59 protein-coding genes are annotated in these 55,144 nt (G+C 71.7%); 21 read left to right on the forward strand and 38 right to left on the reverse strand.

Going from position 1 to position 55,144, the window contains the following annotated elements; all coding sequences use genetic code 11:
• Positions 1 to 93 precede the first annotated feature (93 nt).
• From H7A73_RS12150 to H7A73_RS12160, 3 genes are all read left to right on the forward strand, one after another.
• Entirely contained in the window at positions 94 to 339 is a 246-nt protein-coding gene (locus H7A73_RS12150) for an FAD-dependent oxidoreductase (RefSeq protein WP_259362868.1), read from the forward strand.
• A gap of 58 nt (positions 340 to 397) precedes the next feature.
• A complete protein-coding gene (locus H7A73_RS12155) occupies positions 398 to 1,444 on the forward strand; it encodes a glycerate kinase (protein WP_182066194.1) in 1,047 nt (348 codons plus the stop codon).
• Positions 1,445 to 1,628: 184 nt separating this feature from the next.
• A complete protein-coding gene (locus H7A73_RS12160; protein ID WP_182066195.1) occupies positions 1,629 to 2,675 on the forward strand; it encodes an NAD(P)-dependent alcohol dehydrogenase in 1,047 nt (348 codons plus the stop codon).
• A gap of 134 nt (positions 2,676 to 2,809) precedes the next feature.
• Here the strand turns inward: H7A73_RS12160 and H7A73_RS12165 are convergent, their stop codons facing one another.
• The 4 genes from H7A73_RS12165 to H7A73_RS12180 form a co-directional block, all read right to left on the reverse strand.
• A complete protein-coding gene (locus tag H7A73_RS12165) occupies positions 2,810 to 4,261 on the reverse strand; it encodes a hypothetical protein (RefSeq protein WP_182066196.1) in 1,452 nt (483 codons plus the stop codon).
• On the reverse strand, positions 4,251 to 5,120 hold the full coding sequence (locus H7A73_RS12170) for a TIGR03943 family putative permease subunit (RefSeq protein WP_182066197.1): 870 nt from the start codon (positions 5,118 to 5,120) through the stop codon (positions 4,251 to 4,253). Before H7A73_RS12170 ends, H7A73_RS12165 begins: the two co-directional genes overlap by 11 nt.
• Positions 5,107 to 6,120, reverse strand: a complete 1,014-nt coding sequence (locus H7A73_RS12175) for a permease (protein ID WP_182066198.1) — start codon at positions 6,118 to 6,120, stop codon at positions 5,107 to 5,109. The genes H7A73_RS12170 and H7A73_RS12175 overlap by 14 nt, the downstream gene beginning before the upstream one ends.
• Positions 6,121 to 6,306: 186 nt before the next feature.
• Complete coding sequence (locus H7A73_RS12180; RefSeq protein WP_259362869.1) at positions 6,307 to 6,885, reverse strand: TetR/AcrR family transcriptional regulator; 579 nt, start codon at positions 6,883 to 6,885, stop codon at positions 6,307 to 6,309.
• A 105-nt stretch (positions 6,886 to 6,990) separates the two neighbouring features.
• Between H7A73_RS12180 and H7A73_RS12185 the strand changes: the two genes are divergently transcribed.
• Both H7A73_RS12185 and H7A73_RS12190 read left to right on the forward strand, forming a co-directional pair.
• Positions 6,991 to 7,305: a DMT family transporter gene (locus H7A73_RS12185; protein ID WP_182066199.1), complete on the forward strand. Its 315-nt coding sequence runs from the start codon at positions 6,991 to 6,993 to the stop codon at positions 7,303 to 7,305.
• A 1-nt stretch (position 7,306) separates the two neighbouring features.
• On the forward strand, positions 7,307 to 7,681 hold the full coding sequence (locus tag H7A73_RS12190) for a DMT family transporter (RefSeq protein WP_182066200.1): 375 nt from the start codon (positions 7,307 to 7,309) through the stop codon (positions 7,679 to 7,681).
• Between the two features lie 224 nt (positions 7,682 to 7,905).
• Here the strand turns inward: H7A73_RS12190 and H7A73_RS12195 are convergent, their stop codons facing one another.
• Both H7A73_RS12195 and H7A73_RS12200 read right to left on the reverse strand, forming a co-directional pair.
• Entirely contained in the window at positions 7,906 to 9,045 is a 1,140-nt protein-coding gene (locus tag H7A73_RS12195; protein WP_027464948.1) for a CE1758 family FMN-dependent luciferase-like monooxygenase, read from the reverse strand.
• Between the two features lie 152 nt (positions 9,046 to 9,197).
• Positions 9,198 to 10,097 (reverse strand): phosphatase PAP2 family protein, encoded by a 900-nt coding sequence (locus H7A73_RS12200; RefSeq protein ID WP_182066201.1) that lies wholly within the window; start codon positions 10,095 to 10,097, stop codon positions 9,198 to 9,200.
• Between the two features lie 241 nt (positions 10,098 to 10,338).
• Here H7A73_RS12200 and H7A73_RS12205 point away from each other — a divergent pair, with 241 nt between their 5' ends.
• Positions 10,339 to 10,785 (forward strand): DUF4383 domain-containing protein, encoded by a 447-nt coding sequence (locus H7A73_RS12205; protein ID WP_182066202.1) that lies wholly within the window; start codon positions 10,339 to 10,341, stop codon positions 10,783 to 10,785.
• Positions 10,786 to 11,113: 328 nt separating this feature from the next.
• On the opposite strand, the gene H7A73_RS12210 is transcribed toward H7A73_RS12205, so the two are convergent.
• The 12 genes from H7A73_RS12210 to H7A73_RS12265 all read right to left on the reverse strand — a co-directional run bounded on the left by H7A73_RS12210 (position 11,114) and on the right by H7A73_RS12265 (position 21,682).
• Complete coding sequence (locus H7A73_RS12210) at positions 11,114 to 12,436, reverse strand: ATP-dependent RecD-like DNA helicase (protein WP_182066203.1); 1,323 nt, start codon at positions 12,434 to 12,436, stop codon at positions 11,114 to 11,116.
• Entirely contained in the window at positions 12,433 to 14,472 is a 2,040-nt protein-coding gene (locus H7A73_RS12215; RefSeq protein WP_182066204.1) for a cytochrome c oxidase assembly protein, read from the reverse strand. Before H7A73_RS12215 ends, H7A73_RS12210 begins: the two co-directional genes overlap by 4 nt.
• 220 nt (positions 14,473 to 14,692) lie before the next feature.
• Positions 14,693 to 14,980 carry an HU family DNA-binding protein gene (locus tag H7A73_RS12220; protein WP_017886454.1) on the reverse strand — a complete coding sequence of 96 codons (288 nt, stop codon included), beginning with the start codon at positions 14,978 to 14,980 and terminating at the stop codon, positions 14,693 to 14,695.
• A 290-nt stretch (positions 14,981 to 15,270) separates the two neighbouring features.
• Positions 15,271 to 15,576, reverse strand: coding sequence for a 30S ribosomal protein S14 (gene rpsN, locus H7A73_RS12225; RefSeq protein WP_017886455.1), 306 nt, complete (start codon positions 15,574 to 15,576; stop codon positions 15,271 to 15,273).
• 2 nt (positions 15,577 to 15,578) lie between these two features.
• Positions 15,579 to 15,749: a 50S ribosomal protein L33 gene (gene rpmG / locus H7A73_RS12230; protein WP_017886456.1), complete on the reverse strand. Its 171-nt coding sequence runs from the start codon at positions 15,747 to 15,749 to the stop codon at positions 15,579 to 15,581.
• Complete coding sequence (gene rpmB, locus H7A73_RS12235; protein ID WP_027464952.1) at positions 15,749 to 15,985, reverse strand: 50S ribosomal protein L28; 237 nt, start codon at positions 15,983 to 15,985, stop codon at positions 15,749 to 15,751. The genes rpmG and rpmB overlap by 1 nt, the downstream gene beginning before the upstream one ends.
• A 430-nt stretch (positions 15,986 to 16,415) precedes the next feature.
• On the reverse strand, positions 16,416 to 17,111 hold the full coding sequence (locus H7A73_RS12240; RefSeq protein WP_182066205.1) for an alpha/beta fold hydrolase: 696 nt from the start codon (positions 17,109 to 17,111) through the stop codon (positions 16,416 to 16,418).
• Between the two features lie 10 nt (positions 17,112 to 17,121).
• Complete coding sequence (locus H7A73_RS12245; RefSeq protein ID WP_182066206.1) at positions 17,122 to 17,547, reverse strand: Fur family transcriptional regulator; 426 nt, start codon at positions 17,545 to 17,547, stop codon at positions 17,122 to 17,124.
• Positions 17,544 to 18,482: a metal ABC transporter permease gene (locus H7A73_RS12250; protein ID WP_182066207.1), complete on the reverse strand. Its 939-nt coding sequence runs from the start codon at positions 18,480 to 18,482 to the stop codon at positions 17,544 to 17,546. The genes H7A73_RS12245 and H7A73_RS12250 overlap by 4 nt, the downstream gene beginning before the upstream one ends.
• Entirely contained in the window at positions 18,482 to 19,327 is an 846-nt protein-coding gene (locus H7A73_RS12255) for a metal ABC transporter ATP-binding protein (RefSeq protein ID WP_182066244.1), read from the reverse strand. Before H7A73_RS12255 ends, H7A73_RS12250 begins: the two co-directional genes overlap by 1 nt.
• 47 nt (positions 19,328 to 19,374) lie before the next feature.
• Entirely contained in the window at positions 19,375 to 20,286 is a 912-nt protein-coding gene (locus H7A73_RS12260; protein WP_182066208.1) for a metal ABC transporter solute-binding protein, Zn/Mn family, read from the reverse strand.
• Positions 20,287 to 20,413: 127 nt separating this feature from the next.
• Positions 20,414 to 21,682 (reverse strand): PTS transporter subunit EIIC, encoded by a 1,269-nt coding sequence (locus H7A73_RS12265; protein WP_182066209.1) that lies wholly within the window; start codon positions 21,680 to 21,682, stop codon positions 20,414 to 20,416.
• 178 nt (positions 21,683 to 21,860) lie between these two features.
• Here H7A73_RS12265 and H7A73_RS12270 point away from each other — a divergent pair, with 178 nt between their 5' ends.
• A complete protein-coding gene (locus H7A73_RS12270; protein ID WP_027464959.1) occupies positions 21,861 to 22,097 on the forward strand; it encodes a PTS transporter subunit EIIB in 237 nt (78 codons plus the stop codon).
• Complete coding sequence (locus tag H7A73_RS12275) at positions 22,094 to 22,546, forward strand: PTS glucose transporter subunit IIA (protein ID WP_182066210.1); 453 nt, start codon at positions 22,094 to 22,096, stop codon at positions 22,544 to 22,546. The genes H7A73_RS12270 and H7A73_RS12275 overlap by 4 nt, the downstream gene beginning before the upstream one ends.
• A gap of 77 nt (positions 22,547 to 22,623) precedes the next feature.
• Here H7A73_RS12275 and H7A73_RS12280 read toward each other — a convergent pair whose 3' ends face one another.
• The 6 genes from H7A73_RS12280 to H7A73_RS12305 all read right to left on the reverse strand — a co-directional run bounded on the left by H7A73_RS12280 (position 22,624) and on the right by H7A73_RS12305 (position 29,157).
• On the reverse strand, positions 22,624 to 23,358 hold the full coding sequence (locus tag H7A73_RS12280) for a GntR family transcriptional regulator (RefSeq protein WP_182066211.1): 735 nt from the start codon (positions 23,356 to 23,358) through the stop codon (positions 22,624 to 22,626).
• Positions 23,359 to 23,483: 125 nt separating this feature from the next.
• The gene (locus H7A73_RS12285; protein ID WP_182066212.1) at positions 23,484 to 24,065 is read right to left on the reverse strand and encodes a GNAT family N-acetyltransferase; all 582 of its coding nucleotides are present in this window, start codon (positions 24,063 to 24,065) and stop codon (positions 23,484 to 23,486) included.
• Between the two features lie 159 nt (positions 24,066 to 24,224).
• Positions 24,225 to 25,814, reverse strand: a complete 1,590-nt coding sequence (locus H7A73_RS12290; RefSeq protein WP_182066213.1) for a dihydrolipoamide acetyltransferase family protein — start codon at positions 25,812 to 25,814, stop codon at positions 24,225 to 24,227.
• 57 nt (positions 25,815 to 25,871) lie between these two features.
• Entirely contained in the window at positions 25,872 to 26,831 is a 960-nt protein-coding gene (locus H7A73_RS12295; RefSeq protein WP_247737432.1) for an alpha-ketoacid dehydrogenase subunit beta, read from the reverse strand.
• A gap of 86 nt (positions 26,832 to 26,917) precedes the next feature.
• The gene (locus tag H7A73_RS12300; protein WP_182066214.1) at positions 26,918 to 28,054 is read right to left on the reverse strand and encodes a thiamine pyrophosphate-dependent enzyme; all 1,137 of its coding nucleotides are present in this window, start codon (positions 28,052 to 28,054) and stop codon (positions 26,918 to 26,920) included.
• Between the two features lie 23 nt (positions 28,055 to 28,077).
• The gene (locus tag H7A73_RS12305) at positions 28,078 to 29,157 is read right to left on the reverse strand and encodes a histidinol-phosphate transaminase (RefSeq protein ID WP_182066215.1); all 1,080 of its coding nucleotides are present in this window, start codon (positions 29,155 to 29,157) and stop codon (positions 28,078 to 28,080) included.
• 61 nt (positions 29,158 to 29,218) lie between these two features.
• Between H7A73_RS12305 and H7A73_RS12310 the strand changes: the two genes are divergently transcribed.
• The 5 genes from H7A73_RS12310 to H7A73_RS12330 all read left to right on the forward strand — a co-directional run bounded on the left by H7A73_RS12310 (position 29,219) and on the right by H7A73_RS12330 (position 33,752).
• Complete coding sequence (locus H7A73_RS12310; RefSeq protein WP_182066216.1) at positions 29,219 to 29,617, forward strand: phage holin family protein; 399 nt, start codon at positions 29,219 to 29,221, stop codon at positions 29,615 to 29,617.
• A 48-nt stretch (positions 29,618 to 29,665) separates the two neighbouring features.
• The gene (locus H7A73_RS12315) at positions 29,666 to 30,178 is read left to right on the forward strand and encodes a low molecular weight protein-tyrosine-phosphatase (RefSeq protein ID WP_017886476.1); all 513 of its coding nucleotides are present in this window, start codon (positions 29,666 to 29,668) and stop codon (positions 30,176 to 30,178) included.
• Positions 30,175 to 31,560 carry an adenylosuccinate lyase gene (purB, locus tag H7A73_RS12320; RefSeq protein WP_182066217.1) on the forward strand — a complete coding sequence of 462 codons (1,386 nt, stop codon included), beginning with the start codon at positions 30,175 to 30,177 and terminating at the stop codon, positions 31,558 to 31,560. Before H7A73_RS12315 ends, purB begins: the two co-directional genes overlap by 4 nt.
• 177 nt (positions 31,561 to 31,737) lie before the next feature.
• Positions 31,738 to 32,943 carry a hypothetical protein gene (locus tag H7A73_RS12325; RefSeq protein WP_182066218.1) on the forward strand — a complete coding sequence of 402 codons (1,206 nt, stop codon included), beginning with the start codon at positions 31,738 to 31,740 and terminating at the stop codon, positions 32,941 to 32,943.
• Between the two features lie 41 nt (positions 32,944 to 32,984).
• Complete coding sequence (locus H7A73_RS12330; RefSeq protein WP_182066219.1) at positions 32,985 to 33,752, forward strand: L,D-transpeptidase family protein; 768 nt, start codon at positions 32,985 to 32,987, stop codon at positions 33,750 to 33,752.
• Between the two features lie 116 nt (positions 33,753 to 33,868).
• On the opposite strand, the gene H7A73_RS12335 is transcribed toward H7A73_RS12330, so the two are convergent.
• On the reverse strand, positions 33,869 to 34,783 hold the full coding sequence (locus H7A73_RS12335; RefSeq protein ID WP_182066220.1) for a LysR family transcriptional regulator: 915 nt from the start codon (positions 34,781 to 34,783) through the stop codon (positions 33,869 to 33,871).
• A gap of 72 nt (positions 34,784 to 34,855) precedes the next feature.
• Between H7A73_RS12335 and H7A73_RS12340 the strand changes: the two genes are divergently transcribed.
• Positions 34,856 to 35,866, forward strand: coding sequence for an EamA family transporter (locus H7A73_RS12340; RefSeq protein WP_182066221.1), 1,011 nt, complete (start codon positions 34,856 to 34,858; stop codon positions 35,864 to 35,866).
• On the opposite strand, the gene H7A73_RS12345 is transcribed toward H7A73_RS12340, so the two are convergent.
• Positions 35,835 to 36,812 carry an epimerase gene (locus H7A73_RS12345; protein WP_182066222.1) on the reverse strand — a complete coding sequence of 326 codons (978 nt, stop codon included), beginning with the start codon at positions 36,810 to 36,812 and terminating at the stop codon, positions 35,835 to 35,837. The two genes, H7A73_RS12340 and H7A73_RS12345, sit on opposite strands and share 32 nt — an antisense overlap.
• Position 36,813: 1 nt before the next feature.
• The gene (locus tag H7A73_RS12350; protein WP_182066223.1) at positions 36,814 to 37,482 is read right to left on the reverse strand and encodes a DUF4166 domain-containing protein; all 669 of its coding nucleotides are present in this window, start codon (positions 37,480 to 37,482) and stop codon (positions 36,814 to 36,816) included.
• Between the two features lie 47 nt (positions 37,483 to 37,529).
• Here H7A73_RS12350 and H7A73_RS12355 point away from each other — a divergent pair, with 47 nt between their 5' ends.
• Positions 37,530 to 38,444: a cation diffusion facilitator family transporter gene (locus H7A73_RS12355; protein WP_182066224.1), complete on the forward strand. Its 915-nt coding sequence runs from the start codon at positions 37,530 to 37,532 to the stop codon at positions 38,442 to 38,444.
• Between the two features lie 97 nt (positions 38,445 to 38,541).
• Here the strand turns inward: H7A73_RS12355 and H7A73_RS12360 are convergent, their stop codons facing one another.
• Together H7A73_RS12360 and H7A73_RS12365 are read right to left on the reverse strand one after the other, a co-directional pair.
• On the reverse strand, positions 38,542 to 39,147 hold the full coding sequence (locus H7A73_RS12360) for a hypothetical protein (RefSeq protein ID WP_182066225.1): 606 nt from the start codon (positions 39,145 to 39,147) through the stop codon (positions 38,542 to 38,544).
• A gap of 130 nt (positions 39,148 to 39,277) precedes the next feature.
• Positions 39,278 to 40,567 (reverse strand): MFS transporter, encoded by a 1,290-nt coding sequence (locus H7A73_RS12365; RefSeq protein ID WP_182066226.1) that lies wholly within the window; start codon positions 40,565 to 40,567, stop codon positions 39,278 to 39,280.
• A gap of 48 nt (positions 40,568 to 40,615) precedes the next feature.
• Here H7A73_RS12365 and H7A73_RS12370 point away from each other — a divergent pair, with 48 nt between their 5' ends.
• On the forward strand, positions 40,616 to 41,527 hold the full coding sequence (locus H7A73_RS12370; protein ID WP_182066227.1) for a LysR family transcriptional regulator: 912 nt from the start codon (positions 40,616 to 40,618) through the stop codon (positions 41,525 to 41,527).
• Between the two features lie 159 nt (positions 41,528 to 41,686).
• Here H7A73_RS12370 and H7A73_RS12375 read toward each other — a convergent pair whose 3' ends face one another.
• From H7A73_RS12375 to H7A73_RS12400, 6 genes are all read right to left on the reverse strand, one after another.
• The gene (locus tag H7A73_RS12375) at positions 41,687 to 42,478 is read right to left on the reverse strand and encodes a hypothetical protein (protein ID WP_182066228.1); all 792 of its coding nucleotides are present in this window, start codon (positions 42,476 to 42,478) and stop codon (positions 41,687 to 41,689) included.
• Positions 42,468 to 43,007, reverse strand: coding sequence for an RNA polymerase sigma factor (locus tag H7A73_RS12380; protein ID WP_182066229.1), 540 nt, complete (start codon positions 43,005 to 43,007; stop codon positions 42,468 to 42,470). The genes H7A73_RS12375 and H7A73_RS12380 overlap by 11 nt, the downstream gene beginning before the upstream one ends.
• Positions 43,008 to 43,150: 143 nt before the next feature.
• Positions 43,151 to 43,414 (reverse strand): hypothetical protein, encoded by a 264-nt coding sequence (locus H7A73_RS12385; RefSeq protein WP_027464979.1) that lies wholly within the window; start codon positions 43,412 to 43,414, stop codon positions 43,151 to 43,153.
• Entirely contained in the window at positions 43,411 to 44,070 is a 660-nt protein-coding gene (locus H7A73_RS12390) for a DUF308 domain-containing protein (RefSeq protein WP_259362870.1), read from the reverse strand. Before H7A73_RS12390 ends, H7A73_RS12385 begins: the two co-directional genes overlap by 4 nt.
• A gap of 143 nt (positions 44,071 to 44,213) precedes the next feature.
• On the reverse strand, positions 44,214 to 46,232 hold the full coding sequence (locus H7A73_RS12395; RefSeq protein WP_182066231.1) for a lectin-like domain-containing protein: 2,019 nt from the start codon (positions 46,230 to 46,232) through the stop codon (positions 44,214 to 44,216).
• 108 nt (positions 46,233 to 46,340) lie between these two features.
• Positions 46,341 to 47,987 carry a glycoside hydrolase family 13 protein gene (locus H7A73_RS12400; RefSeq protein WP_182066232.1) on the reverse strand — a complete coding sequence of 549 codons (1,647 nt, stop codon included), beginning with the start codon at positions 47,985 to 47,987 and terminating at the stop codon, positions 46,341 to 46,343.
• A gap of 106 nt (positions 47,988 to 48,093) precedes the next feature.
• Here H7A73_RS12400 and H7A73_RS12405 point away from each other — a divergent pair, with 106 nt between their 5' ends.
• From H7A73_RS12405 to H7A73_RS12425, 5 genes are all read left to right on the forward strand, one after another.
• Positions 48,094 to 48,660, forward strand: coding sequence for an NADPH-dependent FMN reductase (locus H7A73_RS12405; protein WP_182066233.1), 567 nt, complete (start codon positions 48,094 to 48,096; stop codon positions 48,658 to 48,660).
• Positions 48,661 to 48,816: 156 nt separating this feature from the next.
• Positions 48,817 to 49,329, forward strand: coding sequence for a MarR family winged helix-turn-helix transcriptional regulator (locus tag H7A73_RS12410; RefSeq protein WP_182066234.1), 513 nt, complete (start codon positions 48,817 to 48,819; stop codon positions 49,327 to 49,329).
• A gap of 113 nt (positions 49,330 to 49,442) precedes the next feature.
• Positions 49,443 to 49,949, forward strand: a complete 507-nt coding sequence (locus H7A73_RS12415; RefSeq protein WP_071404882.1) for a Dps family protein — start codon at positions 49,443 to 49,445, stop codon at positions 49,947 to 49,949.
• Between the two features lie 8 nt (positions 49,950 to 49,957).
• A complete protein-coding gene (locus H7A73_RS12420; RefSeq protein ID WP_182066235.1) occupies positions 49,958 to 50,758 on the forward strand; it encodes an SDR family NAD(P)-dependent oxidoreductase in 801 nt (266 codons plus the stop codon).
• Positions 50,759 to 50,789: 31 nt separating this feature from the next.
• The gene (locus tag H7A73_RS12425; protein ID WP_182066236.1) at positions 50,790 to 51,983 is read left to right on the forward strand and encodes an NAD(P)/FAD-dependent oxidoreductase; all 1,194 of its coding nucleotides are present in this window, start codon (positions 50,790 to 50,792) and stop codon (positions 51,981 to 51,983) included.
• Between the two features lie 85 nt (positions 51,984 to 52,068).
• Here H7A73_RS12425 and H7A73_RS12430 read toward each other — a convergent pair whose 3' ends face one another.
• The 3 genes from H7A73_RS12430 to H7A73_RS12440 all read right to left on the reverse strand — a co-directional run bounded on the left by H7A73_RS12430 (position 52,069) and on the right by H7A73_RS12440 (position 55,084).
• Positions 52,069 to 53,139 carry an alpha/beta fold hydrolase gene (locus H7A73_RS12430; protein ID WP_182066237.1) on the reverse strand — a complete coding sequence of 357 codons (1,071 nt, stop codon included), beginning with the start codon at positions 53,137 to 53,139 and terminating at the stop codon, positions 52,069 to 52,071.
• Between the two features lie 70 nt (positions 53,140 to 53,209).
• Positions 53,210 to 54,085, reverse strand: coding sequence for an SMP-30/gluconolactonase/LRE family protein (locus tag H7A73_RS12435; RefSeq protein ID WP_182066238.1), 876 nt, complete (start codon positions 54,083 to 54,085; stop codon positions 53,210 to 53,212).
• A 165-nt stretch (positions 54,086 to 54,250) separates the two neighbouring features.
• Positions 54,251 to 55,084, reverse strand: a complete 834-nt coding sequence (locus H7A73_RS12440; RefSeq protein ID WP_182066239.1) for a DUF1206 domain-containing protein — start codon at positions 55,082 to 55,084, stop codon at positions 54,251 to 54,253.
• Between the last annotated feature and the right edge of the window lie 60 nt (positions 55,085 to 55,144).

Genomic DNA, 55,144 nt, shown 5'->3' on the forward strand with positions numbered 1-55,144 from the left:
GTACTGTTGATCGTACTCACATACGTCATTGTGTTCCGTCAGTGTAGTGACTTACTGATTGTGTGGTTATTATGATGTTGCGACAACCGACGAATGCACCGGCGAAGTCTCTCTTTCCCTACACGACGCGCTTCCGAGCTGTTCATCAGCTGCCTGTACGACAACTCCCCCGACGAGGACTTCGTCATCGACCGGGTCGGGCCGCTGAACGTGGCGACGGGGTTCTCCGGGCACGGCTTCAAGTTCGCGCCGCTGCTCGGCGAGCTGCTCGCGGACCTCGCGACGGGCGGGGTGCCGCACCCGCGCTTCGCCCTGCCGGAGCCGGTGCCCGCGACCTGACGCACCGACGGGTCCACCGCACGCCGGCGTCTCGCGACGGGCCGCTACGGTGGGAGCCGTGCGCATCATCGTGGCTCCGGACTCGTTCAAGGGCACCGCGACGGCGGCGTCGATCGCTGCGGCGGTCCGTGACGGCTGGCTGACCGAGCGGCCCGACGACGACGTGGTGCTCGTCCCGATGGCCGACGGCGGCGAGGGCACGCTCGACGCCTTCGCGACCGCCGTCCCCGGAGCCGTCCGGGTCCCCGTCACCGTCACCGGACCGGGCGGCACGCCGGTCGACACCCACTGGCTGCGGCTGCCCGACGGCCGCGCGGTCGTGGAGCTCGCGGCGACGAGCGGCCTCCCCCTGCTCGACGCACCGATGCCGGACACGGCGACGAGCCGCGGGTTCGGCGAAGCGATCGCCGCCGCGCTCGACGCCGGTGCGACGGGGCTCGTGCTCGGCATCGGGGGCAGCGCGTCCACCGACGGCGGGCGTCCGGTGCTCGAGGCGCTCGGACTCGACAGCGAGGGAGCCGGCACCGGCGGCCTCCGCGCGCTCCCCCCGCTCGGTGTCACCGTGCTCACCGACGTGACCTCTCCACTGCTCGGTCCGACCGGTGCCGCCGCTGTCTTCGGCCCGCAGAAGGGCATCACGCCCGACCGGGTGGCGTCCGTCGACGACCGGCTCGCCACCTGGGCCGCGCGTTTCCCCGACGTCGACCCGGACACCCCGGGCGCCGGAGCCGCCGGCGGTGTCGGGTTCGGTCTGCTGGTGTGGGGCGCCACGCTCGCCGGCGGGGCCGCGGCCGTCGCCGAGGTCCTCGGGCTCCCGGCACTGCTCGACGGAGCCGATGTGGTGATCAGCGGCGAAGGGTGCTTCGACGGGCAGAGCGCCGTCGGCAAGGTGCCCTCGGTGGTCCGCGACCTGACCGCGGCGCACGCTCCCGGTGCCCGTTCGATGCTCGTCGCCGGCGCGATCGAGGCCCCGCTCGACGACTACGCAGCCGCCGCATCGCTCACCGTGCTCGCGACGCAGACCACCGGCGAGCCCGACGACGCCCTCGCCGACCCGCTGCGCTTCGCGACGATCGCGGGACAGCGGTTGGCCCGGCTCGTCTGAGCGAACAGGACGACGCGAGCAACGCGGCGGCGCAGTGCCGCGCCGACGCGCCGGGCAGCCGCCGCGACGCGCCCGTCCGCGGGCACAGGGGTGTCCTGGTTGTACCTCCCACCCGGCCTCGCCTGCGCGCAGACTGGTTCCGGGCCGGAACCGGCCCGCGACGAACCACCCCACGAGGAGATCATTGCGCACCGTCAACGCGTACGCGGCACCGTCAGCGACCGAGCCGCTCGTCAAGACCACCATCACCCGTCGTGACGTCGGCCCGAACGACGTCGAGATCGACATCGCCTACGCCGGCATCTGCCACTCGGACATCCACACCGTCCGCGGCGAGTGGGGCCCCATCCAGTACCCGCAGGTCGTCGGCCACGAGATCGTCGGACACGTCTCCGCCGTCGGTGAGAACGTCACCAAGCACCAGGTCGGCGACCGCGTCGGCGTCGGCTGCATGGTGAACTCCTGCGGCGAGTGCGAGAACTGCGTCGCCGGCCAGGAGCAGTACTGCCTCAAGGGCAACATCCAGACCTACGCGGGCGTCGACCCGGCCGACGGCTCGATCACCCAGGGCGGCTACTCGCAGGCCGTCGTGGTGAACGAGGACTTCGTCCTCCGGGTCCCCGAGTCGCTCGACATCGAGAAGGTCGCGCCGCTGCTCTGCGCCGGCATCACCACCTACTCGCCGCTGCACCACTGGAACGCCGGCCCCGGCACCAAGGTCGCCGTCGTCGGCATGGGCGGGCTCGGCCACATGGCCGTCAAGATCGCCGTCGCACTCGGCGCCGAGGTCACCGTCCTGTCGCAGACCACCTCGAAGCAGGAGGACTCGCTCCGCTACGGCGCGAAGGCCCACTACGCGACGAAGGACCCGGAGACGTTCGAGAAGCTCGCGAACTCCTTCGAGCTCATCATCAACACCGTCTCGGCGAAGATCCCGATGGGCGCCTACCTCGGCCTGCTCAAGGTCGACGGCACGCTCGTCAACGTGGGCGCTCCGTCCGAGCCGCTCGAGGTCCCGGCCTTCGCGCTCATCCCGCGTCGGCTCAGCTGGGCTGGCTCCGCCATCGGCGGCATCCAGGAGACCCAGGAGATGCTCGACTTCTGCGCCGAGCACGGGATCCTGCCGGAGACCGAGCTCATCAGCGCCGACCAGATCAACGAGGCCTACGAGCGCGTGCTGTCCTCGGACGTGCGCTACCGCTTCGTGATCGACGCGGCCACGCTGGCGTAGTCGTCACCACCTGATCGACGGGAGGCCCGTTGCCGGCTGGCAACGGGCCTCCCTCGCAGGCTCGGTCGGCGCGCCCCGCGCAACGCTTCGCGTTGCCACGGAGCGGGGCGCGCCCGTCTGTCGTGACCGGGCCGTCAGCCGACCTCGTCACCGGACGGCAGCGCGCCGCACCAGTCGACGGAGCCCGCGTCGATGCTCGCCTCGAGCGCGCCGGAGGCCGCGTCGACGATGCTCACGAGCTCGCCGGCCGCCGACTTCGTCGCGACCGCGACGAACTGGCTGTTCGGGGACGGGCAGACCGCGGTGACGCTCGCGTCGTCCGGGATCGTCACCGGCAGCCGGGAGGCCCGTCCCCCGTCCACGCGCACGATCCGTGCAGCGATGGTGCCGTCCGACCGCACGTCCCCCAGCACCCGCAGGTACGTGTCGTCGGACAGCTGGGCGATGCGGCCGAGGACGGCCGCATCGGTGCTCGCGGCGGGCGCCTGCAGCGCCGACTTCGACCCGTCGGTCAGGTCCAGCCGCTCGATGCCGGTGCCCGTCTCGACGACGGCCGTGGTGCCGGTACCGACGAAGCCGTGCAGGTAGGTGGCGCTGCCGAGCCGGACCGGGTCGGCCCGCCCGCTCATTTCGACGAGCACCAGGTCGTCGCTGCCCGTCCGGACCAGCGCGCTCTCGGTGCGCGGTACGTACGCCCACTGCCCGACCGTCATCGGCACGGCCCCCGTCTTCGGCTTGCCGTTCGCCGCGATCGCCGTGGGCAGGTGGGTACCGGTCATGTCGACCACGTACAGACCGGTGTTCCGGGACTGCCCGGTCGAGGTGTCGGCGTACTCGAACCCGAACGAGGCGCCGTCGTCGGCGACGTGGAGCGCCGTGACGCGGCCCTCGGCGGTCGGCAGGGTGAGGTGTTCGACGGGGGCATCGGCGTCCTGCACGCCACCGCTCAGCGCCACGATGTCCACGGACGAGCTCGCGTCCGTGCCGCTCACGACCACGAGGGAGCGGCCGAGCCGGGCGTACTCGGAGATCGCGGTGCCCTCGTAGACCGTCGTGGCACCGCCGGCGTCGAGGGATCGCCGGACGATGCGGTCCTTCGCCCCGGCCTGCCCGGGCACGAGCGCGAGCACGTCGGTGCTGCCGGTGCGGATCGCCGCCGTCAGGTCGGACGTGGCGCGCTGCCCGGGTGCCCGCACGCCCGCGACCGTCACGGTGTACTCGCGGTCGTAGGCCAGGGGCCCGGCGAACTCGACCGCGATCGTGTTGCCGCTCGAGGTCACGGTGTGCGCCGCGGCCGGGCTGACCCGGACGTCGGCGGCGTCGACCTTCTGCAGCGCCTGGTTCGCCGTCAGGATGACCCGCTGCGCCGGCCTGGTGACGAGCCCGGTCGCGTCGTAGGACACGTCGCGGAGCCGCGGACCCTGCTGCGAGCCGACGACCGCGGCGAGCGCGGCGACCACGGCGAGGACGACCACGACGGCGACGTACCGGCGGTGGAAGCGGAGTGCGACGGGGCGGCGCTCGCGGAGCTGACCTCCGCGGAGCTGGTCACCGGGGCGCTGGTCACCGTGACGCTCAGAACTCATACGGGTCCTCGGGCTGCGCGATGTCGGTGATCTCCGCGGCCTTGACGACGATGCGGGCGTCGGCGGACTGGTCCGGGTTGGCGGCCAGGGCTCCGCGGACGGTGACCCACTGCCCCTCGTCGGGGACGGTCCCGTCGCCGTCGCCGGTGACGACACCGAGGCCGACCGGTTGCGCGTCCACGGCGCAGCAGCTGATCACGAAGCGGGTGAGGGTGAAGGACCCGTCGTCGCCCGGCACCACGAAGCCGGTCAGTTCGACCTGCTTGCCGACCAGGGCCGTGGTGTCGGTGGTCTGCCGGATCAGTGCGGCCCAGTCCTTGACGCCGTACTCCGACGTGTCGACGCCCTCGCTGCCGAGCAGCTGCACCGCCGACTCCGAGCCGGTCGCGTTGGACAGGGTCGCGGAGTCCACGCTCCGCTGTTGCGCGGTCCGGGCGGACAGGGTCGTCGGGGGCAGGACGAGCATCGCGACGGTGACACCGATCGTGACGACGCCGGCGGCTCCGCCGAGGGCGAGGCGGACGACGCGACCGCGCCCGGGGCGCGGCCGGTGGGCGTCGGCGTGGGCTTCGGCGTCGTGCCGGTGGGCATCGCCGTCGGCGTCGTGCTCGTCGGCGTGGTGTTCGTCCGCTTCGTCGCCGTGCGTGTGGCCGTACCCGCGGGCCGTGGCCACCAGCCCGGCGATCGACGCGGGCACACCGACGGCGGCGAGCACGACCGTGAACACCGAGTAGCGCGGGTTGATGTACAGGTCGAGGTGCCCGACCAGCGCGAGCCACAGGGTGCAGAGGGCCGCGGCCAGCACCGACCCGAGACCCAGGTAGGCGGCCGCGTTGCTGCCTGCATCAGACGAGGACATTCATCACCAACCCGACGGCTCCGGCGAACAGGACGCACACGACGGACAGCAGCACCAGGAAGCGGACCCGGAACGTCGTGCGCAGCAGGGCGATCATCTTGACGTCGATGATCGGCCCGATGATCAGGAAGGCCGTGATCGACCCCGGCAGGAACGTCGACGCGAACGACAGCGCGAAGAAGGCGTCGACGTTCGAGCAGAGCGACACCGTCATCGCCAGCAGCATCATCGCCGCGACGGACAGCACGGGGTTCGAGCCGACGGCCACCAGGGTCGAACGGGGCACGGCGACCTGGATCGCCGCGGCGAGGCCGGCGCCGACGAACAGCGCCGGCATCATCGTCGCCGTCTCGCCGCCGAACTGCGCGGCGCTCTGCCGCCAGCGGTGCAGGCCGCGGGGCGCTCCGACGGCCGCACGGCAGCGGGCCTCGAAGGCGGGGAGCAGCAGGTCGGCCGGACGGCGGTGCGCGGCGACGATCCAGCCGACGAGGTTCGCGATGACGAACCCGCCGACGATGCGTACCGGCAGGATCCACCCGGACCAGCCGAACGCCTGCGCGGTGCTGATGATGACGAGCGGGTTGAGGATCGGGGCGGCGACCAGGAACGTGACGGCTTCGGCCGGCGTGAACCCGCGCATCATCAGGCCGCGGGCGAGCGGGACGTTGCCGCACTCGCACACCGGGAACAGCATGCCGATCAGGGAGATCACGGCGCGCCGGCCGAAGGCGTTCTGCGGCAGGACCTTCTCGAGCGCGCCGACCGGCACCCAGACCTCGACGACGATCGACAGCACGATGCCGAGCACCACGAACGGCAGGGACTCGACGACGACGCTGATCGCCAGCGTGAGGAAGTCCTGCACGACGTCCGGCAGCCTGGTCGACCCGATGCTCGGCGAGAACAGCCGGATGCCCAGCAGGACGACGACGGCGAGCAGCACCAGGCCGGGGCCGGTGAGGCTCCGGGTGCGCTGCGGCGGCCGCGTGGTCGTCGTCACCGGGACAGGATAGGTGACGCGTCCTACCCGGGGCTGCGCGCGTCCCCTCGCACGGTGCGAGGGGACGGCCGATGGATCGTTCGGTGCGAGGTTCTGTACTCGGTGCAGGGTCGCGAGCCTCACACCGAGTACGGAACCTCGCACGACCCGTACCCCCCCCTCGCACGGTGCGAGGGAGCAGTGCGCTCAGCCGGCGGTGACGCCGTCCAGGTGTCGGTCGAGCACGTCGATCGCCCAGTCGCCGGACTCCCCCGGGGCCAGTCGGACGACCTGCATCGCGAGCCCGTCCAGGAGCGCGTGCAGACGGCAGGCCTCGTACTCCCGGTCGTCCGCCGGCACACCGAGCAACCCGAGGACCTCCTCGCACCACGTCCGCATCGCCGCGACGGTCCGGTCGAGCGTCGGCCGGAGCGCGACGTCGGTGAGCGCGGCGTTGCCGAGTGCCAGGTAGACCTCGAGCTCGATGACCCGTTCCTCGTCGAGGGGCAGCAGCTCGAGCACGATCCGGCGTGCCCGTCGGGTCGGTGTCAGGTCAGCCGGGATGGCGTCGATGCGCTCCCGCGTCCGGTCGAACACGAGGGCGATGGTGTGCTCGCGGACGCTCGCCTGCGTCGGGAACGTGTAGCGGACCGTGCTCGGCGGCAGCCCCGCCTCGGCGGCGACGTTCCGCACGCTCAGCGCTCCGAGCCCGTCGCGGGTGAGCACCCGGCACGCCGCCTCGGACACGGTTCGGCGGCGTTCGTCGACGTCCATGCTCCTGGCCACGACGCCATACTCGCACAGTCGTACGAACTCGTGCTACCGTCGAGGTCGTTGTCGCACAGTCGTACGACAAAGACCTCGAACAACTCCGCAGGAAAGGACATCGTCATGGCGTGGGCAATCCTCGTGCTCAGCGGCGTGCTCGAGGCCGTGTGGGCCACCGCCCTCAGCGCCTCGAACGGCTTCAAGAAGGTCGTCCCCTCGATCGTGTTCGTCGCCGGGATGGCCTTGAGCATGGTGGGGCTGGCGTTCGCGATGAAGAGCATCCCGGTCGGCACCGCCTACGCGGTCTGGGTCGGCATCGGGGCGTCCCTGACCGTGGTCGTCGCGATCCTGCGCCGGCAGGAGGCCGCGTCCTTCGCACGCCTCGCCCTGGTCTTCGGCCTGGTGGCGTGCGTCATCGGCCTCAAGGTGGTGAGCTGACGTGGCGTGGATCGTCCTGTTCGTCAGCGCCGCGCTCGAGACCGTCTGGGCCACCGCCCTCGGCGAGAGCGACGGTTTCACCCAGCCCCGACCGACCATCGTGTTCGCCGTCACGATCGTGATCAGCCTGGTCGCGTTCGGCTACGTCCTCAAGCACATCCCGATCAGCACGGCGTACGCGGTGTGGACCGGAACCGGCGCCGCCCTCACGGTGCTGTGGGGCATGGCCACCGGCGCGGAGCCCGTCACCGTCCTGCGCCTGCTGTTCATCGCCGGCATCGTCGGGTGCGTCGTCGGCCTCAAGCTCGTGCCGGCCCGCCCCGTCGCGGAACCCGCCGCCGCCCATGTCGTGGGAGCGACAGCATCCCGCGGATGATCGGCGAACACCTGTCGCTTCCGCGGGGCTGACGGGAGCGCCGTCCGCAGGACTGTCGCTGTCGCGACGCGGGCCCGAGGACGCGCGCCGAGACGGACGGGAGGCCCGGTGCCAGCTGGCACCGGGCCTCCCGTCCGTCCGTCGGTCACGCCCACCGCACATGGTGAGCAGCAGGGGTCGGGTCGCCTCACGGGACCCGACCGTTCCTGCTCACGAAGCGTGCGTCAGACGGACGCGCCCGTCCACTCGTCCTCGGCGGCGACGTGGTCGCTGCCGACCGTGCCGGCCGCCATCGCGGCAGCGGCACGTGCCGCGTGCGACGGCGGGTCCGACGGCACGTCGGCGGGGCGACCCTCGTCGTTCAGCTTGCGCAGCTCCGGCACGATGTCCGTCGCCAGGATGTCGATCTGCTCGAGCACCGTCTTGAGCGGCAGACCGGCGTGGTCGATGAGGAACAGCTGGCGCTGGTAGTGGCCGACGTGGTCCTTCATCGCCGCGTACCGGTCGATGACCTGCTGCGGCGAGCCGACGGTGAGCGGGGTCTGGGCGGTGAAGTCCTCCATCGAGGGGCCGTGACCGTAGACCGGGGCGTTGTCGAAGTAGGGCCGGAACTCGTTGATCGCGTCCTGCGAGTTCTTCCGGGCGAAGAACTGCCCGCCGAGCCCGACGATCGCCTGGTCGGCGCGGCCGTGCCCGTAGTGCTCGAAGCGCTGACGGTACAGGCCGACCATCTGCTCGGTGTGCTGGATCGGCCAGAAGATGTTGTTGTGGAAGAAGCCGTCACCGTAGTAGGCGGCCTGCTCGGCGATCTCCGGCGTGCGGATCGAGCCGTGCCAGACGAACGGCGGGACCCCGTCGAGCGGACGCGGGGTCGAGGTGAAGCCCTGCAGCGGCGTGCGGAACTTGCCCTGCCAGTTGACGACGTCGTTCTCCCACAGCTGGCGGACGAGCGCGTAGTTCTCGATCGCCAGGTTGACGCCCTGGCGGATGTCCTGACCGAACCACGGGTAGACCGGGCCGGTGTTGCCGCGACCCATCATCAGGTCCATGCGGCCGTCGGAGACCACCTGGAGCATCGCGTACTCCTCGGCGATGCGCACCGGGTCGTTCGTGGTGATCAGGGTCGTCGACGTGGACAGGGTGATGTCCTTCGTCTTCGCCGCCAGGTAGGCGAGCAACGTCGTCGGCGACGAGGCCACGAACGGCGGGTTGTGGTGCTCACCGGTCGCGAAGACGTCGAGTCCGGCCTGGTCGGCGTGCTCGGCGATCGTCAGGATGTCGCGGACGCGCTGGGTGTCGTCCGGCGTGGTGCCGGTCGTGGGGTCGGTCGTGACGTCACTGACCGTGAAGATGCCGAACTGCATGATGCGCCGCCTTTCGCGATTTCGATGCGTTTGCATCGACTTGCTCGGTACAACGTAGCGCACGGCGGGGCATTCCCGCCAGGCTCGCGCCGGTCGTGCGACCGGGCGGTCAGCCCTGTGGGCGGCCGGGAGGCCCGGCTCGGCTGCCCGGGTCAGCCCACGGCGGGCAGCGTGGCCGGGTCGGTGCGTGCGGCATGGTGCATCCCGTCGAGGAACCACACCGTCGTCACGACCGCGAGGACGCTCGCGCTGGACGCCAACCGCCCCGCCACCAGGATCGCGGCGTGGTCGTACGCGCCGTCGCCGGTCAGGCCGACCACGAGTGCCGCGACACCGATCGCCAGCGTGACCCCGGTCGCGACGAGGAGCACGACGCTCACCACCCGCCGCGGCCCCCGCCGGCCGTCACGGTCGCCCCGGAGCCCCCGGTCGACCCGTGGTCCGACCGCGCGGACGATCCCGAGCCAGAACATCGCGATCGCGCAGGCCCCGATGATGTCGCTGACCCGGTGCCAGCCGTAGACCACGGTCTGGTTCGCCACGAAGACCGCGTACCCGGCACCGACGATGGTCACCAGCGGGCGGAACCGACGAGGCGTGACCATCAGGACGGCGAACAGCGCCGCCAGCGCGATCGTCGCGTGCCCCGAGGGGAAGGAGTTCGGCGTCGTCGACTGAGCGATCTCCGGGCGCACGGCGATACGCTTGACGAGCGTCGAGGTGGCCGCCGACGCGAGCACCACGACCCCCGCGCCGAGCCCCACCGAGAGCCGCCGTCTGGCGAACGCCACGGCGACGATCACGACGACGAGCAACAGGATCACCGGCACCGAGATGACGTTGAGCGCAGTGTCCGAGCTGAACAGGTCGGACTCCCGGACCCCGCCGAGCGCGGCGTCCTCCGCTTTCTGACCGACCGGGGTCAGCACCGCGACCCCGTAGACGAGAGGCACGATCACGAACCCCAGAGCCGCCAGCGCAGCCCACCGCCCCCGCCGCGAGACCCACGGTCCGCGCGACTCGGATGCACTGCGCTCGGGTGTCAAGGTCACCGGGCTGGTCCTCCTCGGGGTGGTCGTCGTCGGGCTCGTCGCACGACTGGCGGCGGCGCTGCGATTGGGTCGGTCGGGGCCCGACACGATACCGTTGGAGCACCGGCCGGAGGCTGGGAGCCGCACCCCCGTCGGCCGTGCACCACGCGCTGAGACGAGGGGATCGGTGATCCCCGCCGGGCCGTCGCACCACGCGGGACCGACGCACGTCGCGTCGGCAGTGTACGAGGAGGAAACCGAAGTGGCCATCAAGGAACCGGGCATCATCGCCTCGCCGAACCGGGGTCTCGCACTCACGGCCGGCAGCGTCCTCGCACTCTGGGGCGTCCTCGGCTTCTTCTTCGCCGCCGACGGCGACCCGGGCTTCTTCAACCGCCAGGGCGGCATGCTGTGGAACGCGTTCGGCGTGAACCCGGCGCTCTGCCTGGTGTGGGTGCTGCTCGCCGTGGTGCTGCTCATCACCGGACTCGGCAACACCATCGGATCGCGGAACGGCAACCTGCTCGTCGGCGCCCTGCTCGTCGTCTTCGCGGTGTACGGCTTCGTCTTCGTCGACACCTCGGCCAACGTCTTCGCCCTGAACACCACGGACAACGTGTTCCACGCGATCGTCGGCGTGCTCCTGCTCCTCACCGCGATCGGTGCCGACAAGGAGAACCTCCGCGCGCTGCGTGCGGCGCGCGCCTGACGCACCCGCTCGTTCGCACTCCCGATGCCCGTCTGCCGCTCCGGCAGGCGGGCGTCGTCGTTGTGTGCGGGCGTGGGGCGGCGGCGGGGGCCCGGCGGGCGCCGGCCGGTCACGACTCCCCGCTCAGGTCCGGCGGGTGCCGGCCGGTCACGACTCCCCGCTCAGGTCCGCCGGCCGGTCACGAACCGTCGGCCGAGGCGCCTCGGAGCGACAGGTCGCGACCGCTCGAGGCAGGGGCGACGGGGTGTCGTGACCGCTCGAACCGCGCCACGCGGAACGGGTGGAACCCGCTCGGACGACGGCGTCGGCCAACCGCAGGTCGGACGCGTCAGTCGGCGGCGGAGTCGGCGCCGGACTGCTTCTTCGGGGCCTCGAGCTCGGTGGCGACGATGCGGGGCGCCTCGGACATGAAGCGCCGGACGTCCAGGTCGACGATGATGTCCTGCGGCCGGAGCGGCCGGGTGAGGAAGAGCCCCTCGAGCGAGGTCAGCCGCGACAGCGCCACGTACGTCTGGCCGGCGCTGAACACCCGGTTGCCGAGGTCGACCACGGCTCGGTCGTAGGTGCTGCCCTGCGACTTGTGGATGGTCACTGCCCAGGCGAGCCGGAGCGGGAACTGCTGGAACTCCCCGACGGTGTCCTTCTTGAGTTCCTTCTTGTCCGCGTCGTACGAGTACTTGAACTTCTCCCACACCGACGGCTGGACCTCGAACGACTCACCGTCGACGTCGACCCACACCGTGTCGCGGATGGCCGTCACGATGCCCAGGGTGCCGTTCACCCAGCGCTGGTCGGCGTCGTTGCGCAGGAACATCACGTGCGCACCGGGCTTCAGCTCGAGGGCTTCGTCGGCCGGGAAGTTCCGTCCGCCGAAGTCGCCGTTCACGTCGGCCTTGGCGGTCTTCACCTTGCCGGGCAGCCGCTCGAGGGCCGCCTTGTTGATCCGGGCGACCGTGTCGTTGCGGGTCGCGAGGGTGATGGCGTCGTCCGGAGCCGGACGGGCCCCGGCGGTGTTCAGCTGCTCGGCGATGTCCGCGGTGACCCGACCGTGCCGAACCGCGGTGAGCATCGCGGCGAAGGCGTCGTCCCGCTGCCGGTGCACCGTGGCGAGCTCGATGATGTTGAGCTCGGCCTCGAGCCACACCTTGGCGTCGAAGAACCACATCGACCGGTAGTGGTCGGTGAAGTAGGCGCGCTCGTCGGCGTCGCCCGGCACCGGGGGCAGCTGGTACGGGTCGCCGAACATCACGACCTGGACGCCGCCGAACGGCTCGAACTGTCGACCGCGGGCCTTGCGGAGCGACCGGTCCATGCCGTCGAGCAGGTCGGCGTTGACCATCGAGACCTCGTCGATGACCAGGGTGTCGATCGTGTTGAGGAGTTTGCGGGTGTCCGGGCCCTGTCGCAGCTCGGCGTCGGCGATGAGCCCGATCGGCAGCCGGAACAGGGAGTGGATCGTCTGGCCGCCGACGTTGAGCGCAGCGACCCCCGTCGGGGCGCAGATGACGACCTGCTTCTCGGTGTTCCACGACAGGTGGTTGAGCAGCGTGGACTTGCCCGTGCCGGCCCGGCCGGTGATGAACACATGGTCACGGGTGTGCTCGATGTACTCGAAGACGGCGCGCTGTTCGTCGCTCAGCTCGATGCTCATCGGACGTCCGCCCCGGGCAAGGGTTCGAGGTCGTCGCTGCCGTCGTCGAAGTCCAGGTCGTCCTGGTCGGCCCGGGCAGCGGGGGCGGCGGCGGTCGCACCGGCCGCAGCTGCGTCGCCGGCAGCCACTGCGTCAACGGCGTCGACCGGGTCTGCCCCGTCACGCCGCAGCCGCACGAGCACCACCACGACCACGGTCACCAGGAGCAGCACCCCGGCGACGATCAGCACGAGCCCGGCCCGTGCCTGGTCGACGAGCGGGTCCGGCCCCCACGTCCGACCCATCGCGCCGAACCACGAGGCCTGCAGCAGCCCGAGCGGCCCGCGCATCGCGAAGCCGAGCGAGACGGTGCCCGCGGCGATCACCACGGCCCCGACGATCCGGACGGCCGCGGCAGCCGTGGTGGGACGGCGGTGCCCGGCGGGGATCGGTGTGCAGAGCGTCGGGACGGCCAGCAGCCCGACCAACAGGAACACGGCGTCGCTGACGGTGCGGCCGGTTGGGTCGCTCACCGACCACCGGACGGCGTCGGTGGCGAAGAAGGCCCACCACAGGGCCGCCGCGAGCAGGAACGCGGGGAACGGCTGGGCCAGGTACCGCACGGAGGGGTGCTCGACGATGACGTCGGTCCACTCCCGCACACCCGTGCTGTCGTCGCTCCGAGGGAGCACGGCGGCGCGGATCAGGGCGACGGGCGCTGCCGCCCAGACCAGGGCGGGGACCACCAGGCCGAGCAGCACGTGGGCACCGACGTTCGCCGAGACGAGGAACCGGTCGTACTGGTGCAGCGAGCCCGAGGTCGCGACCACCAGGGACACGATCCCCAGGGCTGCGGCGACCGACCGTCGCACCGGCCACCGCACGCCGCTCCGCCGCAGGCGCACGACGCCGGCCACGTACGTCGCGGCGAGGAGCACGGCGACCATCAGCCAGAACAGGTCGATGTTCCACTGGGTCAGCCAGCCCCACGCACCGGGCGCGTGGGGCAGCAGGTCATCGGTCAGGAGCTCCGCCGGGCTCGGGTCGGTGGTCTTGCTCAGGGCGATCTGGTCGACCGGGGTGGCGGTCCGCCCGAGCGCCGCCGCGAACCCCGACGCCACACCCATCACCGCCAGCTCGACGACGATGAGGGTCCAGAAGGGCCGCTGCCCACCGGGCGAGGTGGTCAGCGCACGGATGGCCCGACGGCGCTGCACCGCGCCGAGGACCCCGATGGCGACGATCGCGCCGATCTTCACCAGGACGAGCGTGCCGTACGGGGTGAACAGGTTCGACAGTGCCCCGACGCGGATCTGCGCCGACGCGGTGCCCGAGACGGCGACGAGCACGAAGCAGCCGAGGGCGATGCTCGAGTACCGGGCCACGACCGCGGCCAGCCGGTCGCCGGGCAGCACCCCGCGCAGCAGCACGAGCATGACGAGCCCACCGACCCACAGCGCCGCACCGACGAGGTGCAGCCCCAGTGCCGTCACGGCGGCGTCGTGGCTGGCGGTACCGGCGGCGTGGCCCTGCTGCGCGAGCGGGATGAGGCCGATCATCGAGACGCCGGCGGTCAGGGCGACCATGCCCCGCGAACGGACGGCGAAGCAGAGCACCGTGACGGCCGCGGCGACGAGGACGGTCACGAGCCAGGCGAGCCCGAGTTCGGTGCCGGTGAGGAAGACCCCCATCGACTGCCCGAACTGCTCGTCGATGCTGATGCGCGAACCGGCGACGCTGAGGAACGTGCAGAACGTGGCGACGGCCGACGCGACCGTCCAGACACCACTGGCCCCGGCGGCGACGTCGAGCGCGCGGTTCCACTCGGGGCCCGAACGCGAGAGCCCGATGGTCGCCAGGGCGAGCCCACCGATCGTGGTGGCCGCGGACAGGTCGACGACGAGCCGGGCGATCGGCAGCCCGAAGCGCACGACGGGCCCCGGGTCGGCGATGAGTGCCGGGTTCGCGCCCCCACCGATGACGAGTGCCGTGAGCAGCGCCACGAACCCGACGAGCAGGAGCACGGCGGGACCGGCGATGCGCGCGATCCGATTCACCCGTCAAGCCTAGGCGGTGCCCACCCGGCCCACGGACGGGGCGAGCCGATCTGTGCAAACCGGCACGGGCCTCCAGGCAGGACGCGCGCACCGGGCGAACGAACGCGCGCCCGACCGAGCACACGTCCACGCGCGCCCGATCGAGCACACGTCCACGCACGCGCCCTGGGAACGACGAAAGGGACGGCCGAAGCCGTCCCTCCCGATGCGCGGAACGGTCTTACTTGACCGCAGCCTTGAGCTTCGAGCCGGCGCTGACCTTGACCGAGTCGCTCGCGGCGATCTCGATGGCGTCACCCGTCTGCGGGTTGCGGCCGGTGCGGGCGGCGCGGTGCGTCTTCTCGAAGGCGATCCAACCGGGGATCGTGACCTTCGTGCCGTCGGCGACGGACGACGAGACGACGCTGAAGAGCGCGTCGACGACGCCGTTGACGGTGGCCTGGCTCTGGCCGGACTCAGCGGCGACGGCAGCGACGAGCTCGGTGCGGTTCAGTGACTTGTCAGCCATGGATGTCCTCCTCGGACTTCTTGCAGTATCGGTCGGACGCACGTGTCGTCCGGCGCCCGGAGCGGGTGCCCCGTGCCACGGTGCCAGTGGGCCGAGGGCCCGGCGGAACCGGAGTTGAACCTACCAGCCGCCGGGGGTGAAAACCGCCGACTCGCCCGGATTTCCGGGGTTGTCGGGGCTCCGAGGGGGTGCTGGAGGGGCAGATGTGACGAATGACGGCTCGCATGTACCCCGTACACAGCGAACGCCCCGCCACCAAGAGGTGACGGGGCGTCGTGTACTGCGAGTGCTTACCAGGAGCTCTTCGTGATGCCGGGGAGCTCGCCGCGGTGGGCCATGTCACGGAAACGGACACGGCTGATGCCGAACTCACCGAGGTGGCCACGGGGGCGGCCGTCGATGGCGTCGCGGTTGCGGTAGCGGATGGGCGATGCGTCGCGGGGCAGCTTCTGCAGGCCCACGCGGGCGGCCTCACGCGACTCGTCGGTGCCGTTCGGGTCCACGAGGGCCTTCTTCAGCTCGAGACGACGCTCGGCGTAGCGCGCGATGATGACGGCACGCTGGTTGTTCTTCGCGATCTTGCTCTTCTTCGCCATGCTTAGCGCTCCTCACGGAAGTCGACGTGCTTGCGGATCACCGGGTCGTACTTCTTCAGCACGAGTCGGTCGGGGTTGTTCCGACGGTTCTTCTTGGTCACGTAGGTGAACCCGGTGCCCGCCGTCGAGCGGAGCTTGATGATCGGACGGATGTCCTGACCCTTTTTCGCCATCAGATCTTCTCCCCACGGGCGAGGAGATCCTTGACGACGGACTCGATGCCACGTGCGTCGATCACCTTGATGCCCTTCGCGCTGAGCGTGAGCGTGACGTTACGACGAAGCGAGGGCACGTAGTACGTCTTCTTCTGCACGTTCGGGTCGAAGCGACGCTTCGTCCGGCGGTGCGAGTGCGAGATGTTGTGACCGAAGCCGGGAACGGCGCCGGTCACCTGGCACACTGCTGCCATGGTTTCCTCCTGAGTACCGTGCGACTGGACGGCCGCACCCAAGTTCACTTGCCTGGTGCGCACGCGCAGTGCCACCGGAGTGACCGTGCGAGGGGGTTGTGCACACCGCCCAGGTCCGCATCCCCTGTCGAAGGAGAGCCGGACACCGCGCGACCGCGGCGTTCGCGACGGTCGGAGGGCTTGGAACAACGGGTCCGCCGCGCGGACGCGGAGAACCAGGGGTCCACGTTACGCGAGGACCGGGCGTGTCGCAAGCCGCGCCGCCAGGCCTGGAGGCGCGTGGCGGCCGGACGGGGCCGCTCACGCACCCGCGTGGTCGGCCCCTCCGGCGTTCGAGTGTGCAGGAGACACCGGGTGCCGGAGGCGGACCCGACGCCTTCTGCGCACTCGACGGCGACGACGACGACGCCGCGCGCCCGGTGTGCGGTGCCTACGGCGCCTGCGTCGGCTTGGGCGCGAGCGCCTGCACCATCAGCTCGCCGAGCTGCTGCGGCGCCGTGAACATCGGCCAGTGGCCGGTCTCGAGCCCGACGATGGAGAGTTCCTCGGTCGCGACGAGCTCGGCCGCCCAGGCCTGGTGGTCCGCCACCATCGCCAGCAGCTCGGCGGCGGGGATCTCGCAGGTGATGATCGTCGCGGGGATCGTGTGCCGTGCCGGGTCGGCGTAGTGGAACCGGTCCGACGGCACCGAGGCCGGCTCGGGGATCGCCCGGTGCTCGACGTCCTGCCGAATCTCGGGCGTCATGCCCCGGACGGTGGCGGGTTCCCAGATGTCCCACGACGGCAGCGGCACGACCCCGTCGACCACGGGCAGCTCGTCGTTCACGCACCCGCCCTCGGGCCCCGGGAACGTGTCGACGTAGAGCAGGTGCGCGACGAGGGACGGGCGCTGGTCGGCAGCCATGTACGCGATCGGCCCGGCACCCGAGTGACCGGCGAGGACGACGGGTTCGTCGGCCGACGCGACGTCGTCCAGGACTGCGACCAGCGCGGCGACCTGCTCGTCGAGCGTGTCGCCGTCACGGGTCACCGCCTGCACCGAGTGCCCGGCTTCGCGGAGCACGGGGGCGACGTCGTCCCACGCGCTCGCGTCGAGCCAGAACCCGGGGACCAGGATGACGTGCATGCGGGGCAGGTTACTCGTCGGTGGTGGCGGTCGCGCGGGCTGCCGTGCAGACGGCGCACTCGCCGAAGATGTCGACGACGTGGCTGGCGTTGGTGAACCCGTTGGCGGCGGCGACGTCCTGCGCCCACTGCTCCACCGGGTCCGCCTCGATCTCGACGGTCCGGCCGCAGTTGCGGCAGATCAGGTGGTGGTGGTGCGCGTCCGTCGTGCACGCCCGGTACAGCGATTCGCCGTCCTGCTGCAGCGAGTCGGCGTCGCCCTCGGTGGCCAGGTCGGCGAGCGCCCGGTAGACCGTGGCCAGACCGATGGTCGAGCCCTCGTCCCGCAGGTGCTGGTGCAGCGCCTGCGCGCTGACGAACCCCTCGGTGGAGTCGAGGGCGCCACGCACCGCTTCGCGCTGCCACGTGTTCCGCTTGGTCTTCTGCACGGCGTTCATGCTGACACCTCTTCCTTCCGACCGGCTGTCGACGTCGTCCCTGTCTGGAGGCCCGGCTCGCCCCCGCCACGCTGGGCCCGGCCGGCGACGCGGTTGCGTCCCCGCCCGTCGCGTCGCGACCCGATGATCCGGCAGACCACCCAGATCGCGAACGAGATCGTCGTCACGTACGGGCTGATCGGCAGGCCGCCGCCCAGTGCGAGCAGGATGCCACCGACGACCGACGTCACCGCGAACACCGTCGACAGCACCGGCACGACGACCGGGTGCGAGCTGAGCCGCAGGGCCGCGGCCGCCGGGGTGACGAGCAGGGACAGCACGAGCAACGCACCGACGATCTGCACCGACACGGCGGTGGCCAGTCCGAGCACGAGCATGAACACGATCGCGAGGGTCCGCACCGGGATCCCCGCGGCCGCGGCCACGTCGGGGTCGACCGAGGCGAACATCAGCGGGCGCCAGATGACGAGCAGCGTGGCCACGACGATCGCGGCGACCACGATCAGGAACGTCAGCTGCGGGTTGTCGACCGAGACGATCTGCCCCGTGAGCAACCCGAACTTGTTGGCCGCCCGGCCCTTGTAGAGCGCCAGGCAGAGGATGCCGAGCCCGAGGCCGAACGGCATGAGGACGGCGATGATCGAGTTGCGTTCCCGGGCACGTGACCCGAGGACGCCGATGAGCAGGGCGGCGATCACCGACCCGACGAGTGAGCCGGAGACGACGTTCACCCCGAGCAGCAGCGAGGCGCTGGCCCCGGCGAACGAGAGCTCCGAGATGCCGTGCACGGCGAACGGCATGTTCCGGGCGACGACGAACGGGCCGATGAGCCCGCCGACGATGCCGAGCACCGCGCCGGCCCAGATCGAGTTCTGCACGAGCACGAGGAGCTCGCCGTAGTCCTGGAACGAGAAGACGGTCGACAGCAGGTCCATCAGATGCGCCCTTCGTCCCGCTGGTCGGCGTGCGGGTCGACCTCGCCCGGGTGGTGCTCGTGGGCCTCGTTCGCGCCGACGATGACGATGCGTCCCATGGTGCGGACGACGTCGACGGGCGTGCCGTACAGGTCGCTCAGCACGTCTGCGCGCAAGACCTCGTCCGGCGAACCGATCCGGAACCTGCCCCCGGCGATGTAGAGCACCCGGTCGACGACGTCGAGGATCGGGTTCACGTCGTGGGTCACGAAGAGCACGGCGGCCTCGCGCTGCCGGCGCTCACGGTCGATGAGCTCGGTGATCCCGCGCTGGTGCCGCAGGTCGAGCGAGATGAGCGGTTCGTCGCACAGCAGCAGGGCGGGGTCGGCGGCGATGGCCTGGCCGACGCGGGTGCGCTGCTGCTCGCCGCCGGAGAGCTCGGCGACGGGGGCGTCCGCGAAGGCGGTGGCTCCGACCTCGTCGAGCACGCGGTCGATCCGCATCCGGTCGGCCTTCGAGGCCCGTCGGATGCCCCACCGGTGCCCGGTCACGCCCTGGGCGACCATGTCGCGCGCGCGCAGGGGCGTGCCCGCCTCCATCAACCGCTGCTGCGGGATGTAGCCGATCTTCCGGTGGCCGCGGTGCACCGGCTGCCCGAGGAACGACATCGTGCCGCTCGTCAACCGCTGCTGCCCGAGGACGGTACGGAGCAGTGAGGTCTTGCCGGCTCCGTTCGGGCCGAGGACCGCGACGAACTCCCCCGGCGCGAGGTCGAGGTCGAGGCCTGCCCAGAGCTTCCGGGCACCGTAGGACAACCCGGCGTCGCGGAGCGCGAGGACCGGACGAGCCGCAGCCCGGTCGTCCACCGTGGTGGTCGCCGGGCCGGGGGTCGCCGCTGGTGCGGTCGAGGTCGTCACTTCTGGAGCGCTGCCTTCACCGCGTCGATGTTCGCCTGCTGCCACGAGACGTAATCCTGCCCCTCGGGGAGCGTCTCCGTGACACCGACGACGGGGATGTCGTTCTGCTCGGCCGCCTTCTGGACCTGTTCGGTCTCGGGGCTCGACGCCTGGTTGTTGTAGGCGAGCAGCTGCACGCGCTTGCCGGTGAACAGCGCGAGGGTGTCGCGGAGGGCCGCCGGCGGGACGTCGTCGCCTTCCTCGATGGCCTCGGAGAAGTCCGGCGGGGTCTCGTTCTCGAGCCCCATCGCGTCGAACAGGTACCCGGGCACCGGCTCGGTGTACGCGACCTTGTCGCCGGAGTCCTGCTTCTTGACGGCGGCGGTCTGGGACTCGAGGTCCTCGAGCTCGGTGGTGAGCGTGGCGGCGTTCTTCTCGAAGGCGTCCTTGCCGCTCTCGTCGAGCGCGCTGAGGTCCTTCGTGACCGCCTCGACCAGCTTCACCATCGTCGGGTAGCTGTAGAAGACGTGCTCGTTGAACTCGGCACTCCCGCCCTCGTCGAGGCCGGAGAGCTTCACGACGTTGATCGTGTCGGCCGTGGTGTCCGAGGCGTTCGCGAGCGTCGTCATGAAGTCGTCGTAGCCGCCACCGTTCTCGATGAGCAGGTCGGCCTTCGACACGGAGAGCTGCGTGCGGGCGCTCGACTCGAACGAGTGCGGGTCCTGCGACGGGTCGCTCAGGATGCTCGTCACGGTGACGGCGTCGCCACCGATGGTCTTGACGATCGAGCCGTAGACGTTCGTGGAGGCGACGACGTTGATCGTGCCGTCACCGCTGGCCTCCCCCGAGGCGGACGAGGTGGCGCACCCGGTCAGGGCGAGCGCGGCGGCTCCGGCGACGAGCGGGAGGGCGAGGAGGCGGTTGTGCATGGCACGACGCTAACGCCTACTGATAACGATTGTCAAAACCGCTATGAGGGCTCTCAGCGCGACCGGGAGACGGACGGGAGGCCCGGTGCCAGCTGGCACCGGGCCTCCCGTTCGGAGACGCTCGCGTCTACGGCTTGGTGGCCGCGTCGATCGTGTTCTCGGCGATCGTGTCCTCTTCACGCCCGGGCGTGCGGAGGTTCCACTTCTTGATCACGAAACTGAACAGGAAGTAGTAGACGACCGCGTAGCCGAGGCCGATCGGGATGAGCCAGATCGCTCCGTCCGCCTTGCCGAAGTTCAGCACGTAGTCGATCGCGCCGGCCGAGAACGAGAACCCGTCGTGGATCCCGAGGGCGTTCACCAGCGCGAGCGAGGTACCCGTGAGCACCGCGTGGATGATGTACAGCGGGAACGCGACGAACATGAACGAGTACTCGAGCGGCTCGGTGATGCCCGTGACGAACGAGGTCAGTGCGGCGGAGATCATGATGCCGCCGACGAGCTTGCGGTTCTGCGGCTTGGCGTTGCGCCAGATCGCCAGGGCACCGGCGGGCAGCGCGAACATCATGATCGGGAAGAAGCCGGTCTGGAAGATGCCGGCGGTCGGATCGCCCGCGAGGAAGCGCGGGATGTCACCGTGCACGAGGTCGCCGGCCGCGTTGGTGAAACTGCCGAGCTGGAACCACGGGAAGAAGTTGAGCAGCTGGTGCAGCCCGATCGGGATGAGCATGCGGTTCGCGAACCCGAAGATGCCGCCGCCGATCACGGCGTTGTCGGCGACCGCGGTGCCGGCTGCCGTCAGCGCGATGTCGAAGTAGCGGTACACGAAGGACATCGCGACGGCGATGACGAGACCAGCAGCAGCGGTGAGGATCGGGACGAGGCGGCGGCCCGAGAAGAACCCGAGGAAGTCGGGCATCTTCGTGCGGTGGAACCTCTCCCACATCACAGCGGAGACGAGCCCCATCACGATGCCGCCGAGCACGCCGTAGTTGATCGTGGCCTGCTCGCCGTTGGCGTTCTTGACCCCCGCCAGGACGACCGGCGACATCACGGCGAACACCTCGTACATGACCATGTAGCCGACGACCGCCGCGAGCGCGGTGGTGCCGTCCGACTTCTTGGCCCACCCGATCGCGATGCCCACCGCGAACAGCAGCGGGAGCCAGGTGAAGATCGCCTGGCCGGCGGCCGAGATGACACCCGCGCCGGTCTCGAAGCCGGGGATCGCGCCGAGGAGGTCCGGCTGGCCGATGCGGTTCAGGATGCCCGCTGCGGGCATGACCGCGATCGGCAGGAGCAGGCTCCGTCCGAGGCGCTGGGCCTGCGCGAACAGCCGTGACTGCTTCTTCGGCTTCTTCTTCTCCGGCACATCCGTGGCAGTGGTGGCGCTCATCGGAGGTCCTCTCGTCATTGGGTGGAGCTGTCGGGGTGAGTTGAGTCGTGCAGCCAGCGCAGGTAACCTCGGCGGTGTCGCCAGGTCCGGTCCTGTCCGGTCATGACCAGTTCCGTAGTCTGATCCGCGAGCGGTCCGGTGTCAACCCGCGACGCAAACCCTTAACGAGGAGGAAACGATGGCCGACATCAAGGCAGCCGACATCATCGCCGCACTCGGCGGTGCCGAGAACATCGAAGAGGTCGAGGGCTGCATCACGCGCCTCCGCGTCGAGGTCGAGGACGGGGACCTGGTCGACAAGGCCGCCCTGCAGGCAGCCGGAGCCCAGGCCGTGATCGGCGGCGGCACCGGCTGGCAGGTCATCGTCGGCACGGTCGCCGACAACCTCGCCCAGGACATCCAGGACGAACTGTGACCGTCGTCCGCACGCCGTTCGGCGGCCCGGTCGTCGCCCTCGCCGACGTGCCCGACCCGGTGTTCGCCGGGCAGCTCGTCGGTGCCGGCGTCGCGGTCGACCCGACGGGCGTCGATGGCGCGGTCACCGCGGTGGCCCCGGTCGACGGCACCATCGTCAAGCTGCACCCCCACGCGTTCGCCCTGCAGGGCGCCGCCGGCACCGACGTCCTGGTGCACGTCGGCATCGACACCGTGAAGCTGTCGGGCGAAGGCTTCGAGCTCCTCGCGACCGAGGGCGACACCGTCACCGCCGGTGACCCCGTCGTCCGGTTCACCCCCTCGGTGATCTCGGCCGCCGGGTACTCGCCGATCTGCCCGGTCGTCGTGCTCGGCTCGACGCCGGACAGCGTCGACCAGGGGACGGTCGGCACCACGGTGCTCGACGGCGACATCCTCTTCGAGGTCTGAGGCCACTTCCCCCTTCGAGAGCGACCGCGTGCTGCAGAACAACCGCAGGACACGGTCGCTTTCGCGTTGCTCGGCGGCTACGCGACCGCGGGGGTCGCGGTGACCTCCATCTGCACGCGGTAGCGGTCCGAGCGGTACCAGCTGCGGGTGTGCTCCACGGGTCGTTCCCCGGCGTACGACACCCGGTCGAACTCGAGCACCGGCGCGCCGGTCTTCGTCCCGAGCAACGTCGCGACGTCGTCGGCCGCCGGGTTCGCCGCGACGGTCTGCTGCGCGCGGTCGATCGGGGTGCCGTACTCCGTGGCGATGATCGAGTACACCGACCCGGACAGGTCGTGGTCGAGCAGGCCCGGGAACGCATCGGCCACGAGCCAGGCGTCGTCGATCGACACCGGGGCACCGTCGGCCATCCGCAGGCGCTTCACGTGGAAGGCCGGCACGTCCGGCTCGATGCGCAGGGCCGCGGCGGTGTCGGCCGGCGGCACGCGTTCCTCGCGCACGAGCACCACGGTGGTCGGCTCGTGTCCCATCGCCCGCATCTCCTCGGTGAACGAGGCGAGGTGCAGCGTCGACTGCACGGGCCGGTGTGCCACGAAGGTGCCCTTGCCGCGGACGCGCTCCAGGTAGCCCTCGTTGACCAGCTGCCCGAGGGCTTCACGCACGGTGATCCGCGAGACGCCGTACTCGGCGATGAGCTGACGTTCGGACGGGATCGCGACACCGGGAGCCAGGCGCGTGGTGACGAGGTCGAGCAGGATGCGCCGCAACTGCTGGTGCTTCGGTTCGGCACCCTCGGTGATGCGGCTCGTCATGCGTCCCTCGTGCTCCGTTGCTGGTCCTGGGCGGTGGTCATGCGCGGACATGACCAGTTCCCATCACAGTAGCGAGTCAGGCCGGGAAGACCAACGTGCGCGGTGACGAAGGGCGGAGACGGTGCTCAGGCGTTGGCGACGAGCCAGGCGAACTGCTCGTCGGAGAGCAGCCGATCGGTCCAGACCTGCCCGTCGACGCCGGCGGCCGCACGGTTCTGCGCGGCCGGAGCCCCCTGCCACACCAGTGACAGCCTGGCACGACGCAGCACGGCTGCAGAAGCAGGGTTGTTCGTGAGCACCCGGCCGGTCACCGGGACGTCAGGAGCAGTGTCGGCGGCGGCACGGACGGCAGCCAGGGCGATCTCGGACGCGAAGCCCTGCCCCCATGCCGCGGGCGCCAGGCGGTAGCCGAGGTTCCAGACCCCACCGGCGGTCATGTCGACCCCACCGACACCGACGAAGGCGTGGTCGGAGGCGCTGCGGACCGCCCAGGACCCGAGGCCGTGGCGCGCACGACCGCCGATCTTGCGCTGCACCATGTCCACGCTCGAGCTCCGCGCCACGTGCCGACCCGTGGGCAGGTGCTGCCACGTGCGGGCGTCCGCGAAGAGCGCATGCACGTCGTCGATGTCGGCCGGGGTCAGCGGGGCGAGCAGGAGGCGATCCGTTCGGATCTCCTGCGAGGGGGTCAGGAGCTGGTGGACCATGCACCGATCATGCCGCCGACCCCCGACATCCGTGTGAACACCACGCGACGTTTGCGGAAGCCCGCAGATGGTGAGCAGGAATGGTCGAGTCGCTCGGAGCAACTCGACCATTTCCGCTCACGAAGCAGAACGACCGCCGAGACAGCCCCTGACCGGCGCTCAGTCGAGCAGGAGCGCGGGCTCCTCGAGCACCGAGGCGACGTCGTGCACGAAGCGGGACGCCACGTCACCGTCGACGACCCGGTGGTCGAACGAGGCACCGATGGTGGTCACCATGCGCGACCGGACCTCGCCGTCGACGACCCACGGCTTCGGCTTGATCGTGCCCATGGCGACGATCGCGACCTCGCCCGGGTTGAGGATCGGGGTCCCGGTGTCCATGCCGAACACACCGATGTTCGTGATCGACACCGTGCCGTTCGCCATCTGCTTCGGCGTGGTCTTGCCGTCGCGGGCGGTCAGGGTGAGCTCCTCGAGGGCCTGCGCCAGCTCGAGCAGCGACATGTCCTGCGCGTCCTTGATGTTCGGCACGATGAGCCCGCGCGGGGTCGCCGCGGCGATGCCGAGGTTCACGAAGTGGTGGACGATGATCTCGCGGTCGGTCCAGGTCGAGTTCACCGAGCGGTTGCGGCGGACGGCCCAGATGACGGCCTTCGCGACGATCAGCAGCGGTGAGACCTTGACGCCGGCGAACGTCGGCGAGGCCTTGAGCCGCTTGACGAACTCCATCGTGTGGGTCGCGTCGACGTCGACGAACAGCGACACGTGGGGTGCCGTGAACGCGGACGTCGTCATCGCCGTCGCGATGGCCTTGCGGACGCCCTTGACCGGGATCGTCTCGCTGCGGACCTCGCCCCACTCGGGCGTCTCGATGTTCCGGAAGACGCTGGCCTGCTTCGCGTGCCGGATGACGTCGTCGCGGGTGACCTCGCCGGCCAGACCGGTCGCGACGATCTCGGTCAGTTCGACGCCGAGGTCCTTCGCGAGCTTCCGGATCGGCGGCTTCGCCAGCACGTTGGTCGCGGCGCTCTGCTTGCGACCGGACCCCGAGCCGAGCGCGGAGATCGCCTCGGCGGTGCTTTCCTCACCCGGGTCGACGGATGCTTCGGCCGCCGCGGCGGTGTCCACACTGGAGGCGCGACTCGCCTCGGCCGCGAGCGCTGCGGCCCGGCGGGCGCCCGGCTTGCGACGGGAGGGCGACGAGGTCGCCGAGCCGTAGCCGACGAGGACGGCGCCGGAGGACTCGTCGGTGCCCTGGACGGAGGCGTCGACGGCGACCGGCTGGACCGGCGCCGCAGCCGGGGCAGGCGCGACCGGAGCGGGGGCAGCAGCGCGCGCCGGAGCGGGCGGGGTCTGCGCGACCGGCGCCGACGGCGCTGCGGGTGCTGGCGGGGTGGCCGCGACCACCGGCGAGACGGGTGCGGTCTCGGCGACGGGCGCCGCGCCTCCAGGCTGCTCGACAGGCTGTCCCGCAGGCGGCGTAAGAGCCGCACCGGACGCGACCGAGGCGTCCGAGTCGACGCGGATGATCGGCTTGCCGACCTCGACCGTGTCACCCTCGGACACGAGCAGACCCGTGACGGTGCCGGCGAACGGCGAGGGCAGCTCGACGAGCGACTTCGCGGTCTCGATCTCGACGAGCACCTGGTCGACAGCGATCTCGTCCCCGATCGCGACGCGCCACTGCACGATCTCGGCCTCGGTGAGACCTTCACCCACGTCGGGCAGGGGGAATTCGGCGGCGGCCACTACGGCTCCTTCGTGGATCTGGTCGAGCTCGGTCGGACGGGTCCTCGGTCGGACGGGTCAGTAGGCGAGGGCGCGGTCGACGGCCTCGAGGATGCGGTCGGCGTCCGGCAGGTGCAGGTGCTCCAACTTCGAGACCGGGAACGGCACGTCGAACCCGGACACCCGCAGCGGCGGCGCCTGCATCGTGTAGAACGCCTTCTCGGCGACCGTGGCGGCGATCTCGCTGCCGACGCTGACGAAGCCGGAGGCCTCCTGCGCGATGACCAGGCGACCGGTCTTGCGGACCGAGGTGAGGATCGGCTCCCAGTCGATGGGCGAGATCGAGCGGAGGTCGATGACCTCGCAGCTCGTGCCCTCGGACTCGGCGAGCTCGGCGGCCTGCATCAGGGTGGCGACCATCGCGCCGTGCCCGACCAGGGTGACCTCGGTGCCGGTGCGGGCGACGCGGGTCGTGTGCATCGGGACGTGGCCGTCGACGAGGTCCACCTGGCCCTTGGGCCAGTAGCGGGACTTCGGCTCGAGGAAGATCACCGGGTCCTTCGACGCGATGGCTTCCTGGATCATCCAGTAGGCGTCGTTCGGGGTGCTCGGGCTGACGACCCGCAGGCCCGGGGTGTGCGCGAAGTACGCCTCGGGGGATTCCTGGTGGTGCTCCACGGCGCCGATGTGGCCACCGTAGGGGATGCGGATCACGACGGGCAGCGACATGTGCGCCGGCAGCCGGTTCGCCATCTTGGCGAGCTGCGAGGTGATCTGGTCGAAGCCGGGCCACACGAAGCCGTCGAACTGGATCTCGACGACCGGGCGGTAGCCGCGCAGCGCGAGGCCGATCGCGGTGCCGATGATGCCGGCCTCGGCGAGCGGGGTGTCCCGCACGCGCTCGGCGCCGAAGCGGTCCTGCAGGCCCTCGGTGATGCGGAACACGCCGCCCAGCTGGCCGATGTCCTCGCCCATCAGCAGGACCTTGTCGTCCGCTTCCATGGCCGCGGCGAGTCCGGCGTTGAGGGCCTTGGCCATCGGCAGGGTCGGGGTGGGGTCGCTCGGGACCTCGCCGGCACCCGGGTGGGAGCGCAGGGTGTAGTCGAAGAGCTGCTCGGTGGTGCTCATGCGTGGGCGCCCCCTTCGAAGCCGGCCTCGTACTGGGTGAGCCAGGCCTTCTGCTCGGCGATCCGCGGGTGCGGTTCGCGGTACACGTTGTCGAACATCACGTCGACGGACGGTGCGGTCAGGGCGACCGTGCGGCGACGGACGTCGGCGGCGATGTCCTCGCCCTCTTCGTCGAACGCGGCGAACTGCTCGTCCGTGGCGCCCTTCGAGCGCAGGTACGCCTCGGATCGGACGATCGGGTCGCGCAGGACCCACTCCTCGAGCTCGCCGTCGGCACGGTACCGGCTCGGGTCGTCGGAGCTGGTGTGCGCACCGATGCGGTAGGTGTCGGCCTCGATGAAGGCCGGCCCCTGGCCGCTGCGCGCGTGCTCGGTCGCGACGACGGAGGCGGTGTAGGACGCGAGGATGTCGTTGCCGTCGATCAGGACGCTCGGGATCCCGAAGCCGCGCGGGCGGTCGACGAGCGGCGTGGGGGACTGCACCGACACCGGCACCGAGATCGCCCAGTGGTTGTTCTGCAGGAAGAAGACGACCGGTGCCCCGGTGGACGCCGAGAACACGTACGCCTCGTTCACGTCGCCCTGGCTCGTCGCACCGTCGCCGAAGTAGACGATGGAGCAGGCGTCGCGGTCCGGGTCGCCCGTGCCGACGTCGCCGTCGAGCTTCTGGCCGAGCGCGTACCCGGTGGCGTGCAGGGTCTGCGAGCCGATCACCAGGGTGGAGATGTGCGTGTTGCCGCGCTGGTCCGGGTCCCACCCGCCGTGGGTCTGCCCGCGGTACATCGCGATGATCTCCATCGGCTCGACGCCGCGGTGCATGGTGACGGCGTGCTCACGGTAGGACGGGAACACGTGGTCCTGGGCGCGCAGGGCGAAGGCCGAGCCGGTCTGTGCCGCCTCTTGCCCGTGGCTGGGCACCCACAGGCCGAGCTGGCCGGTGCGCTGGAGGTTGTGGCCGGCGTGGTCGAACCGACGGGTGAGCACCATGCGGCGGTGCATCGCCAGCAGGGTCTCGTCCGGGATCGCCCGCGCGGCGGCGGCGAACTCGGCGTTCTCGTCGGTCTCCACGAACCGACCCTGGGGGTCGAGGAGCCGGACGGTGGTCGTCGCGGGAGCCGCGGCGCGGAATGACATGCCGGTCAGCGTAGCGCCAGGCACTAGTCGGCCACCTGGAGGTCCCCCACAAGTGAGCGGGCTGTTTGGAGGAGCGTTTCCACAGCTTCGTGCTCGCCGATCGAGATGCGGATGCCCTCTGGCGGGAAGGCCCGGACGATGATGCCGGCGTCCTCGAACGCCGCCGCCGCGGCGACGGTCCGCTCGCCCGTCGGCAGCCAGAGGAAGTTGCCCTGCGCGTCGGGGACGTCCCAGCCCTGGGCCCGGAGCTCGAGCACGATCCGGTCGCGCAGGGTCGCGATCTCGGTCACGCGTTCGAGCAGTTCGTCCTCGCGTTCCAGGCTGGCGAGCGCCGCCGCCTGTCCCTGCGCGGTCACGGACAGTGGGATCGCGCAGGCACGGACGGCGTCGAGCACGTAGTCCGGACCGAGCGCGTAGCCGATCCGGAGGCCGGCGAGTCCGTACGCCTTCGAGAAGGTGCGGAGGACCACGAGGTTCGGGTGCGCGGCGAGCAGCGGGTGGCCGTGCACGGCGGCCTCGTCGGTGACGAACTCCGCGTATGCCTCGTCGAGCACGACCAGCACCGACTGCGGCACCGCGGCCATGAACGCGTCGAACTCCGCAGCGGTCACGGTCGGCCCCGTCGGGTTGTTCGGCGAGCAGACGAGCACCATGCGGGTGCGCTCGGTGACGGCGGCGGCCATGACGTCGAGGTCGTGCCCGCCGTCCGCGCGGTTCGGCACCTGCACGCTCGTGGCGCCGGCGACCGTGACGACCCCGGGGTACGCCTCGAACGAGCGCCACGCGTAGACGATCTCGTCGCCCGGACCCGAGGTCGCGCGGGCGAGCTCGTGCAGGATCGCGACACTGCCCGGGGCGACGTGCACCTGCTCGGCGGACAGTCCGAAGCGGTTGGCCAGCACGGCGCGCAGGGCCAGGGCGGTGGCGTCGGGGTACCGGTTGTACGAGGTCTGGGCCTGCACGGCCTCGACGACCCCGGGGAGCGGCGGGAACGGGTTCTCGTTGCTCGAGAGCTTGAAGGCGGAGTCGGACGCCTGTCGCCCCTGCTTGTACGCGGGGAGGACGGCCACCTCGGGCCGGATGTGCACACGCTGCTCGCTCACGGGTCCAGGCTACCGGCAGGCCCACGGCACCCACGAGGGGAAGCGAGGGCATCATGGGCGCATGCGATTCCTCGTCCGCCTCGTCGTCAACGCCCTCGCGCTCTGGCTCACCACGCTCATCGTCAGCGGCGTCTCCGTGACGCCGTTCGGTGACGGCGGGACCACTGCGACCGTCCTCACCTTCCTGCTCGTGGCGTTCGTGTTCGGGCTCGTGAACGCGGTGATCGGCACGCTCATCCGGATCGTGGCGTTCCCGATCTACATCCTCACGCTCGGGCTCATCTCGTTCGTCGTGAACGCCGTCCTGCTGCTCATCGTCGCGGGCATCTCCGAGGCGTTCGGCTTCGGGCTCGAGGTCGACTCCTTCGGCTGGGGCATCGTCGGCGCCTTCGTGCTCGCGGTCTTCGCCTGGCTGATCGGGCTCTTCGCCCGCCCGGTGCTCAACCGCCAGCGGGCGTGACCCCGGCGGACCTCGCGGAGGACCGGCGCCCTGCGTCATGATGTGCTCATGACCCAGGACGTCGACGCCCCGTTCCGCGTCTCGTTCGTCTGCAGCGGCAACATCTGCCGCTCCCCCATGGCCGGTGTCGTGTTCGCGCAGATCGCCGCGGACGCCGGTCTGGCCGACCGGTTCCAGGTGGAGTCGGCCGGCACGGGCGACTGGCACGTCGGCGAACCCGCCGACGAACGCACGATCGCAGCCCTGGCGGCGCGCGGATACGATGGCAGCAGGCATCGCGCCCGTCAGTTCGACCCGGACCGGTTCCCGGACCTCGACCTGGTGGTCGCACTCGACCGCTCCCACGAGCGCATCCTGCGTTCGTGGGCCCCGACCATGGACGACTCCGCCAAGGTGACGCTCCTGTTGCGGTACGACGCCGCCTGGCCCCAGCAGGCCGACGTGCCGGACCCGTACTACGCGGACCGGCACGAGTTCGACCGAGTGCTCTCGACCGTCGAACGGGCCTGCCGGGCGCTCTTCCACCAGCTCGAGCCGGCAGTCCGTCAGGGAGCCCCATGACCCCCCTTCCCCCGCAGCCGATCAGCCCGCTCGACGGGCGCTACTACCCGATCGTGCACACGGTGGGCGAGCACCTCTCCGAGGCCGGCCTCAACCGCGCGCGCATCGTGGTCGAGGTGGAGTGGCTCATCTTCCTGACCGACCACGCCATGTTCACCACCTCGCCGCTCAGCGTCGACGACAAGGCAGCACTGCGCGCGATCGCCTCGACCTTCGGCCAGGACCAGATCGCGGAGCTCGCCGAGATCGAGGCGACGACCCGTCACGACGTCAAGGCCGTCGAGTACTTCGTGCGCCGCCGCCTGTCCGAGCTCGGCCTCGACGCGATCGCCGAGCTCACCCACTTCGCCGCCACCAGCGAAGACGTCAACAACCTGTCCTACGCCCTCACCGTGCGGGACACCGTCGACCAGGTCTGGCTCCCCGGCTTCCGTGCCGTGCTCGAGAAGCTCCGGACGCTCGCCGTCGAGCGGAAGAGCGTGCCGATGCTCTCGCACACCCACGGGCAGCCGGCCACCCCGACGACGCTCGGCAAGGAGCTCGCGGTCGTCGTGTACCGGCTCGAGCGCGTGCTCGCCCAGATCGAGGGCGGCGAGTACCTCGGCAAGTTCTCCGGCGCGACCGGCACGTTCTCGGCACACCTCGCCGCGGACCCCGAGGCCGACTGGCCCGCGCTGTCCCGCGAGTTCGTCGAGGGCCTCGGCCTGACGTGGAACCCGCTCACCACGCAGATCGAGTCGCACGACTGGCAGGCCGAGCTCTACGACCGGGTGCGTCACGCCAACCGGATCCTGCACAACCTGGCCACCGACGTGTGGACCTACATCTCGATGGGGTACTTCACGCAGATCCCCGTCGCGGGTGCCACCGGGTCGTCGACGATGCCGCACAAGATCAACCCGATCAAGTTCGAGAACGCCGAGGCGAACCTCGAGATCTCGTCGGCGCTCTTCTCGACGCTGTCCGAGACCCTCGTGACGAGCCGCCTGCAGCGCGACCTGACCGACTCCACCACGCAGCGGAACATCGGCGTCGCGTTCGGGCACTCGCTGCTCGCGCTCGACAACCTGCGCCGCGGGCTGGGCGAGATCGCCGTGAACGAGGCCAAGCTCGCCGACGACCTCGACCACAACTGGGAGGTCCTCGCCGAGGCGATCCAGACGGTCATCCGCGCCGAGGTCACCGCCGGGCAGTCGAACATCGAGGACCCCTACGCGATGCTCAAGGAGCTCACGCGGGGCAAGCGGGTGAGCCAGCAGGACCTCATCGTGTTCGTGAACCGTCTGGACATCTCCGACGGCGCGAAGGCCCGGCTGACCAACCTGACGCCCGCGACGTACACCGGCCTGGCGGACGAGCTGGTCGACCACCTCGACGTCTGAGCACGACGGGCACGACGGACCGGCGGCCGGAAGTCGTCGGTCCGTCATCGGGTCCGCGTCCCTGGGGGGGTGCGGATTCCTGAGCAGTTCGATAGGTTCGTGGTGCTGAGTACATCTCAGCACGGGGGGCGTCGCAGTGGATGCACCCTGTCCACCGACCGGATGGATCTCCACACCGTGCTTCGTTCTCGCATCACCGCGGCCGCCGTCGGCGCCACCGTGCTCGGCGTCTCCGCCGCCCTCGTCCCGACGGTCTCGACCGCCCTCGTGACGAACACCGCTGCTTCGGCCATCGTCACCTGGACCGATTCGGCCGACGACTTCACCGCCGCGCCGACCGGCACGTTCCCGCTGACCGACCAGTGGTACTGGGCGTCCGTGACCGACCTGGACGGCGGCGGTTCGATCACCGACCACGCCACGCTCGACGAGGACGGGTTGTCCGTCTCCGAGGGCGAGGCCGTCGGCCTGGTCCGCGGCCTCAACACCCCCGTGCCCGCGAGCAGCGTCCCCGCCCTCGCAGCCGGCATCAGCATGACGACCACCGGGGCGACGAGCTTCGGTCTCGCGGTCCAGGAGGGCGGCGACACCAGCGCGCAGACCGTGGTCTTCGCCACGGACGCACCTGAGACCGGTGACGGCGTCGGCGTCGTCGACGGCACCAGCAACTGGATCGACCCCGCGACCGGCGAGGTCGAGTCGACGACGGAGCTCACCGCCGACCTCGAGGCCGCCGACGCGCAGGTCGTCGGGTACGTCGTCTACGTCGGCATCGACGTCGCCGCCGACACCACGGCGCCGCCGACGACCGAGCCGACCGAGACGCCCGCTCCGACCGACGGGCCCACCCCGGCCCCGACCGTCGACGGCACCCCGGCACCGAGCGCGCTGCCCAGCAGCGAGCTGCAGAGCCTCGCCGCCCCGCTCGAGGCGAACGGCCAGGCCCTCGCCGCCGACGCCAGCGGTTCGATCTCCGCGCTGCGCATCGACGACACCACGACGTACTTCACGCCGCAGCCCACCGCGACCGCCGACGCGCCCACATCCGTGCGCGTTTCGCAGACCCTCACCGGATTCCAGGTGATCGGTGCGGGCTTCGCCCCGAACGAGTCCGTCGACGCGACCGTCACGCAGGGCGGCGAGACCTACTCGATCCGCACCAACGCTTCGGTGGCGGACGATGAGGGCGACGTCGTCGTCGTGGTGGTCCTGCCCGAGGGTGCCGTGAGCGCCGGCGCGTACACCGCCACGCTCGAAGGCCGGTCGTCGAGCCAGACCGCTTCGGCCGACGGCTCCTTCATCGCCGACCCGGCCGCTGCCGGTGACCCGGGCACGGCACCGGTCGCCGTCCCGGTGCCCGGAACGGCGAACTTCACGGGCTGATCTTGCCGATCCTCCCGACCGAGCCACGGCGGCGTGCGACTGTGATCGCCGCCGCCGTGGCCGTCGTCTGTGCGGGGGCCGTCGCGTTCGTCGCGCTCGGTCCCCTGTCAGCCGCGCCCGCACCGACACCGACCCGGTCCGTCGCGGTACCGACGCCGGCCCCGACGACGACGCCGGAGCCGACCCGGTCGGCAGCGCCCGTCGACGCGGTCGACGCTCCGGCCAGCACCACGGTCGCCGCCGTCACCGGCGCGTCCGTCCCGGTCAGCGCGAGCGCGGGCGGCACGGCGACGCAGACCCTCGTGAACCCGCAGGCGTCCGGTGCCCCGCTCGTCTTCCGGGTCGTCGACCAGCAGGACGGTTGGGCCGAGGTACAGCTCGCACAGCGCCCGAACGGCAGCACGGGCTGGGTGCCGACCAGTGCCGTCACCCTGTCCGAGGACCCGTACGCGGTCGTCGTCACCCGCTCGACGAAGACCCTCGACCTGTACAAGGCCGGCAAGGTCGTCGACAGGTACCCCGTCGCCACCGGCACCGGCGGCACCCCGACGCCGACGGGCCGGTACGCCCTGACCGAACTGCTCGCGCCGACCAACGAGGGCTACGGCCCCTACGCGTACGGCACGACCGCGTTCTCGGACGTGCTCAACTCGTTCGGCGGTGGCCCCGGGCAGATCGGCCTGCACGGCACGGACGACACGTCGAGCATCGGCACCGCCGCCTCGCACGGCTGCATCCGCATGCACAACGACGACATCACGGCCCTCGCGGAGCTCCTGCCGCTCGGCACGCCGTTCCAGGTGCGCTGACGTTCCAGGGGCGCTGACGTTCCAGGTGCGCTGACGTTCCAGGTGCGCTGACGTTCCAGGTGCGCTGACGCGCGGCCTGGAGGCACGGCGTGCGCCCGGCAGTGGGCGCCACCGTCTCAGGTGGTGACGTCCAGGGCCACGGCGACCAGCGCCTCCAGGACGGTGCGCACCACGGGACGGACGGCACGGTCGGGGCGGACCAGTGCCTCGATGCGGCGTCCGGCACGGACGTCGGCGAGCTCCGCCAGGTGGAAGCGCCCGGCGGCCCGTGTCCCCGACGTGTACCGCGGGACGAGTGCGATGCCGTGACCGGCCGCAACCAGGTTCTCGATCACCGGCAGGTGGATCGTGCGGAACGCGACGCTCGGCGGGGTGTCCGTCGCCGCGGCCATCGCGTGCAGCACCCGGTCGATCGGGTACCCCTCCGGCACGCCGATCCACCGTTCCCCGACGACCTCGTCGATGCCCACGCGTGCGCGGCCTGCCAGGGCGTGCCCGGGCGGCAGGGCGACGTCGAGGGGTTCGCGGAGCAGCGGCACGGTGTCGACCGATCCCTGGTCCGCCGGGCGGACGCCGTCCGACCGGTGCCCGACGACCACGTCGTGGTCGGCCGCGAGCGGTGCGAACTCCCCTTCGCCGACGTCCACGTCGACCAGGGTCAGCGCGATGCCCGGGTGCGCCTGCATCCGGGTGAGCACGCCGGGCAGCAGCAGTTCCGCCGCGGACGGGAAGATCGCCAGGGACACCGGTCCGGTCGTGCCGCCGAGGTGTTCCTGCCAGGCGGCGTCCACCCGCGCGATCGCGGTCGCGACCCCGGACGCCAGCCCCGCGAGCACGTCGCCGTGCGGGGTCAACCGGACGCCGCGCCCGACGCGTTCGACCAGCGGGACGCCGACCTGCCGCTGCAGCGTCTGCAGCTGCTGGGAGACGGCGCTCGGCGTGCGGTGGGTGGCCTCGGCGACCGCCGTGACGCTGCCGCGCTCGGCGAGCTCCCGCAGGACCGCCAGCAGCTGCACGTCGAAGTCGACCATGCAGGGACCCTACATCGTGGATCGTGAAGGTTTCGATGGACCTACAACGTCGAGCCCAGGACGATGGGGAGCATGACCACTCGAGACCGCCTCCTCGCCGTCGTCGTCGCCGTGGTCTGGGGACTGAACTTCCCCGCGACGGCGCTCGCGCTCGAGCACTTCCCCCCGTTCCTGCTCGCAGCGCTGCGGTTCACGATCCTGGCGGTCCCGACGCTGCTGTTCGTGCCGCGACCGCGGATCCCGTTCGGGCGACTGCTGCTCGTCGGCCTCGGGCTCGGTGTGCTGCAGTTCTCGTTCCTGTACCTCAGCATTGCGTCCGGGATGCCGTCGGGATTGGCCTCGCTCGTGCTGCAGGCCTCCGCGCCGTTCACGGTGGTGCTGGCCGGGGTGTTCCTGCGCGAGCGGCTGACCGGCCGGCAGGTCGTCGGGGTCACCGTCGCCGTGGCCGCCCTGGGCGCGATCGCCCTGCACCGGTCGCAGACCGCCGCGCTGCTGCCCGTCGTGCTCGCGCTGTGCGGTGCGCTCGGGTGGGCGATCGGCAACGTCGCGACCCGACGGGCGGGGGCCGCGAACCCGCTGCACCTGACCCTGTGGTGGTCGGTCGTGCCACCCGTGCCGATGGCCGTGCTGTCGCTCGTGGTCGAGGGCCCGGACCGCATCGGGACCGCGCTCGGCTCCGCGTTCACTGCGGCGGCGCTGCCGGCCGACCTCGGCCTGCTCTACATCGTGATCGTCGCGACCCTGGTGGGCTACGGCATCTGGTCGCGACTGCTGGCGACCTACCCCTCGAGCACGGTCGCGCCGTTCTCGATGCTCGTGCCCGTGGTCGGGGTGCTCGCGTCGTGGGCGGCCTTCGGCGAGGTGCCCGACCTGGTCGAGGTGCTCGCCGGCGCCGTCGTCGTGGCCGCCGTGCTGTGGTCGTCACGTCCGGCGCGGGACCGCGGGCCGCGGCCGGCCACCGCGGCCGCCGCCGCAGTCGTGTCGCCGAGGTCGCACGACGTGCCGCCCGGACCGATCGCGAGCGGCAGTCCGCGCGATCTCGACCCGGCACTCAGCCCCGGTGCTGGCGACGCTCCGCGATGATCCCGGCGAGCGCCCCACGCAGGTGCGGGTACCGGAACTCGTAGCCCGCCTGGGTCAACCGGGTCGGCACCACCCACCGGCTCTTCAGCACGAGTTCGGTCTCGGTGCGGATCGCGAACGACCCGAGTTCGAGCATCCACCGCCAGGTCGGCACCCCGAACCGGCGTCCGACGGCGTCGCGGATGGTCGCCATCACGGTGCGGTTGTCGGACGGGTTCGGGCTCGAGACGTTCACCGGCCCCTCGATCTCCGGGTGGTCGCGGAGGAACCGGATCGACCCGAGGACGTCGGCGATGTGCACCCAGCTGAAGCGCTGCCGACCGTGGGTGGGCCGGTGGTGGTGGTACGTGCCGGCGCGGAGCCGGGAGCGCGTCGGCACCCACGGGCCGTCGTACTGCGGCCCGCCGAGGCCGGCCTGCGCGAGCCGCAGGAGCGGCAGCAGCGCGCTGCCGTCGCCGAACACGATCGCCATCCGGAGCGCCACACGGCGGGTGCCGGGCAGGTCGGCGCCGAAGAAGGCGTCCTCCCACGCACGGGCCACGGAGACCGAGAACCCCTCGCCGATCTCCCCCGTCGTCTCGTCCTGCGGGCGGTCGTCGGCGTGCCGGTAGATCGTCGCGGTCGAGGCGTTCATCCACAGCGGCGTCGGGCGCTCGGACGTGCGGATGGCCTCGGCGAGCTCGAGCGTGGTGTCCACGCGTGAGCGCATGATCTCGGCGCGGTTGCGTCGGCCGTAGCGGCAGTTGACGCTCTTGCCCGCCATGTTCACGACCATGGCGGCGCCGTCCACGAGTTCCCGGATGCGCATGGTGTTGCCCCACACGGCGTCGCCGGTCCGGCCGATGGTGACGACCCGGTACCCCTCTTGCGTGAAGGCGTCCCGCAGGTACCGCCCCACGAAGCCGCTCGCTCCCGCGATCACGACGCGGCCCTTCTGGTCGCTCATCTCATCCCCGTTCTGTGTCCGGCGCGATCTCGTACCGGAACGCCCCCTCGTACCGGTACAGCGTGCCGAGCACCGGCGCCGCGAGCACCAGGGACACGCGCTGCACGTCCGCTTCGTCATCGAATCGTTCCACGAGCGTCACACGCGGGCTCAGGGCGGCCGGGAGGCGCAGATCACGTCCCAGCACCCGGAACGTCACATGCGTGGAGGCCAGGCGCAGGGCGCCCGCGTCGGGACCGTCCGCGTCGACCTGCGCCCGGAGCCGGGCGCTGACGCGCCCGTGGCGACCCAGGTGGTCGACCAGGCCGTCGGGTTCGGCGGTGATGGCGTCCACCATCGTCCGGGCCCCGGAACGGAAGTGGAAGGTGCGGTGCGCGCGGACGGCGGGGCGGGCCTCCAGGCCGGCACCGGATCCACGACGGACGCGAGCCGCGCGGTTCTCGACCGTGAAGGGGACATCCCGCTCCCAGACCGGGAACACGACGGAATCGCGGGCGAACACCGCGAGCACCGGCCAGAGCCACCGACGCGGCGTGCCGACGACGTCGAAGACGCCCTCGCCGCGGCCGACGTGACCGGCCGGGACGGGGCCGAAGTACGTGCGGAGCCGGGGGTGCAGCCGGGCCAGCACCTCGGGTGGTGCGGACAGCTCGTAGGGCGACCGGCTCACGGTTCGATCCTGGCATGTCGTCAGTGCTGATCCCTACGATGTCGCACATGGGACACGACCACGGGCACGGCGTCGGGCACGCCTCGGAGCGCGCCCTGCTCATCGCGTTCTGCATCTCGGCGGGCATCCTGCTCGCCGAGGTCGTCGGCGCCGTGGTCACCGGTTCGCTCGCGCTGCTCGTCGACGCCGGGCACATGGTCGTCGACACCGGCGGACTCGGCATCGGGCTCGTCGCGACACGGCTCGCCCGCCGGACGCCGACCGCGCAGCGCACCTGGGGATTCCAGCGGGCCGAGGTCCTCGGGGCCACCGCGCAGGCCGCGATCCTGCTCGCCGTCGGGGTCTACGTGATCATCTCGGCGGTGCAGCGGCTGTTCGTGCCGGAGGAGATCCACTCCGGGCCGCTGCTCGTCTTCGGCATCGTCGGACTCGTCGGCAACCTGGTGGCCTACGCCGTGCTGCTGCGGGCCTCGGGCGAAGGGTTCACCTCGCGCGCCGCCCGGCTCGAGGTCCTCAACGACACCCTCGGCTCGGTCGCCGTCATCATCGCCGCGATCGTGCTGATGCTGACCGGGTGGGAGCGCGCGGACTCCGTCGCAGCGATCCTGATCGGCCTGCTCATCCTGCCCCGGGCGATCCGGCTGCTGCGCGAGACGGCGAACGTGCTGCTCGAGTCGACGCCGCCGGGCCTCGACCTCGACGACGTCCGTGGCCACATCCTCGAGCTCGACCACGTCATCGCGGTGCACGACCTGCACGCGACGCTGGTGGCGACCGGGGTGCCGAACCTGACCGCGCACGTGGTCGTCGACGACCACTGCTTCTCGACGGCGCACGCCCCGGCGATCCTCGACGAGCTGCAGCGGTGCGTGGCGGAGCACTTCGACGTGCCGGTGGAGCACTCGACGTTCCAGTTGGAGCCGGTGTCGCACCGGCGGCACGAGTACGAGGTGCACGCGTAGGGACGTGTGCGTCAGCCGGGGTCGCCCCGGCTTCGCGACGATCCACCAGGTGATCGACGCGTGGTCTGTCGCAGAACGGGTGTCCGCGGGTGGCGGGTCAGCAGTCGTCGGTGCGCGTGGGGTACGCCGTGATCACCCGGTCGGTGGTGGCCGAGACGATCACCTTGACCCAGGGCTCGTCGTCGGGGCGTGAACCGTCGTCGAACCGGACGGGTGCGGCGTAGCAGACCTTGCCGTCACCGGCGTCGAGCGGGAACCCGGGGCGCGGGTCCTCGAGCGCCGTCTGCACCGCGGTGAGCATGGCGTCGTCCCAGTCGCGGGAGCCGTGCCCGGTGACGACGTCCCGCCAGTCGGCGGTGTGCCGCACCCGGATGTGCTCGTAGCCCTGGGCAGCGGTGCCGCACTGCAGGGTGACGCGGCCCAGCGCCTCGGTGTCGTACTGGGCGACGGCCGCCTGGGTCGTGGAGTCGCACCGTGCGAGGGCGGCGCCGCCGGGCAGGTCCGGCCCGGTGCGGGTGATCGTGACGGTGCCGTCGCCGGAGGCGATCGGCGCGTCGCTGGGCATCCGTGAGGCCGCGCCGGCACCGATGGTCGGGTCGTCCGCGCCCTGCCGCGCCGTCAGGAACAACCCGCCAGCGAGGAGACCGACGGCCACCACGGCCGCGACGCCGGTGATCACGGGACGGTTGCTGTTCCGGGGCACGCGCCCAGTATGCCGGGAGTGCGACCGCACGACGGAACCGGGTTCCGGACACGGCACCGCGCGATCGCGTGGGTCGGTGTCCGGAACCCGGTTCCGGGATGCGACGGGCGGACGGGAGGCCCGCCACGCGTCAGGCGCGCGCGGCCAGCCGGGTACCGGCGACGACGGCCAGGACGGCGACGAGCACCACGTACCCGATGAGGACGGGGAGCGTCGGGATCACCAGCAGCGCCGCCCCGACGGCCACGACCGGCACGGTGAGCCCGGCGTAGGCGATGAGGAACGTCGCGGCGAGCACGCCGCCCCGACGCTCCGGGCCGACCAGTGCTGCGGCGCTGCCGATCGCGGCGCGGAACAGCAGGCCGACGCCGGCTCCCGCGACGACCCCGCCGCCGATGAACCCGGCGACCTGCAGCAGGACCGCGGCGACGGCGAGGACGACCAGTCCGACGACCAGGAGCAGCATGCCGAGCCGGATCTGCGCACGCTGCGACAGTCGGGCGAAGACGATCTGCGACAGCGCGCTCGCGGCGAAGACCCCGAAGGTCGTGGCTCCGGCGGCCAGGCGGTCGGTGACGTGGAACGTGGTGCCGAGGAAGCTCGGCGCGACCGAGGTGAAGAGGCCCTGCACGGCGAGCGCGGCGAACGCGGCTGCACCGGCGGCCCAGAACGCAGCACCCTGCCCCTCGGGAGCCTGCATGCGCTGCGGGCGGTAGGCCACGCGCTGCTCGGCGCGGTCGACCGTCTCCGGTGCGGCCAGCACGAGCACGAACGCGACCGCCAGCGCGATGACGAACACCACGTAGGGGACCATGAGGGGCTGCCCGACGAACTCGGCGAGCGCTCCACCGACCAGGGCGCCGAGTGACAGCCCACCGAGGTTCACGGCTCCGGCGGCGACGCTCGCGCCCTTCGCGGAGTCGCTCGACCCGGTCGCACGGACCCGGAGCTCACCGAGGTGCGCCGTCGCGGTCGCCGTCAGCGTCGCGACGCCGAGGCCGGTCACGAGCCGGGCGACGATGAGGCCGCTGACGTCGTTCCAGAGCAGGAACAGCACGGCTGCGACGAGCTCGAGGGCGATCGACACCAGGATGAGCGGACGGCGTCCGTGCACGTCGCTGAGGTGTCCCGCCAGGTACAGCGACCCGACGACCCCCACCCCGTACGCCGCGAAGATCACCGTCGTGGTGAACGTCGGGAAGCCGTCGCGGGCCTGGTAGATGACGTAGAGGGGTGCGGGGACGGTCGCGAAGGCCATCACCGCGAGGAACGCGAAGGCGACGGCCCAGAACCCGAAACCGTGGCGCCGACGGGTGTGGACGCGGCGCCCGCGCGGGGCGACGACACGGTCGCTCGCGGATGCGGGAGCGGCGGTGGTGGCGGGGACGGTGCTCGTCGGGGTGTCGGTCACGGTTGACATGCTCCGATGATCGTGCTCAGAGAGCATCGAGTCCAACGGATGCGCTTGATGTGCACCATCGATCTGCTCGATACTCGGACGATGGAGACCCGGCTGCTCGAACAGTTCGTCACCGTCGCGGCCGAGGGCAGCGTCACCCGGGCGGCGGAACGGCTCTGGGCCGCGCAGTCCACGGTGTCCGCGGGCATCGCCTCGCTCGAGCGGAGCTTCGGGGTGCGGCTCTTCGACCGCACCAGCCGACGGCTCGTCCTGACGCCCGCGGGCGAGGACCTGCTCCCCCACGCCCGCGCGGTGCTCGATGCGCTCGACCGGATGCGCGACCTGGCCACCGCCGACGACGCCGACCTGCGCGGCCGGGTGCGGCTCGGCATCTTCACGAGCATGGACATCGTCGACCTGACGGGCGTGCTGCAGCGGTTCCGACGGCAGCACCCGCTCGTCGCCGTGGAGCTGATGACCTCACCGTCGGGGACGACCGGCCTCGTGCAGGACCTGGTCGCCGGGCGGCTCGACATCGCCTACACGGGCCTGCCCACCGTGCCAGCCGGCGTCGTCGTGGAGCCGCTGCGGGAGATGCCGTTCCGGGTGTTCACCGCGTCGGACCACCCGCTCGCCGGCCGGTCGTCGGTGTCGCTCGCCGAACTCGCCGACGAGCCGTTCGTCGACACGGCGCACGGGTTCGGCAACCGGATCATCCTCGACGGAGCACTCGAGCGGCTCGGCATCCGTCGGCGCATCGTCGCGGAGATGAACGACATGCCCGCCGTGATCCGGTTCGCCTCGGCCGGGCTCGGCGTCGGGGTCGTCCCGGACTCGGGGGTGCGGTACGACGGGGCGGTGCTCGAGCTGCGGGATCCGGTCGAGCCGCTCCGCATCGGCCTTGCGGTCCGGACGTCGCCGGAGCCGAGCCGCGCGGTCCGGACGCTGGCGCGCGACATCGTGGCGGCTCGGGTGGGGTGATGCGGGGCGCGCTTCGGTGCGCCGCGCTGCGCGCTTCGCTTCGTGAGCAGGAACGGTCGCGTCACGGTGCGCGAGGCGACCATTTCTGCTCACGATCCGTCGGGGTCTCCACCGGCGGACGGGAGGCGCGGCGCGGGTCCGCCACGCGCCTCCCGGCCGTCAGTCCCCCCAGATCTCCCCGACGACGGCGTCGAGCAGGCCGTCTGTCGGGAAGTCGGTCTGGTTGATCGCGATGACGATGTCGTCCCGCTCGAACCGGGTCGTCGTGAGCGTGCCGCCGCCACCGGACAGTCCGGCGCTCTGGCAGAGCCGTCCACCGAGCCGGTCCGTGCACGTGCCGCCGCGGCGCTCGACCATGTCCTCCGACATACCGGGCCCGAAGTCCGCGACGTGGCCGACGGCCAGGGTCAGGTTCGCTTCGACGCCCTCGTTCTGCCAGGTGCAGCTCAGGACCTCGTGTTCGCCACGCAGTCCCTGGATGCGGTCGTTCCCGTCCGGTTCGCGGTCCCCGCCGGGCGCGATGATCATCGACTCGTGCCGCGCTGCCCCGAAGAAGCGGTCGTAGTCGTCGTCGGGCACCAGGAGGTAGCAGTCGCCGGGGAGTCGGACGTCAGACGCGGGCGGCGTCGGCGGGGCCGGGGTCGGGGTCGGGGTGGGCTTCGGGATCGGGGCACCCGTGATCGGGGCGGAGCTCGGCGTCGTCGCGGACGGCGAGGGCTCGGCCTGCTGGGTCTGGGTGGGAGCGGCGACCGGGTCGGTGTTCTGCTGCGAGAGCGTCAGGGCGACCGCGCCCGTCGCGGTGCCGACGGCCAGCAGACCGACGATGCCGAGCGCGATACCGGGTCGGACACGACGACGCTTCGGACGCGGGGTGGCACGTTCGAGGACGTTCTGCTTCATCGAGACGAGCATGCGCTGCAGGTCGTCGCCCTGCGGAGGCTCAGTGTTCATCGTGCATCACCACCTTCTTGAGTCGTCGACGGTTGCGGGACACCCGCTGGGTGACCGCGCCGACCGTGAGTCCGAGGAGTTCGGCGGCCTCGGCGTACGAGTGGCCCTCGAGCAGGCAGAGCTCGCAGATGCGGCGGTCGAGGTCGGGGAGCGCGGCGATCTCGGCCCGGACCCAGCGCAGGGTCTCACGGGCCTCGTCGTGGTCGGCGGGCGAGGCGAGGTGCTCCGGCAGCTCAACCGTGCGGCGCCGGGCCTGCTTGCGCCCGGTGTTGAAGGCGTGGTTGCGGCACACGACGAGCAGCCACGGCAGCACCGTGTCCGCCGGCAGCTCGAGGGTCGCGGCGCGCTGCCAGAGCGTCAGGAATGCGTCCTGCACGATCTCCTCGACGTCGGACCGGTCGTCGACCAGCGCCCACGCGTAGCGGGTGAGGGTGGCGGCGTACCGGTCGAACGCCCGGGCGAGCGCGCCGGTGTCTCCCTGCGCCATTGCACGGACGAGTCCTTCGTCCGTGTCGGTGCCGGTCGTCACGTCCACATCCCACCTCCTTCACCCAGAGGTGTCGGTAGGACCCGCGATCCTGACAGGACCGTTCCGGATTCGTGATCTCGGGCGTGTCCGTCGTCAGGATGCGGTCACCGCTGCCGCGACCGCCAGCCGTCAGCCGTCAGCCGTCAGTGGAAGTCGTCGCCGTCGCCCTCGCCCGGCGTCTTGTGCCCGCCGAGCATGTCGTTGTCGTCCTGCTCGCTCGACGAGGCGAGCTGCAGCATGGCGAGCACGACGACGACCACGATGAACGCGACACCGAGGAAGATCACGGCCAGCTGCAGTTCCCGCGTCGAGAACAGCACGACGAGCCCGGTGAACACCGCGACGATCGCGGAGATCCCGAGGAGCTCGACCGGGCGCAGACGGTCACGACGGCTGGGGGTGGTCATGCGTGTGGTGCTCCGTCCGGGGCGACGGCCGGCGTGGCCGTGCCCCACTTGTGCGAGAGGCCGGCGATCACGTGGAAGACGGCCGTGATGGCGAGGTACGCGCCGAGCAGGCCGACGAGCACGATCGAGGCGTCGAGGGTGCCGGTGACCTGCTCCACGCCACCGAGCTGCTGGGAGTAGTCCGGCGGCGTGAGGAGGAACGCGACCGCGAGCAGCAGCGTGAGGCCGCCGATCGTGGTCCAGTCGCGAGCGAAGGGCGAGCGACGCCGGGCCCGGAGCCCCTGCGACAGCTCGAGGGCTCCGGTCAGCACCGCGAAGGCGACGATGACCGTGATGAAGGCCGGCAGCCCGAACCCGTTGCACGCGAACGCGGCGACCGCGGCCAGCAGGGTGATGACGGCCTGCAGCAGGGTCGTGCGACGCGAACGGCCGTCGAGGGGCAGTCGCGAGAGGCCGGCGAACAGGAGCACGAGGCCCTCGACCAGGGCGAAGCCGCCGAACAGCAGGAGCCCGTACCCCGCGGCGTGGTTGGTCGAGAAGGTGATCACCATCGCGACGACCGCTGCGGGGACCGCCCGGAGGATCGGGATCGGCCAGTACCGCGCGCGCTGGGTCGCGTCTTCCACGGTGGTGGCGTCGTCCACGGTGTCGGACACGAGACCTCTTTCGGGCATGCGGATCGTGGATCCGATCCTACCGCCGGTGGGGTGGACGCCCGACCGGAGCGGACTCGTCCCCCTGTGGACGTCCACACCCGTGCGCCGGGACGACACCACCGTCCGGTGCCGTCCCGGCGGTGTCAGGGCTGCTGGGGGCCGTCGGTCGGCGCGTCCCGGCGAGCACGGCGTCGGGCGAGCCACCAGCACCCGGATCCGACGGCGGCGGGCAGGGCGGCGAGCGCGGCGGCGAGGCCGAGCCCTTCGGCGCCGGTGTAGGCCAGGGCCCCGACGGGGGCCGCGGCCCGACGGTCGGTTGCGGGGTCACCGGCTCCGCCGTCGTCGACGCCAGGACCGTCGTCGCCTGCGGAGCCGTCCCCGCCGGCGTCACCGTCGTCCGGCGCCGGCCCCGTCGTCGGCACGGGGTCGCTCGTCGGCGCGGGGCTCGGCGCGGGCCCCCCGTCGTCCGGGCCGACGACGATCGCCACGCCGGTCGACGGGTCGCCGCCGTCCGGGTCGGTCGGCGAGGTCGCCGTCGCCACGTTCACCACGTCGGAGCCGTCCCCCTGGTACGCGGGGTCGAGCTCGGCGCGGATCCGGAAGTCCAGGGTTTCCCCGACCTCGAGCGCCACGTCCGAGCTGCACGTCACCCGCTGCCCCTCGGCCGTGCACCCGTCGTCGGAGCCCACGAACCGCATGGCCTGGGGCAGGTCGTCGACCGCCCCGACCTGCTGCGCCACCGACGGCCCCCGGTTCCTCGCCGTCACGAGGTACTCGACCTCGTCACCGGGCCGTACGGTCGACGGCGACACCGACTTGTCCGTCTCGACGTCGGCGGTGATCACCGGTGCCGCCACGGTGGTGGTCGCCCGGGAGGCGTTGTCGGCCTCGTTCGTGTCGGACAACGAGGTCGGCGGGGCGATGGTCGCCGTGCTCTCCAGCGCTCCGGACGTGCCCTCGGCCACCCGGCCCTCGATCGTGACGACGGCAGAACCCCCTCGGGGCAACGACAGGTCGGTCGCGACGTCACCGGTGCCCGACCCGGTGACGCAGGTGGAGCCGTCCGCAGCCGCGCAGGTCCAGGTGACGTCCTCGATGCCGTCGGGGACGTCGACCTGCAGCGGGCTCGGGTCGGCGGCGTTCGGGCCGGGGTTCCGCGCCGTCACGGTGTAGCGGAGCGGTTCGCCCGCCGTCGCGGTCGCGGGCAGGTCGTGCTCGACGGACAGGTCCGCCGGCTTCCAGACCCGGAGCGCGTCGACCTCGTGCTTGTCGACGTGGCTGCCGGTGGCCCCGGCGAACCCGAGGCGCAGCGTGCTCGGCAGCGAGGCCTGGCCGTCGCCGTGCAGCGGGACCGAGTCGAGCACGGTGCGCATGGTCGAGCCGACCTGCAGCCGGACGGTGACCGCGAGCCCGCCGTCGTCGTCGGGCAGCAGGGTGATGCGGACCGTGCGGGGCGTGGAACCGGCCGTCACGGTGCCACCCGGTGCCGCGGCTCCGGCGACGTACCGGTAGCCCTCGGTCCCGTTGCCCGAGCCCCGGACCACCACGTGGTCGGGCTGTGCTCCGGGACCGGACCCGTTGATGCGTGACGAGAAGTTGCCGTAGTGGTCGATCGCGACGGCCGCGAAACCCCCGGGGACCCCCGGCAGGTCGCACGCCCGGCCGCCGCCCTCGGTGGCCTCTTTCCGGCAGGCGTACCCGAGCCCGGCGCCGAAGGACCCGACGCCCTGCGCCGCGGCGCCGTCGGCCAGGTACAGCAGCAGCCCGTCCGCCCCGGGGTCGTCCTTCTCGGTGTGCATCGCGTACGTGAACTCGATCTCGAGACCGGTGTCCGACGGGAACGTGTCGTTCGTCGACCACGCTCCCGCCTGGTTCCGGACGTCGTCGGTGAGCCGCAGTCGGCCGCCCGACACCGTGGCGTCCCCGTGCAGGGCGCCGCCGGACGCGCTGGAGAACTGGTTGACGTACGGGAAGTCGAGGGCTGCCGCACTCGACCCGGACGGCAGGACCGCGGGCGCCGCGAGCACACCGATCGCGGTCAGCGTGGCGCAGGCCGCAGCGAGGCGGCGGACGGCCCGCGACCGGAACGACCGCCGGTCGCGGGAAGGAGCTGGGGCCTTGGCTGGAGCTGGTGCTGGTGCAGGTGCAGTGGGATCTGTCATGCCCCGATGCTCGCGACCGGGACGTCACCCCGGGCGGCGGCGGGACGATCTGTGGAACGCCCCCACGGGCCTCCGGGCTGTGGAGGAAGAACGACGCAAGCGGAACGCTCAGGCCAGCCACACCGTCGTCTCACCAGGCAGCAGCCCCGCCGCGACCTCGTCGAGCGACCCGGACGCGACGACGACCGTCCCGGCAGGCAGCGGCACCGGCGCGGTGCCGAAGTTCGTGACCGACCGCCAGCCGTCGTGCCGGGCGAACGCCACGACCTCGGAGCCGGACTCCAGCCACGTCAGCGCCTCCCCCTGCTGCAGCCGACGCCGTGCGGCCAACGCCCGGCGGTACAGCGACAGGGTCGACCCGGGATCGCCGTCCTCGGCCTCGACCGACGACTCCCCGAAGTCCTGCGGCTGGGGCAGGTGCGGTGCGACGTCCCCGAAGCCGAACGACGGCCCGGAGCGCGTCCACGGGATCGGCACGCGGCAGCCGTCCCGGCCCTTCACGGTGTGCCCGGTGCGGAGCCACTTCGGGTCCTGCAGCAGGTCGCGCGGGATCGCGGCGGCCTCGTGCAGCCCGAGCTCCTCGCCCTGGTAGACGTACGAGGACCCCGGCAGCGCCAGCACCAGCAGCGTCGCCGCGCGTGCCCGACGGAGCCCCCGTGCACGGTCGAGCTCCGGCGTCGTGCCGTCCGTCATGAGCCAGGCGTCGGTGTCGGTGCCGTCCGGCAGGCCGTACCGGGTGGGGTGCCGCACGACGTCGTGGTTCGACAGCACCCAGGTGCTCGAGGCACCCGACTGCTCCGCGGCGGCCAGGTTCCGCTCGATGATCCGACGGAAGGCGTCCGGCTCGAACGGGGCCTCGAGCAGGTCGAAGTTGAAGGCCTGCCCGAGCTCCGTCGGCCGGGCGTACAGGACACGGCGGGGTGCCGGGGCCCAGGCCTCGGCGACCGCGGCACGGGGCGGGTCGTACTCGTCGAGCACCCGGCGCCAGGTGGCGAAGATCTCGTGCACCTCGTCACGGTCGTACAGCGGATCGGACCCGTCGAGCGGCAGGTCCTGCTCGTTCGACGGCCGGTACGGGGTCGACAGGTCCTTCGCCAGCCCGTGCGCGACGTCCACCCGGAACCCGTCGACGCCGCGGTCCGACCAGAAGCGCAGCGTGTCCTCGAAGTCGGCGCGGACCTCGGGGTTCGACCAGTCCAGGTCGGGCTGCTCGGGTGCGAACAGGTGCAGGTACCACTGCCCGTCGGGCACCCGGGTCCACGCGCTGCCGCCGAAGTTCGACACCCAGTCGCTGGGCGGCAGTTCCCCGGAGTCACCGGAGCCCTCACGGAACACGTACCGCGCACGCTCGGCCGACCCCGGCGCGGACGCCAGTGCGGCCCGGAACCACTCGTGCTGGTCGGAGGTGTGGTTCGGCACGATGTCGACGATGACCTTCAGGTCGTGCTCGTGGGCGGCCCGGACCAGCGCGTCCAGGTCGTCGAGGGACCCGAGTCTCGGGTCGACGGCACGGTAGTCGGCGACGTCGTAGCCCCCGTCGGCGAGCGGCGACGGGAAGAACGGGGAGAGCCACAGCGCGTCGACGCCGAGCGACGCCAGGTACGGCACCCGGCTCGTGATGCCCGCGACGTCACCGAGTCCGTCGCCGTCGGTGTCGGCGAAGCTGCGCGGGTAGACCTGGTAGACGACGGCATCGCGCCACCAGTTCGGGTCGGTGGTTCGTGGCGTGCTGGCCGGGGTCCGAAGCGTGGTCACGTCGCCACCGTACCCAGGGGGCTGGGAATAGCGCCCCGTACGATCGCATTGGTTGTCGCTGACACCTTTCCGTCCAGCAACAGCATCCCGCAACAGAAGGAGCTCCATGACGAACGTCCTCGTCCTCGTCGGCAGCCTGCGCGCCGACTCCATCAACCGCAAGCTCGCCGAGGCCGCCGCGCACCACGCGCCGGAGGGCATCGAGCTGCACACCTTCGACGGCATCGTCGACCTGCCGTTCTACAACGAGGACATCGACGGCGACACCCCGCCCGCCGCTGCCGTCTCCTTCCGCGACGCCGTCGCCGCCTCGGACGCCGTCCTGCTGATCACCCCCGAGTACAACGGCACCATCCCCGCCGTCCTGAAGAACGCGCTCGACTGGGGTTCGCGTCCGTTCGGCGCCTCGCCGCTGTCCGGCAAGCCCCTCGCCGTGATCGGCTCGGCGTTCGGCCAGTACGGCGGCGTCTGGGCGCACGACGACGCCCGCAAGGCGGCCGGCATCGCCGGCGCGAAGGTCCTGGAGGACGTCAAGGTCGCCATCCCGCAGTCGGTCGTCCGCTTCGCGGAGACCCACCCGCGCGAGGACGCCGAGGTCACGACGCTCGTGCAGGGCGCGCTCACCGCGCTCGCCGAGGCCGCAGCCGGCACGGACGAGCAGGCAGCTGCGTAACGCGACCGACCGTCGGACAGGAGGCCCGTGGCGACCCCGCCACGGGCCTCCTGTCCGTCAGGTGGGGACGCGTCGGACGGTGCGGACGCATCGGTCACCGCAGAACCCGGGAGTTCGCTAGACGGCCGAGATACGAGACGGGTTACCCTGAACGCCATGTCCACGCAGGAGATCACCGAGGCGTCCGGGTACTGGTTCCCGGACGACGACGCGACCCAACGCGGGGTCGCCGTGCTGAACGCCCTGCGCCGGTACCGATCCGCCGAGACGGCCATGCGCCGCCGGACCCGTGACTCGATGGGCATGGGCGAGACCGACCTGCTCGCCGTGCGCTTCCTGCTGCAGGCGCAGCGCTCCGGCACGACCGTGAGCCCGAAGGACCTCGCCGCGTACCTCAAGATCTCGTCGGCCTCGACGACCATCCTCATCGACCGCCTGGTCAAGTCGAACCACGTGCGTCGCGACCCGCACCCCACCGACCGCCGGGCCCTCGTCATCACGCCGACGACCGAGACCGACGACGAGGTCCGCGCCACACTCGGCGTGATGCACCGCCGGATGATGTCGATCGCCGAGGGGCTTCCCGCGTCCGAGGCGCGGATCGTCGCCGACTTCCTGGAGCGGATGCGCGACGCGGTCGACCAGGTCGACCCCGCGCCGTCGCACTGAGCAGCACCGCGCCGGACTGCCTCGGGGGACGCTGCCTCCGAGCGCACTGAGAACGTGCACTGCGGCACCGCGTAGACCGGAACGGTCACACCGACGCGAAAGGAGCCACAACCATGCACGCTTCGGACAAGATGGCCAAGAACCTCCAGGCGGTCCTCGTGGACCTCATCGACCTGCACCTGCAGGGCAAGCAGGCCCACTGGAACATCCTGGGCACCAACTTCCGCGACCTCCACCTGCAGCTCGACGAGATCGTCGACGCGGCCCGTGAGTTCGCCGACGACACCGCCGAGCGCATGCGCGCGCTGTACCTCGTGCCGGACGGCCGCTCGGCGACCGTCTCCGCGGGCAGCCACCTCGACGCGTTCCCCTCGGGCGAGATCACCACGCACGACGCCATCGACCAGGTCACGCTCCGGCTGTACCAGGCGACGGGCACCATGCGCGACGTCCACGACGAGGTCGACGACGAGGACCCGACGACCGCGGACCTGCTCCACGGCTTCATCGAGCGCCTCGAGCAGCTCGCGTGGATGGTCTCCGCCGAGAACCGCGCTCCCAGCACCCCGCTGGCCTCCGCCACCACGCCCGCCGTCGCCGACGCGTCGGCACACGCGTAGGGGCCCGGGTGGACCTCGGTATCCAGGGCAAGACCGCACTCGTCTTCGGCGGCGACTCCGGCATCGGCTGGAACACGGCACGCATCCTCCTGGCGGAGGGTGCGACCGTGGTCGTCACCGACATCGATCAGAGCCGTCTGGACACCAGTGCGGACCAGCTCGAGGCGCCGCTCGGCAAGCTGCACGCCTTCGCCGCCGACGTCCGGAGCGCCGAGAGCCTCGCCGGCCTGCACGAGAAGGTGCGTGCAGCGGTCGGCGAGATCGACATCCTGGTGCAGTCCTCGGGTGTCACCGGCGCCCAGGGCATGTTCCACGAGATCGACGAGGCCGGGTGGGCGGAGACGATCGACATCGACCTGATGGGGCCGGTGCGGATCACCCGCGAGTTCATCGGCGACCTGCGACAGGGCGGCTGGGGACGCATCGTCTACCTGGTGTCCGAGGACGCCTCGCAGCCGTACGACGACGAACTGCCCTACTGCGCCGCCAAGGCCGGGGTGCTCTCGTTCGCGAAGGGCCTGTCACGCTCCTACGCCTCCGAGGGTCTGCTGGTGAACACGGTCTCCCCCGCGTTCATCCACACGCCGATGACCGACGCGATGATGGACAAGCGGGCGAAGCAGCGCGGGACCTCGTTCGACGAGGCCATCGGCAGCTTCCTCGACGAGGAGCGGCCGTACATGGAGCTCAAGCGACGCGGCGAGCCGGAAGAGGTCGCGAACGTCGTGGCCTTCCTGTGCTCGGACCTGGCCAGCTTCGTGAACGGCGCCAACTACCGGGTCGACTCCGGCTCGGTCGCCACGATCTGATCGTGGCACCACAGCACCGCCAGGAGGCGTCATGACCGACTTCCGCTACCTCATCGTCGGCGGCGGGATGGTCGCCGACGCCGCTGCCCGTGGCATCCGCGAGCTCGACACCGACGGGTCGATCGGCATCCTCAGTGAGGACGTCGACCGGCCGTACGCCCGGCCCGCGCTGTCGAAGAAGCTCTGGACCGACCCGGACTTCAGCTGGGACGACAAGGTCGACCTGCACACCGAGGAGACCGGGGCACAGTTCGTCCTGGGCGCCGCGGTGACCGCGATCGACCGTGCCGCGAAGACCGTCACGACGGCCGACGGCGCGACCCACGGCTACGAGCGGCTCCTGCTCGCGACCGGCGGGAAGCCCCGCGGGTTGCCGGGGCTGCCCCCGTCGGCACGCGTGTTCGACTACCGCAGCGCGTCGGACTACCGACGGCTGCGCGAACTCGCGGACGCCGGGGCGCACGTCGCCGTCGTCGGCGGCGGGTACATCGGCCAGGAGATCACGGCGGGCATCGTGCAGAACGGCGCGCGCGTCACACTGGTCGACCCGGACGAGGTCGTCGGCGGGCGGATGTTCCCGGAGGACCTGGCCCGGGCGTTCCAGCAGCGCTTCGTCGACCACGGCGTCGAGCTCCGCACCGGCCGCCGGGTGTCCGAGGGCACCGAGACGGCGGACGGCGTGCGGCTGACGCTCGACGACGGCTCCGTCGTCGAGGCCGACGCGGTCGTCGCCGGGCTCGGCATCGAGCCCGCGACGCAGCTCGCCGCCGACGCCGGACTCACCGTCCGCGACGGCATCGTGGTCAGCTCCACCCTGCTCACCGACGACGACTCCGTGTTCGCTGCCGGTGACGTCGCCGAGTACCCGGACCGGATCCTCGGCACCCGCCGGGTGGAGCACGTCGACAACGCCCAGCAGCAGGGTCGGCAGGCAGGCCGCAACCTGGCCGACGCCGACGAGACCTACGACCACACGCCGATGTTCTACTCCGACGTCTTCGACATGGGGTACGAGGCCGTGGGGCAGGTCAGCTCGAAGCTGCGCACGGTCGAGGACTGGCAGGACCCCACCGTGACCGGGGTCGTCTACTACCTGGACGACGACGACACGGTCCGGGGCGTGCTGCTCTGGAACGTGTGGGACAAGACCGACGAGGCCCGCACGGTCCTCGCCGAGGCGAACGCGCTGACGCCCGACATGCTGCCGGGCCGCATCACGCCCTGACCGTTCACCCGTCGCGGTGGTCGCGGTCAGCCGGACACCGTGGCGGACGCTGGTCCGACCGTGCTCGCTGCTCCGGCCGTGCTCGCTACTTCGACTCCGGCGCGACCTCGTCGACGACCGTTCGGCGGTCCGCCGGGTCGACCGGCAGGTCGTCGCCGTCCGCCATCGCGACGGCGTGCGCGGACTTGGCTGCCTCGAGCGTCTCGTCGTCGTTCCGAGCCATCCCGAACAGCTCGATGAACCGCGACTTCACCAGCAGCCAGGCGTCACCGGGGCCGAGCCGGGCCAGGTCCGACGACGTCGAGTCGTCGCGCACCCGCTGCAGCGACGACACGCCCCGGTCGGGGATCCGGCGGTCGACGTGCGCCACCGCGAGCCGCGCGACCGCGTCGGCCTGTGCGTGCATGACCGAGTGCGCGCCGTCGACGACCTCGCGGAGGACCGCGTACGGGAACACCCGCGCCAGCCGACGGACCCAGTCCCGCGGCACCATCGCGTCGTGCTCACCGCGGACGATCAGGGCGCGGGCCTGCACGTGGGCGGCGCGCTCCTCGATCGGGAACGCGATCATCCGCGGCAGGACCTTCCGGAACCAGTGCCAGCCGCACAGTGCGTACGCCGTGACGGCATGCCAGCGGACGGCGGACGGCTCGTGCAGCGCCGACCGCAGGAAGCGGAAGGCCGACTGCCGGACGGTCCGCGCACGGGAGTCGACGACCGGGCTGATGAGCACGAGGTCGGAGATCCCGGGCCTGCGGGCGGCGACCTCGGTGACGACCTGGGTCCCCATCGAGTGCCCGACCAGGACGGGGTCCTCGAGCCCGAGGTCGTCGACGACCCGCTCGACCGCGTCGGCGTAGCGCTCGATCGTGACCTTCCCGCGGAACCGCGGGACGCCGGCGAACCCCGGCAGGTCGAGCGCGTGCACCGGGCCGTTCTCGTTGAGGTGCGGGGCGAGCCGCTCGTAGTAGGTCGACGCGATGCCGAGCCCCGCGACGAGCACGAAGGCCCGTGCGCCGGGCGCACCGATCGAGCTCACCCGGACGTAGGTGCCGTCGACGGCAACCCGGTCGACCTGCACCGTGACGTCGGCGTCCTCGGCCTGGGCGAGCTCGCCGGCCGGGTCCGGCCGGGGTGCCTGGCGTTCGTCGTCCACGTGGGTCTCCTCCGGTCGGGCGGTCGCCCAGGATACCCGGCCGCCGTCCTCCCGGGCGGTGACGACGTGCTCAGCCGCTGAAGGTGGTCGCGGGGAACCCGTGCACCGTCGTCGGCACCGCGAAGACCGCACCGGACCGCGGCGCCTGCTCCAGGTCCTGCTCGGTGAGGTTCTCGCGGGCCGTCCCGACGAAGAGCGTCGACATGTCCGGCCCGCCGAACGCCACCGACGTCGGGTTGGCGACGGGGAGCTCGACCGTCTCCAGGTGGGAGCCGTCGGGCCCGTAGCGCTCGACGCGGGAGCCGCCGTAGACCGCGCTCCAGAAGCAGCCCTCGTCGTCGCGGACCAGGCCGTCGTGCGCCTGGCCGACGATGAACGGCTCGAGTTCGCCGAGCTCGCCGTCCGGGCCGTACGACCCGCGGAAGACCGTCGAGGCACTGGTGTCGGTGACGTACATCGTGCTGCCGTCCTCCGACCACTCCATGCCGTTCGTCACGCCGAAGCCGCCGCGGAGCACCCGGGTGGTGCCGTCGGCCTCGATCGAGTAGAGCGCGGCGTCGGGTTCGCCGGTCGTCACGTTCATGCTGCCGACCAGGAACCGGCCGAACGGGTCGCACTTGCCCTCGTTGAACCGGTTGCCCGAGGTGCTGTGGGTGACGCGGGCGATCTCGCGCTCCACGGAACCCTGCTCGTCCGTCACCACGACGGTGTCGCCGAGGGCCGCGACGAACCCGCCGGAGGCCCGGGGCTGGAAGCTCGCCAGCGGGGGCGGCAGCGGCACGCTCGAGCGCACGGTGCCGTCGGCCTCGGCGGTGTTGAGGGTGCCGAGGGTGATGTCCGCCCACCGGAGCAGCTGTGCCGACGGGTCCCAGACGATGCTCTCGGCGAGGACCGCTCGGGCGTCGGCGAAGACGGTCGCGGGGCCGGTCGTGGCGTTGGTGCTCATCGACCCCGTCTACCGCGGGGGCGGTCCGTGCTCGCTCAGGCGGCGCGGCGGCGGCGGCGCGGCTGCGAGTTCACGGGCTCAGCGACACCTCACGCCCGCTTCGGCCCGTGAGGTGTCGCGCAGCGCGAAGGTCCGCGCCGGTCCGGTCGTCTGTGCACCCGCGGGTCAGAGGCGGGCGAACCGCGCGCGGAAGAAGCTGTAGACGCCGAAGGCCAGGAACCCGATGCCGATCGCGACGAGGACGAACACGCCACCGGGCATGCTCCGCACGGCGTCGAACGCGGCGTCGAGGCCGGTGGCCTGGTCTGGGTCGCTCCGCAGCCCCGCGACGGCGATGAGCACGCCCACGATGACAACGGCGATGCCCTTGCCGACGTACCCGACGACACCGAGCACGGTCACCACGCGGTCGAGCTGGCCCGACGGTCGCGTGATCTGCTTGCGGAAGGACCGACGGCAACCGATCACCACGAGGCCGATGCCGACCGCGACGGCGATCGCCCCGGCGAGGAGGAGCAGGAACACCCCGCCCGGCGTCGCCAGGGTCTTCGCGGCGGCACTCTGGGACGAGCTGCTCGAGCTCGAGCCGGCACCGAGCGCGTACGAGGCGGCCGAGTACGCGATCACGCCGTAGACCACGGCCTTCGCGACGTCCTTCAACCGCGCGAGCCAGCCCCGGGTGGTGTCGGATCGGCCGCCGACGATCGCCTCGACGACCAGACGCACGGTGAGTGCGGCCGTACCGACGGCGATCAGCCAGAGCAGGAACACCCCGCCGGGGACCGCGGCGATCTGCTGCAGCGCGCCGGACTGGTCCGTCTCGCCGCCGGAGGACGCGTTGCCGATGCCGAGCAGGATCGCCAGGTACCCGATCAGCAGGTGGACGATGCCGCTGCCGACGAACCCGGCGCGTGCCGTGACCTCGAACCACCGGCTGTCGGCCGCTCGCCGGACCTGTCGTCCGGTCTCCCGTGCTGCGTGCTCCGCCGTGTCGCTCATCTCGTCAAGCGTGCCCGACGCGAGCCGTCCTGTCCGGGCCGCGCCGGGCCGCGGTGCCGC

This window comes from Curtobacterium sp. ME12 (assembly GCF_903970855.1).
Lineage (GTDB): Bacteria > Actinomycetota > Actinomycetes > Actinomycetales > Microbacteriaceae > Curtobacterium > Curtobacterium poinsettiae_A.

What these genes read in the sequence shown, in the direction of transcription:
- rpmB (WP_027464952.1), bottom strand. Translation starts at nt 15,985, where the DNA reads ATGGCAGCAGTGTGCCAGGTGACCGGCGCCGTTCCCGGCTTCGGTCAC.
- H7A73_RS12405 (WP_182066233.1), top strand. Translation starts at nt 48,094, where the DNA reads ATGACGAACGTCCTCGTCCTCGTCGGCAGCCTGCGCGCCGACTCCATC.
- H7A73_RS12345 (WP_182066222.1), bottom strand. Translation starts at nt 36,812, where the DNA reads ATGAGCGACCAGAAGGGCCGCGTCGTGATCGCGGGAGCGAGCGGCTTC.
- rpmG (WP_017886456.1), bottom strand. Translation starts at nt 15,749, where the DNA reads ATGGCGAAAAAGGGTCAGGACATCCGTCCGATCATCAAGCTCCGCTCG.
- H7A73_RS12435 (WP_182066238.1), bottom strand. Translation starts at nt 54,085, where the DNA reads ATGAGCACCAACGCCACGACCGGCCCCGCGACCGTCTTCGCCGACGCC.
- H7A73_RS12300 (WP_182066214.1), bottom strand. Translation starts at nt 28,054, where the DNA reads ATGTCATTCCGCGCCGCGGCTCCCGCGACGACCACCGTCCGGCTCCTC.
- H7A73_RS12335 (WP_182066220.1), bottom strand. Translation starts at nt 34,783, where the DNA reads ATGGTCGACTTCGACGTGCAGCTGCTGGCGGTCCTGCGGGAGCTCGCC.
- H7A73_RS12150 (WP_259362868.1), top strand. Translation starts at nt 94, where the DNA reads ATGCACCGGCGAAGTCTCTCTTTCCCTACACGACGCGCTTCCGAGCTG.
- H7A73_RS12375 (WP_182066228.1), bottom strand. Translation starts at nt 42,478, where the DNA reads ATGAACACTGAGCCTCCGCAGGGCGACGACCTGCAGCGCATGCTCGTC.
- H7A73_RS12265 (WP_182066209.1), bottom strand. Translation starts at nt 21,682, where the DNA reads ATGAGCGCCACCACTGCCACGGATGTGCCGGAGAAGAAGAAGCCGAAG.
- H7A73_RS12385 (WP_027464979.1), bottom strand. Translation starts at nt 43,414, where the DNA reads ATGACCACCCCCAGCCGTCGTGACCGTCTGCGCCCGGTCGAGCTCCTC.
- H7A73_RS12220 (WP_017886454.1), bottom strand. Translation starts at nt 14,980, where the DNA reads ATGGCTGACAAGTCACTGAACCGCACCGAGCTCGTCGCTGCCGTCGCC.
- H7A73_RS12315 (WP_017886476.1), top strand. Translation starts at nt 29,666, where the DNA reads ATGACCCAGGACGTCGACGCCCCGTTCCGCGTCTCGTTCGTCTGCAGC.
- H7A73_RS12395 (WP_182066231.1), bottom strand. Translation starts at nt 46,232, where the DNA reads ATGACAGATCCCACTGCACCTGCACCAGCACCAGCTCCAGCCAAGGCC.
- H7A73_RS12355 (WP_182066224.1), top strand. Translation starts at nt 37,530, where the DNA reads ATGGGACACGACCACGGGCACGGCGTCGGGCACGCCTCGGAGCGCGCC.
- H7A73_RS12250 (WP_182066207.1), bottom strand. Translation starts at nt 18,482, where the DNA reads ATGGACCTGCTGTCGACCGTCTTCTCGTTCCAGGACTACGGCGAGCTC.
- H7A73_RS12370 (WP_182066227.1), top strand. Translation starts at nt 40,616, where the DNA reads ATGTGCACCATCGATCTGCTCGATACTCGGACGATGGAGACCCGGCTG.
- H7A73_RS12310 (WP_182066216.1), top strand. Translation starts at nt 29,219, where the DNA reads ATGCGATTCCTCGTCCGCCTCGTCGTCAACGCCCTCGCGCTCTGGCTC.
- H7A73_RS12440 (WP_182066239.1), bottom strand. Translation starts at nt 55,084, where the DNA reads ATGAGCGACACGGCGGAGCACGCAGCACGGGAGACCGGACGACAGGTC.
- H7A73_RS12195 (WP_027464948.1), bottom strand. Translation starts at nt 9,045, where the DNA reads ATGCAGTTCGGCATCTTCACGGTCAGTGACGTCACGACCGACCCCACG.
- H7A73_RS12280 (WP_182066211.1), bottom strand. Translation starts at nt 23,358, where the DNA reads ATGACGAGCCGCATCACCGAGGGTGCCGAACCGAAGCACCAGCAGTTG.
- H7A73_RS12165 (WP_182066196.1), bottom strand. Translation starts at nt 4,261, where the DNA reads ATGAGTTCTGAGCGTCACGGTGACCAGCGCCCCGGTGACCAGCTCCGC.
- H7A73_RS12365 (WP_182066226.1), bottom strand. Translation starts at nt 40,567, where the DNA reads ATGTCAACCGTGACCGACACCCCGACGAGCACCGTCCCCGCCACCACC.
- H7A73_RS12415 (WP_071404882.1), top strand. Translation starts at nt 49,443, where the DNA reads ATGCACGCTTCGGACAAGATGGCCAAGAACCTCCAGGCGGTCCTCGTG.
- H7A73_RS12340 (WP_182066221.1), top strand. Translation starts at nt 34,856, where the DNA reads ATGACCACTCGAGACCGCCTCCTCGCCGTCGTCGTCGCCGTGGTCTGG.
- H7A73_RS12245 (WP_182066206.1), bottom strand. Translation starts at nt 17,547, where the DNA reads ATGAACGCCGTGCAGAAGACCAAGCGGAACACGTGGCAGCGCGAAGCG.
- H7A73_RS12210 (WP_182066203.1), bottom strand. Translation starts at nt 12,436, where the DNA reads ATGAGCATCGAGCTGAGCGACGAACAGCGCGCCGTCTTCGAGTACATC.
- H7A73_RS12285 (WP_182066212.1), bottom strand. Translation starts at nt 24,065, where the DNA reads ATGGTCCACCAGCTCCTGACCCCCTCGCAGGAGATCCGAACGGATCGC.
- H7A73_RS12410 (WP_182066234.1), top strand. Translation starts at nt 48,817, where the DNA reads ATGTCCACGCAGGAGATCACCGAGGCGTCCGGGTACTGGTTCCCGGAC.
- purB (WP_182066217.1), top strand. Translation starts at nt 30,175, where the DNA reads ATGACCCCCCTTCCCCCGCAGCCGATCAGCCCGCTCGACGGGCGCTAC.
- H7A73_RS12170 (WP_182066197.1), bottom strand. Translation starts at nt 5,120, where the DNA reads ATGTCCTCGTCTGATGCAGGCAGCAACGCGGCCGCCTACCTGGGTCTC.
- rpsN (WP_017886455.1), bottom strand. Translation starts at nt 15,576, where the DNA reads ATGGCGAAGAAGAGCAAGATCGCGAAGAACAACCAGCGTGCCGTCATC.
- H7A73_RS12240 (WP_182066205.1), bottom strand. Translation starts at nt 17,111, where the DNA reads ATGCACGTCATCCTGGTCCCCGGGTTCTGGCTCGACGCGAGCGCGTGG.
- H7A73_RS12260 (WP_182066208.1), bottom strand. Translation starts at nt 20,286, where the DNA reads ATGCACAACCGCCTCCTCGCCCTCCCGCTCGTCGCCGGAGCCGCCGCG.
- H7A73_RS12295 (WP_247737432.1), bottom strand. Translation starts at nt 26,831, where the DNA reads ATGGCCAAGGCCCTCAACGCCGGACTCGCCGCGGCCATGGAAGCGGAC.
- H7A73_RS12185 (WP_182066199.1), top strand. Translation starts at nt 6,991, where the DNA reads ATGGCGTGGGCAATCCTCGTGCTCAGCGGCGTGCTCGAGGCCGTGTGG.
- H7A73_RS12270 (WP_027464959.1), top strand. Translation starts at nt 21,861, where the DNA reads ATGGCCGACATCAAGGCAGCCGACATCATCGCCGCACTCGGCGGTGCC.
- H7A73_RS12425 (WP_182066236.1), top strand. Translation starts at nt 50,790, where the DNA reads ATGACCGACTTCCGCTACCTCATCGTCGGCGGCGGGATGGTCGCCGAC.